Genomic DNA, 55,872 nt, shown 5'->3' with positions numbered 1-55,872 from the left:
CGTCGAGAGCGGCCTGGCCGAATGGATGGACGAAAAAGAAATCCGCAAGACCACGGAGCGCTAAGCAATGCGTGCATGGATCGGCATGATCGGCCTGCTGTGCGCCTTCGGCGCCTCGGCCGCCCCGAAGATCGCGGTGACTGACCTGGCCTACGAGGCGCGGGTCGAGGAATACATTCACCAAGTGTCGGCGAGCAATAACTTCCAGGCCAGCGCTTACCACGCCAGCGGCGCATCGAATTACAGCGAGTACGAAAGCCGTACCAGCTACATCGAACAGAGCGAGCTGCGTAAATTCAGCGGTGACATCAAGGGCGAGATCCTCAAGTCCCGCCAGTTCCAACTGGTGCAGGGCACGCCCTACACCGCCGATGCCAAGGGTGACGTCTACGACGTGATCAAGCGCATCAAGGCCGGCCACTTCAAGGGGGCTGACTATGTGCTGTTCGGTACGCTCTCAGACATCGACTTCACCCAGGACATCAACGCCCTGGACCACACCAACAGCTACTCGGCGGTATTGGGCCTGACGCTGGTGGCGGACTTCAGCCTGATCAACACCCGCACCTACGAGATCACCTCGGCGTTCACCGCCATGGGTGAAGGCCAGGACACCAAGCTGGTGAGCAGCCGCGATGTGCGTGTGAGCCTGAATCGGCCGCGGGTGGTGAAAGAAGTCTCGAAAGCGCTGGGTGAGGATGTAGCGCGGCAGTTGGCGGAGCAATTGGGTGGCGGGTATCAAGACCCGAGCCAACCGCCGTTGCGCAACAACCTGCCAAGGGATGAAGCGCCGAAGATCCTGCGCTGAGCCTAAAACTCACTGTCAACACAAAACCAATGTGGGAGCAGGCCCGCTCCCACATTTTTTGATTCGGTTTCTTCAGTTGGCGTGCGGTTTATGCCGTTGCGCGATGCAGGCTGGCGAGAAAGCCCGCCGCCCCCACAAACAACCCAGCAAACGTACGGTTCATACGCTTCTGCTGCTTAGGCGTGCGCAACAAACGCAACACTTTCGACGCCAGCCCCGTATACCCCGCCATCACCACCATATCGACGCAAATCATCGTCGCACCCAGGATCAGGTACTGGATCAGCAACGGCGCTTGCGGGTTCACAAACTGCGGCAGCACCGCCAGCATGAACACCAGGGCCTTAGGGTTGCTGGCATTGACCAGAAAGCCTCGGAACATCATCGCCATCGGCTTGCCGATCGGGCGCACGGCCGCGTCGTCGGTCATGTCCATAGGCAACGCGCGCCATTGCTTGATGGCCAGGTACACCAGGTACGCCACACCAAACCATTTGATCGCATAAAACGCCGTGGACGACGTCGCCAGGATGGCTCCCAGGCCGCAGGCGACGACCGCAATCTGCATCGCCAGGCCTAGCTGCAGGCCAATGGCATTCCAATAACCGCGCAGGAAACCGTATCGCAGGCCGCTGGACATCGAGGCAATGGCGCCGGCGCCAGGGGAAAGGGAGATGATCCAACTGGCCAGGAGAAAGGCCAGCCACGTATCGAGTGCCATTACACACCTCAGGGGGGAGTTAGCGGTTTTCCCTTAAGCTAACTCCGCCGACCAACGGATAGCTATAGATTTTTACAAGATGTGAATGCTAGCGATCGCCCGGAAACACGTGGGTACCTGGCCAACGTCGCACCGCGCGTTGGAAGAACAGGCTGTTGGGCACCTGCACCATTGCGCTGTCGGTGCCGGCTTCCGCCACTTCAACCAGTGTGGTGTAGAGCAGATTGATCGCCACGACCCGGCCCTTCACGCCCGGTTTATCGACGGTATCCACCAGCTCGACGATATCACCCAGGCGAAACGGCCCGACGGTGAAGATCAGAATGGCGCACAGCAGGTTGGACAGCACCGACCACATGGCAAAGAACGCCACGGCGGCGACCGCGACGAACCCGGAAAGCGCCGTCCACAACACGGTCGCGGAGACACCCAGGCGGCCCAGCACAAAGATCAGCGCACTGCCCATGATCAACCAGCGCAAGCCACCGCGCAGCGGCATCAGCAGTTGCGGGGGGAATGGGTAGCGCTCACCCAGGCGAGTCAGGCCTTTGGCTACAAAACGCTGGGCCAGGTAGCCGGCCAGCAGAATCAGCAGGATTTGCACGCCGATCCACACGGGCTCGACCCATTGCGCCGGTAACGGCAGATGCAACGCTTCCATCAGGACAGCGCCTCCAGCTCCGCTTGCAGGGTTTCCAGCAGCTCGAGAGCTTCCATCCAGGTTTCCTCCAACTGCCCTTCGCGCACCTTGAGTTTGGCCTGTTCAGCCAGCAGGTCACGCAGCTCGTCCTTGCGGGCTGCCTCGTAAACGGCGCTGTCGCCCAGGCTGGTTTCGATCTTGGCCAGGCGCTCGTGCACCTTGCCCAGCTCGGCTTCCAGCTTGTCGGCTTCACGTTTGTGCGGCGCCAACTGCTGACGCAGTGCAGCGGCGGCCTGACGCTGGGCTTTCTTGTCGGTCTTGTCCGGGTTGACTGGCGTATTGCTGACCGGCGCGTTGCGCAGGCGGTAATCCGTCAGCCAGCGCGCGTAATCATCCAGGTCGCCGTCAAACTCTTCGACTTTGCCATCGGCCACCAGCAGGAAGTTGTCAGTGGTGCTCTTGAGCAAGTGGCGATCGTGAGACACCACCAGTACCGCACCGCTGAACTCTTGCAAGGCCATGGTCAGCGCCAGGCGCATTTCCAGGTCCAAGTGGTTGGTCGGTTCGTCGAGCAGCAGCAGGTTCGGACGATCCCAGGCGATCAACGCCAGGGCCAGTCGGGCTTTTTCGCCACCGGAAAAATTCAGCACCGGCTCGTCGATGCGCGCCCCCCGGAAGTCGAAACCACCCAGGAAGTCGCGCAGGGTCTGTTCCCGCTCGATCGGCGCCAGGCGCTGCAAGTGCAGCAACGGGCTGGCTTTGGAGTCGAGGGAATCCAGCTGATGCTGGGCGAAGTAGCCCACCACCGTGTTCTCGCCACGGGTCAAACGACCGGCCAAGGGCTCAAGCTCACCCGACAGGTTTTTGATCAGCGTCGACTTGCCCGCGCCGTTAGGACCGAGCAAGCCGATGCGTGCACCTGGCGTAAGCTGCAGCTTCACTTTTTCCAGGATGGTTTTGTCGCCATAACCCAGGCAAGCATCCGAAAGGTCCAGCAACGGGCTGGATATCTTCACCGACTCGCGAAACACAAAGTCGAACGGCGAATCGACATGGGCCGCCGATAGCTCTTCCATGCGCTCCAGGGCCTTGATCCGGCTCTGGGCCTGGCGGGCCTTGGTGGCCTGGGCCTTGAACCGGGCGATGTAGCTTTCCATGTGCGCACGCTGCGCCTGCTGCTTCTCGAACGCCTGTTGTTGCTGGGCCAGGCGTTCGGCGCGCGCGCGCTCGAATGCGGTATAGCCGCCACGGTACAGGGTGATTTTCTTCTGTTCGACGTGGGCGATGTTGTCGACCACGGCGTCGAGGAAATCGCGGTCGTGGGAAATCAGCAGCAATGTGCCCTGGTAATTCTTGAGGAAGTCTTCCAGCCACAGGATCGCATCGAGGTCCAAGTGGTTGGTCGGTTCATCGAGCAGCAACAGGTCCGAGGGGCACATCAGCGCTTGGGCCAGGTTCAGGCGCATGCGCCAGCCACCGGAGAAGTCGGCGACCGGGCGGTCCATCTGCTCGTTGGTGAAGCCAAGGCCGGCGAGCATTTTGCGGGCGCGGGCGTCGGCGGTGTAGCCGTCGGCACTGTCGAGTTCCGAGTGCAGGCGCGCCTGGGCGGCGCCGTCCTGGGCTTTCTCGGCCTCGGCGAGGTCGTGTTGCACCTGGCGCAAGCGCAGGTCGCCATCGAGCACGTAGTCGATTGCGATGCGGTCCAGGGTGTCGATCTCCTGGCGCATGTGGGCGATACGCCAGTCGGCCGGCAACAAGCAGTCCCCGGAATCCGGGGTCAGCTCGCCCAGCAACAGGGCGAACAACGTGGATTTGCCGGCGCCATTGGCACCGATCAAGCCGGCTTTGTGACCGGCGTGCAGGGTCAGCTCGGCGTCTTCGAGAAGACGTTGCGGGCCACGCTGTAATGTTAGGCTTTGAAGTCGGATCATAATGGCGGCGGAGTCTACCAGCTTCGTTGCCCGCTGGCTTGGGTGTGAATATGTGCGCTGACCTATGGAACTTTGCCCTCACGACTTACGCCCGCCCGGGCGTCGAAGCCGGTTGCCTGCGTTTACAGGCGCAAGGTGCGGATGTGTGCCTATTGCTCTGTGGCGCGTGGCTGGAACAGCGCGCTGTGGCCGTGACGGCCGAGCGCATTCAGGCGCTGAAACAGATCGCCGAGCCTTGGCAGGCGCACGTGGTTAAGCCGTTACGACGGGTGCGCATGCAATGGCGTGCGATGGCGCAGCAGGACGAGGATTTGGCGGGGTTACGCGAACGGGTCAAAGCCCTGGAGCTTGAGGCCGAACGACAATTGCTCGCGCGCTTGGAAACACGGGCGCGAATGTGGCCGACGGGTGAGGCGATGGGTCATCAACAGTGGCTGGAAGGACTGGCGGCTGAGGATGCCGCCAACCTTGACCACGACGCGCTGCAGCAGCTGCGCGTCGTGGTCACCAGCACTTAGGAGGCGCTGGTTGGGGTGGTGCTTGGCGCTACCGGGGCAGGCGTGTTGCTGGCCGGTGCAGCTGGAGCGTTCGACGCTGCCGGGGCAGCAGCAGGTGTTGCTGGCTTGGCCGGTGCTGGTTTTGCGGCAGCTGGTTTGGCAACGGCTGGCTTGGCAGCAGGTTTGGCAGTTGGCTTAGCGGCTGGTTTTGCAGCTGCAGGTTTGGCGGCTGGCTTCGCGGCTGGTTTTGCGGCAGCGGTTTTAGCAGCTGGCTTGGCGGCCGGTTTTGCAGCAGCAGTTTTGGCAGCTGGCTTGGCGGCCGGTTTTGCAGCAGCGGTTTTAGCAGCTGGCTTCGCGGCGGGCTTTGCAGCAGCGGTTTTAGCAGCTGGCTTCGCGGCTGGCTTTGCAGCAGCAGTTTTAGCCGCTGGCTTGGCGGCCGGTTTAGCAGCGGCGGTTTTGGTAGCTGGCTTCGCGGCTGCTTTAGCAGGCGCCTTGGCGGCAGCAGCTTTGCTTGCAGGCTTCTTCGCCGCGCTTACTGCAACAGCTTTTGCAGGCGTACGAGCGCCCAGCGCCTTAGCTACAGCGTCCTTCACACGACCAATGCCCTGGGCCAGCTTCAGGCTTTCCTGGGCATCTTTTTTGAGTTGGGAAATGTAGGTGCGGGTTTCAGCTTGGCGATCCTTGAGGGCGTCGAGCAGGTCCTCAAGTTCTTTGACAGCGTCTTTGGCTTTGGCTTGAGCCTTGGCCTTGCCGGCAGTGGCAGCATCTTGCAGTTTGGTGCGGGATTTGTGCAGCTTTTCTTGCGCTTTACCGCGTTGTTTTTCCAGCTTGGCGAGCAGTTTTTCTGCATCGGCCAAGGCTTGGGAACAAGCGCTTTCCAGATGTTCGAGCAAACTGCCCGAGAGTTGTTGGAGTAAATGCAACGGGGTATTAACAGGCTTCTGTTTGGCCGACATGGTTTACCTCCTGGCTGACTTGGGTGCGGCTCATACTAGCCCTCTGCTCTTACCGCCGCTAGGGCATGTTGACAGTATCGTTTGACTTGCGTTGCACCGTGTAAAAATTCTTGTCGATATAACGTAAATACGCGCCACTTCTCACCTCATCACACTGGCATAATCCGTCGCACTTTCGGCGGGAGAATGCCCATGTCGCGTTACCTTTTTCTTGTGCTTGGCTTGGCCATTTCGGTGGCCAATGCGAGCGATCAATCGCCGCCAAAAAACGCTGATCAGAACCAGCACGACCTCGCCTACAGCTTGGGCGCCAGTCTCGGTGAGCGCCTGCGGCAGGAGGTCCCCGACCTGCAGATCCAGGCTTTGATCGACGGCCTCAAGCAAGCCTATCAGGGCAAACCGCTGGCGCTGGACAACGCACGTATCGAACAGATTCTTGCCCAGCACGAAGCACAAAACGCAGCCGAAGCGCAGGGACCTCAAAGTGAAAAAGCACTTGTGGCCGAACAACAATTTTTGAGCAAAGAAAAAGCCGTAAAAGGCGTACGCGAATTGGCTGATGGAATCCTGCTCACCGAACTCACCCCCGGCACGGGTGGAAAGCCCAAGGCCAACGACCAGGTTGAAGTGAAATACGTGGGGCGATTACCCGATGGGACAGTGTTCGACCAGAGCAGGCAACCTCAATGGTTTCGTCTGGACAGTGTGATCAGCGGCTGGAGCAGCGCGTTGCAACAAATGCCCGTGGGCGCGAAATGGCGATTAGTGATTCCATCGGCCCAGGCCTATGGCGCCGACGGTGCCGGCGAGTTGATCCCACCTTATACACCGCTGGTATTCGAGATTGAGTTGCTCGGTACCCGTCCTTGACCCAATAAAAAACGGCGCGCCATGCGCACCGTCTTTCGTACCGCTGTCGAGGGTCAGGCCTGGGTAGCAGCCTCTTCTTTGTGAGCATTGTGCAGCACTTCGATCAGGCAATCTTCCAGCTCGAATCGCTCGTGCAGCAGCGCGCCCAACTCTTTGAATTTTTCAGCAACACAGTTTCCGGCATCACACAGGTCGGTAAACGCTAGCAGCTTCTCGGTAATGACATCGATGCGCGGGTAAATGGTCTCAGCCAAATCCAGGCCACGCTGATCGTCAAAGGCCTCCGCCTCCTTGGTGAGTTGATCGTAGACACCAAAATGGCCGGCCGACACGTAGTCCACCAATACAACGCAGAAGTCCTGCAACGGTTCGCGGTTCTCAGCCAGCGCCTCAGGCTTGGCACCGAGAGCATCAAAGGCCCGAACCAGTTCGTGGCGTGCCTTCAGCCAATTGTCGATCAGCTTGTGCACCCCACCCCAGCGTTCCTGAGCATTCTGACAACTATCCAGCATGGTGATCTCTCTTCCCTATAGGGGCGCTGCCGCCTGGTGCCTGCGCAACACTTCAAGGATAAAGCAGCGCTGGGCAAGGCAACATCTGACAAACGGTTTCAATAACACGTGCGGGCCAGATTATGCCCGCATGACGATGGCTTCAAGGTACGCAGGAGAGAAAGTTCATACAAGTGTTTAATCCCGCTCTCCAAACTGCGACTCGCTTTCAGCGCCTCGCCGGGCGCGAACACTGGCTTAAAAACAGCCGTGAAAACTGCATCAGGCCAAGGATCAACATCCCGATGAAGAACAGCAGGCTCCACTCGGGAAGGCTCAAATCAAACAGCGTCCAGTTGGTTTCCACGCAGTCGACAGTGCCTTTGAACGTCAACTGCAGGGCCTGCCAAAACGATAGGTTTTCGATCATGTAGTGCAGGCTGGGCCAGCAATCGGCTGCCTCATCCGGCGCGGCATTTTGTAGCAGCACCTGGCGCACGGCGGTTAGGGCGCCCAGCAAGGCGCAGACCATGCTTGCCAGCCCATAAAGACAGATCACGGGTCGCTTGGGATTGTGGAGTGCGGCGACCAGGTTGATCAATGTGAAAGCGGCCAGGAATCCCCGTTGCACTTGGCATAGGAAACACGGACGCAACGAGACGCCAAACTCGAGGTAAAAGGACGCGCCCAATGTCAGCGTACCCGCCAGGAACGCGAGGAAAAACAAGGAACGTGAAGGGGCCAAAGACATGCTTTATCCGCATCGCGAAAGATAGGTCGCTACGGTAGAGGAAAGGCCTGACCGCTTTCAATACATGCCAGAGCAGACGATTCCGTGAGAAGGTAAGGACTTCCCGTCAGAAGATGGAAGACCTTGGGCAATCGAGCGTCGGACTTTGCCGCCGAACGCTCCCCCCTCACTCTTTTCGAGCTAACGAAAGGTTGGCCGCCAGATACATCTGAGCCAACCCTTGCCCCTTTCCTACCTCAAACCCGAGCAGTGACAGGTAGCGGAGACGCAAGCAAACGGTTATCCAGCAGTCCAAGACCCTCTTGAAACAGCTGATTACTTCGCTCGGTGTCACCCAGTTGGGCCAACAAGCGCGCCAGCTCGGCACAAGCCTCAGGATTACGCTGCACTCGTAGGCTGCTCTCCAGATAATCCCGCGCCTTGCCCCACAGGCTGTTTTGCAGGCACAGGCGGCCCAACGTCAACAGCAGACTGGCATCGCCCGGGTGATCCTTGAGCCAGCCCTCGGCAAACTTCAACTGTCGGGCTGGATCACTGCCACGCAGCAGGCCGTATAGCCGGATCAGGTGGCTGTCGTAGCCGCGTTTGATGGCGCCACGCAGCGCTTCCTCGGCCTTGGCATCGGCGCCCAATTGGCGCAGCTGCTCGGCGTAAGCCAGAACCAGTTGCGGCTCTTGGCGCTGGGCGGAAGTGAGTTGCTGCCAGGCGCGCTCAAGGGACTGCAAACCGGCTTCGCCCTGCTCTTCTCGCTGAGCAGCCAGGCTAAGGTTCTCACCCCAGGCACGGCGTTCAAGCTCAGCCAGTTCGCTGGCAGGCAGGACTTTATCTTTGCGCAACTCCGGCAACAGACGGATCACCGACGACCAATCACCCCGCTGCTGATGCAGGCGCTGCAATTGACGCAAGACCTGGCCGTTATGCGGATGACGCTCGTGCATCGCCTGCAAGGTGGTCAGTGCACCATCGGTATCGCCGCGGTCCAGTTGCAGTTGCGCATGGCTCAAGGCAACTGCCAGCTCGGCCTGGGGCTGACGCTCCAGTGCTCTTTCCAGCAAGCCGTCGGACTCTTCGTAACGACCCTGCTCATTCGCAGCACGCGCGGCGCCGAGGTAGTACAGAAGTGGCTGGCGCTCGGCTTCGGCGGCGCGATGCAGGTGGCGCTCGGCACTGGCCCAGCGGCCCTCGGCGAGGTCCATCTGGCCCTGCTCGATGGCGATCTGCACGCGGCGGCTGCGGTTACGCCGCGACCACGGGTTGACCACACCACCGGAGGTGGTGACCAGGCTCAACAGCACACGGATCAGGTAGATCACCAAACCAATGGCAAACACCGCCACCACCGTCGCCCACAAGCTCGACTCGTAGTGCAGCACATGAGGGTAAGTAATCAGCACATAGCCGGTGTGTTTCGAAATGCCCACAGCCAGCGCCAACGCGATTGCAATCGCCAGCACCAGGATCACATAGAAGCGTTTCATCGGCTCTACTCCTGCTTCGCCGACGTAGCCGCCGGTGTGGCCGCCTTGGCTTCGTCAGCAGACAGATGACGACGTTCGAGATACGCCTGCACGGCAGCCAGGCTCGAGGCCAGGTCCGGCGTCACCACCGACACCGCCTTGGGCTCAAGTTCGGCAATACGCGCGAGCATCGCCTTGCTCTGCGGATTGCCTTGGTTAAAGTTATCCTGCAACACGCTACGCGCCTCGCCGAGGGAGCGGCTGTATACAGCCGACTCCCCGTTGAGCGCCGCCCATTGCGCCTGCTCCAGCGCCAGGCTCAACGCCAGGCGCACCTGGTTCAGGCCTTGGCCGGCCAGCAGTGGGCGAATGTTGTCATCCGGATTGAAGTCGATGCGGAAGTAACGGGAAATCTGCTCCCACCATAGGCGCCAACGGCTGTCCGTATCCGTGGTCGGACGCCCCTCGGAAGCCGGCTCGGTCAGTTGATATTCCGGGGCAATGGCCGCCAGTTGCACGACCTGGTCACGCAAAGCCGCCAATTGCAGGTACAGCCCAGTGCGATCCGGCTGCTCGGTGCTGCGCAGCGCTGCAAGGCTCTTGGCCAACTGCTCACGGGCGGCATAGGAACCTGGATCGCTTTGCTCGCGAAGAATCTCGTCGGCGCCCTGCACCAGCGCTTGGGCGCTATTGATATCTTGCAAGGCAGACAGACGCAGGCTCGCCAGGCGAATCAAGTGTTCAGCCTCGGCTAAACGCCAGTCCTTGCGGCTGGACCCCAACACGGTCTCAAGGCGCTGACTCAGGCGCTGCTGATCGCCCTGCAACTGGGCCACCAGGCGACGGCGCTCCTCCAGCTCATCAGCACCCGGCAACTGCGCCAGCCGCGCGGCCAGTTGTTGCTGGCTCTGCTTGAGGGACTGGGATTGGTCATCGAGGGTCTGCACCTGCCCCAGCTGTTGCTGGCTGCTGGCTTGCAGGGCGCGGACCTGCCAGATCCCCCAACCGCCGGCGGCAACACCGGCGGCGCCGAGCAGCAAGGCGACGACCGCCAGGCCATTGCCACGGCGCGGCGCGGTGACCGGTGACTCAACCGGCGCACCGAGTGCGGGTTGGGCTTCATCTTTAGGCAAGGCTGTTTCGCTCACGTATCCGTCCTTTGCGTTTCAGAGAGTGACTACGGCATGCCTCATAGGGCAAAGCTGCGTAACGCCACTAACAAAGCCGCGGCACTCGCACCGCGGCAATCCACAACTTTTTCTGCGCCAGCGCACCGCGCCATCTCGAAGACTCGCGGGCTCGGCACGAACAACGGCAACTGTGCCACCTGTGGCCAATCGGCTCCAGCCAAGGCGTGCAGGTGCAAAAAACCCTGCCCACTGCTGACCGTCAGGCCGTTCAAGCGTTCCAACTGGATGCGTTGCATCAGTACCCCGGCGTCGTAGGCCGGAAGGAAACGGCGATACAATTCCAGATAGTCGACACTAGCACCACTCGCGCGCAAACGCTCTGCCAGCAGCTCGCGACCGCCCTCGCCGCGCAGGATTAACACGCGTGCATCCGGGCGTGCGATAGCCTCGCGCAACGCAGGCAATTGAAGCAAGGCCTCGCTGTCATCGCCAGTAGGGGGATAGTGAACGTTGAGGCCGTGTTCGGCCAGTACCTGCGCGGTGGCTGCGCCGACGCTGAACCACGGCAGTTGCGGCCATGCTCGATGCAACTGTCGCACGGCTAGGCGCGCGGCGGGTTTGCTGACGACAATCACCGCACAATAGCGGCCCAGGTCATGCAAGACTTCCAGCTGTTCAGGTGTAACGGGAAGCGGCTCGATGTCCAGCAACGGCAGGCTGCTGCTGAAAATGCCGGCTTCGGCCAACGTCGCCGCCAGGGCCAACGACTCCTCGGCAGGCCGCGTCAGCAGCACACGCCATTCGTTCACTGCGGACCGGCCTCGCCGTAGATTTTTTGCAGGATGGCACCGGCGCCCTTGTCCAACAGTTCTTCGGCTACCTGGATGCCCAGTGCCGTCGCGTCACGCTGCGGGCCGCGCACCTCGGCAGTCAGCAAGGCGCCACCTTGCGGGTCCCCTACCAGTCCGCGCAACCACAGGTTTTCACCTTCGAGCACGGCGTAGCAGGCGATTGGCACCTGGCAGCCGCCGTTTAGGTGCTTGTTCAGCGCACGCTCGGCCGTGACGCGCACTTCGGTGTCGTGGTGATCCAGGGGTTTGAGCAGGGCGTGGATTTCACTGTCAGCGGTGCGACACTCGATGCCAACGGCGCCTTGCCCACCTGCGGGCAGGCTGTCCTCGACGCTGATGGCCGAGGTGATACGGTCTTCGAAACCCAGGCGGATGAGGCCCGCCGCTGCGAGGATGATCGCGTCATATTCGCCGGCGTCCAGCTTCGCCAAGCGGGTGTTGACGTTGCCACGCAGAAAGCGGATCTGCAGGTCCGGGCGGCGAGTCAGCAGCTGTGTCTGGCGGCGCAGGCTCGACGTGCCGACGATGCTGCCCAGGGGCAATTCTTCCAGGGACGCGTAGGTGTTGGAAACGAAAGCATCGCGCGGGTCTTCGCGTTCGCAGATGCAAAACAAACCCAGGCCTTCAGGGAAGTCCATGGGCACGTCTTTCATCGAATGCACGGCGATGTCGGCTTCGTTCGCCAGCAGCGCTGTTTCCAGTTCTTTGACGAACAAACCCTTGCCGCCGATCTTCGACAGAGGCGAGTCGAGCAGCTTATCGCCACGACTGACCATAGGCACCAGGGACACCTTGAGGCCGGGATGGGCCAGCTCCAGTCGTGCTTTGACGTATTCGGCCTGCCACAAGGCGAGGGCGCTTTTACGGGTGGCGATGCGGATTTCGCGAGAGGACATGGATCAATCCGTACTGAAAATATATGACGGATAATAACAGCTCAGGGAAATACGCTTTGATTTGAATCAGCAAGTGCGGGGCCTCCCTGGCCACGACGCACCGGGATAAGGAATTCAGGCCTCGCCACAGACGCGGGGCTAAAGCTGCTGCATCATCTTGCGCACGCCGGCAACATGCCGTCGGCTGACGATCAACGCATCGCCGTTAAGGCCTTTCAGGAATAGCTGAAAATGACCCAGGGGCGTGCGTTGCAGGCGTTCGATTCGCTCGCGGGCCACCAGCGCGTTGCGGTGGATACGCACGAAGCGGTCGCCGAACTCATCCTCAAGCGCCTTGAGCGGCTCATCAAGCAACACTTCGCCGCCTTGGTGGCGCAAGGTCACATACTTGTGATCGGCAATAAAATAGACCACCTCGCCCAGAGGGATCAGCTCAATGCCTTTGCGTGTACGAGCACTGATATGGCTGCGTGGCCCATTACCACTTTGGGCGGCTGGCTGAGTGAGCGCGGCGAGCTGCATGCGGGTTGGGCGTTCGGCCTTCTTCAGGGCCTTGAGCAATGCTTCGCCTACCACCGGCTTGATGAGAAAGCTGACTCCGCTGTCTTCCAACGTCTGCGCAGAAAACTCTTCGCCCGTTGCACAGAACACTACGGCCGGTGGGGACTCTCGCTCGCTCAGTCGGGCGGCAACTTGCAGGCCGTCAAGGCCCGACATACGGATATCGAGCAACACGACATCAGGCTTGAGGCTGTCGATCAGCGTCAACGCCTCTTCGCCCGTGGTGGCGCTCGGCTCTAATACTGCATAACCCTCGAGTTCACTGACCAGACGGCTCAGTCTTTCGCGGGCTTGGGGTTCGTCATCAACGATCAGGACATTCATATTGCGCTGGATTCCTGCGTGAGTCTCGCACAAGGATAGCGTAGACAGGTGCGGTGACGTGCGTCACAGCGATCCACGCTAAGACTAGCGCGAGCGGCAAAAAGTGCCCTGAGAGTGGCACCCAAATTTACCCGGACCTGTTCAATAGCGCCCAAGACCTGCTGCCTTCGGGCGTCGTAGTAGGGTTTGCTGATACACAATCGAATACCCCCCCTTTTCTAATGGATAGTCTGGGCTATGACCGCATCACCCGACTTTGGTGCATTCACACACTATCAGTCCAACTGTAGACGCTCGCTGAGACGACATTGCTGAATCGGCAAATATCGTTTCAATAAGCCCCTGTACCCAGTCTCGTCCTGGACGCGGTCGGCGGCAAGGCACTTAGCCATCCTTGGAGTAAATAAAAATGCCGACGACCCGCAGCCCCGCCTCCACGGGCAACCCTGTTATCATCGCCGGCACAACTTCATGCCTCTTTATTAAGCAGATCACGAGCGAATCCATGAGCACCGACAAGACCAACCAGTCCTGGGGCGGCCGCTTCAGTGAACCCGTCGACGCCTTCGTCGCCCGCTTCACCGCCTCCGTCACCTTCGACCAGCGCCTGTACCGCCACGACATCATGGGCTCCATCGCCCACGCGACGATGCTGGCCAAGGTCGGCGTACTGACCGACGCCGAGCGCGACAGCATCATCGACGGCCTGACCACCATTCGTGGTGAGATCGAAGCTGGCACGTTCGACTGGCGCGTCGACTTGGAAGACGTGCACATGAATATCGAGGCGCGCCTCACCGACCGCATCGGTGTGACCGGTAAGAAGCTGCACACCGGCCGCAGCCGTAACGACCAGGTGGCCACCGACATCCGCCTGTGGCTGCGTGATGAAATCGACCTGATCCTGTCCGAAATCACCCGCCTGCAGAAAGGTTTGCTTGAACAGGCCGAGCGTGAATCAGACACCATCATGCCGGGCTTCACTCACCTGCAGACCGCCCAGCCCGTGACCTTTGGCCACCACCTGCTGGCCTGGTTCGAAATGCTCAGCCGCGACTACGAGCGCCTGGTGGATTGCCGCAAGCGCGCCAACCGCATGCCCTTGGGCAGCGCCGCGCTGGCTGGCACCACCTACCCGATCGACCGCGAGTACACCGCGCAGCTGCTGGGCTTCGATGCCGTCGGTGGCAACTCGTTGGATGGTGTGTCGGACCGTGACTTCGCCATTGAATTCTGCGCGGCGGCCAGCATCGCGATGATGCACCTGTCGCGCTTCTCGGAAGAGCTGGTGCTGTGGACCAGCGCGCAGTTCCAGTTCATCGACCTGCCGGACCGCTTCTGCACCGGCAGCTCGATCATGCCGCAAAAGAAAAACCCCGACGTACCAGAACTGGTACGAGGCAAAAGCGGCCGTGTATTCGGCGCGCTGATGGGCCTGCTGACCCTGATGAAAGGCCAACCCCTGGCCTACAACAAGGACAACCAGGAAGACAAAGAGCCGTTGTTCGACGCCGCCGACACCCTGCGCGACTCGCTGCGCGCGTTTGCCGACATGATCCCGGCGATCAAGCCCAAGCACGCGATCATGCGTGAAGCGGCACTGCGTGGGTTCTCCACCGCGACCGACCTGGCGGACTACCTGGTGCGCCGTGGCCTGCCGTTCCGCGACTGCCACGAAATCGTCGGCCACGCGGTGAAATATGGCGTAGACACCGGCAAGGACCTGGCGGAAATGAGCCTGGAAGAACTGCGCAAGTTCAGCGACCAGATCGAACAGGATGTGTTTGCCGTGCTGACCCTGGAAGGCTCGGTGAATGCCCGTAATCACATCGGCGGTACTGCGCCGGCGCAGGTGAAGGCAGCTGTCGTGCGCGGCCAGGCCTTGCTCGCCAGCCGTTAAAAGCTTCGCGAGCAAGCCCGCTCCCACACTTGACTGCATTCCAAAAGTGGAACGCGATCAAGTATGGGAGCGGGCTTGCTCGCGAAGGCTTCACCACAGGCACCTACCCTCTATTTCTTGGCAGCAATCATCGCCATAAACGCGGGCATTGCAGCCTCCCGGTCCGCCGCTACTTTCTGAGCGTTGGGCATAGCATGCAGTCTTTCCAGCAACGCTTTGGCCGCCGGCGTCTCTGCCAGCAAATCCATTCCAAACAGCTTCTCGCCCACCGCACAGGCGAGGTTCACGCTGTACATGAAATACAAATCCGCAATCGTGAAATTATCCCCCGCCACAAACGGCGCGAACTTGCCGTGCCTGCCCAGCGCACTCAAGCCCAATAGCAATTCGGCCTTGGACTTCTCCTTGATCGCCTCCGGCACCGGCATACCAAAAAACGCTTCGGCAAAACACGCCCGCGCGGGCAGCTCGATATACAACTCGATTTCCCGGCATAGTGCCAGCACCTGTGCACGCTGGAACGGCTCGGCCGGCAGCAGTGCAGGCCCTTCCTGGGTGTGCTCGATGTATTCGAGGATGACACTGGTCTCATTGATAAAACCCTGTTTAACGCCCAACACCGGCACTTTGCCACGCGGGCTGGCTGCCAGGGCTTCGGGCGTTTGCCCGGCATAAAAAGGCACCTCTTCGAACGGCAGCCCTTTCTCCAGCAGCGCCAGTTTGACCATGTTGTAGTAGTTGCTGACCGAGAATCCGTAGAGCTTGAGCATTGCGGTTGCCTCCGTGCCGGGAATGGGGTTGGCTGCAAGCGTTATAGCTCCCCGTGCCGGGCCTTGCCAGCAGCATCACCGGCTTGAATGGGGGTAGACTGGCGCCCTTTCCTAGAGGAGCCTGCCATGAGCGAGCCGACCGATATCGACAACGACGAAGAAGAATTCACTGAAACCACCCTGATCGAAGCGATCGAAAACCAGATCGAGAGCGAAAACCCACCCGCCGCCAAGGCAACGTTCAACAAGCTGACCCTGGTGGGTTATGAGCGTGAAGAGATCCTGCAACTGATGGCCCACGTGCTCGCTGTCGAGATTGATGCCCTACTGGAAGAGGACCGTGCTTTCAATACCGAGTGGTATGAAACTGCACTGCGTGCACTGCCCGAATTGCCACCCGAAAAGCAATAAATCCAACACGCAGCAACACACTGGACAGTTCGGCAAAGTGCGTTCACCTTATGGCCTGCTAGCCTCTAATAAATTCTTAGAAAGTCTGGAGTCCTTATGTCGTTTACCCCTGAGTTGGTTGCCGAACTGGAAATCCTTGTACTCTTCAGCCTGGATAGCACCCAGGAAGGTCTGAAAGTCCATCAGACCGCTGCCCCTACTGCCATCGCCGCTGCCAAGCGCCTGTTCGAGAAAGGACTGATCGATCAGAAAGACGGGGGCTACCTGACCCCACTTGGTCGGGATGCCGCAGAACAAGCTAAAACCCTGCTGACCATCCTGACCACCGTCAACGCCAAAGAAGCCGCCTGATACCCGATACGCCCATGGAGTCCGCCACTTGCGGATTCCATGGGCGTTGCTGCGCAAGTGCGAAAATTCTGACGTCAAAAACCATTTCTCGCTAAACCTCCTACGCTACTGGCTGTAAACTCCTACATGGCCGCCCACGTCGGGCTCTGCGAGCCACCGACTTCGACATGACCCGCACCCATGAAATCCGCCCCGACCTGGAAGAAGGCATCGACCGCAAGGTACTGGCCCAATTGCGTGCGCGGTTCATGGCCCTCAACGAAGGCCGCATGGCGCGGGCCATCGAGGGGCTGACGCCACGCCAGCAAAGCGTGTTGACCCTGTTGCCGCTGTTTTTCCACGTCAACCATCCGCTGCTGCCGGGCTATGTGTCGGGCAGTACCCCGGCTGGATTATCCAACTTTGAGCCCGACGCCCAGGCCCTGACAGAAGCCCAGCGCCTCACCCGTTCGTTCTCCTACAAACCGCGCCACGGCAACCCGCCACGTCCGATTCACGGACTGTTTCTGATGGGCAGCCTCGGCACCCTGGCCCAAGCCGACCAGAGCGATATGGACGTGTGGGTCTGCCACGCGGCGGACCTCAGCGAAAATGAACTGGCTGAACTGCGCAAGAAATGCCAACTGTTGGAAGCCTGGGCGCTGACCATGGGCGCCGAGGCCCACTTTTTCCTGATCGAGCCGACACGCTTTGTGCTCGGCGAGCGCGACACCCAGCTCAGCTCGGAAGACTGCGGCACCACCCAGCATTACCTGCTGCTGGACGAGTTCTACCGCACCGCCATCTGGCTGGCCGGGCGTACGCCTATCTGGTGGCTGGTGCCGGTGTATGAAGAACCCCGCTACGCCGAATTCACCCACACGCTGATTTCCAAGCGCTTTATCCGCGCCGATGAAACCCTCGATCTTGGCCATCTGGCACGGATTCCCCCAGGCGAATTCATCGGTGCCGGGCTGTGGCAATTGTTCAAAGGCATCGAGTCCCCCTACAAATCGGTGCTCAAACTGCTGCTGATCGAGGTCTACGCCAGCGAACACCCTAACGTGCAGTGCCTGAGTCTGCGCTTCAAGCGGGCGGTGTTCGCCAACCAGATGGGCCTGGATGAGTTGGACCCCTACATCGTGGTGTACCGCCGCATCGAGGAATACCTCAAGGCCCGAAACGAGCCCGAGCGTCTGGAGCTGGTGCGGCGTGCGCTGTACCTGAAGGTCAACTGCAAGCTCACCGCTGGCCAGCGCAACACCAGTTGGCAGCGCTTGTTGCTCGAACGCCTGGCACATGAGTGGGACTGGGACCAGCGCCAACTGGCACTGCTGGACAGCCGCAGCCAGTGGAAAGTGCGCCAGGTCGCCTCCGAGCGTCGCGCCTTGGTCAACGAGCTGAATTACAGCTACCGCTTCCTGACCCAGTTCGCCCGCACCGAGCAGACCGTCAGCCTGATCAACAAGCGTGACCTCAATGTGCTGGGCAGGCGCCTGTACGCCGCCTTTGAACGCAAGGCCGGCAAAGTCGAGTTCATAAACCCCGGCATCGCCCCGGACTTGGCCGAAGACACCTTGACCCTGGTGCAATCGCCCAACCGCAAGGAGCCCGGCCAGCACCACTGGGGTTTGTACAACGGCAACCTCACTGCACTGGAATGGGAACACTTCGCGCCGATCAAGCGCAGCCGTGACCTGTTGGAGATGCTCACCTGGTGCCACCGCAACGGCGTGATCGACAGCAGCACCCGCCTGGCCTTGCACCCCGGCACCAGCGACATGACTGAGTTCGAGTTGTTCAACCTGCTGGGCCGCTTGCAACAGACCGTCGCCCTGCCCTTGACCAGCGTTGTTGAAGAGCGCCTGCTGCGTTCGGCGGTGCCCGAGGAAGTGTTACTGCTGATCAACGTCGGCGTTGACCCGCTCAAGCACCACCGCGACCTGAATATCCTGATGACCACCGAGCGCACCGATTCCCTGAGTTATGCCGGCGTGCGCGACAACCTAGTGCTGACGCTGGACCAGGTCACGCTCAATAGCTGGAACGAAGTGATGGTCAGCCGCTACGACGGCCCCCACGCCCTGCTCGACTGCCTGCGCGACTACCTTAACCAGTTACCGCCGGACCACCTGCCACGGCTGCGAGTGCGCTGCTTCTGTCACAACCGTGCGCAGTTCATTGCCCAGCGCGTGGAAGAAATCTTCGACACGGCGCAGCACCTGCTGCTGGGTCAGTCCAATCATCGCTACCTGCTGCAAGTGCAGCAGCACTATCACGTGATGGAGTTGATGCCAGGCCAAGCCACCCACGTTTCCCTAGAGACCCAGGATGCGCTGATCACCTACCTCAGCGAAGAACTGGCCAGCTACAGCCCGCTGCATCTGGATGCCATGGCCTTGGAAGAGCACGACCTGGCGCTGCTGCTGCCAATGGGTATGCCCGATTGCGTGCAGGTGTTCTATCGGGTCAGCGAAGGCTCTGCCGAATTGTATGTGCTGGATGAGTTCAACGCACTCTGGCAACAACGTCTGCCGTTTCATGATGAGCAGAGCTTGCTGGCGCCGTTGCAGCGCTTTTTGCAGTCGATCATTTATCGACGGAATGCGTTGTCGCCATTGGACCAGCAAGATCCGCTGGGGGCCGTGCAAATCATGTATTACCAGCTATTGCCCTCCGGCAGCGGGCGCGCACGGAGCATCGAGCCTCGACCAGCACCGGTGAATCTGGCAAATAAACCGTTTTATGACGTGCAAGCCATTATCGGCAAGGCCGCGCCGGGCCAGGTGGGCATTACCCTGTATTGCAATCAGCGGGAATTTTCCGAACTGGAGTTTGGCGACCAGCTGTTTGCAGTGGTCGCCCAGCAAATCGTCGGGCAACGCCAGGAAACCGAGCGTTACCGCTGTTACATCACCGATCTGGACCTGTCCGGCCTGCTAGGTGATGTAAAAAGCCCGAGCAACCTTTACTTGCGTTACAAGGCCGAACTGGAGCTGTCGCTCAATGAGGCGCTGAGCCAGATTTAGAGCGACTCTGTTTTAAAGAGAGAAAGGGCCGCCGTCTTTGGGCTGGCCTTCCACGCTGAGCAATTCCAGCTTGAGGGTCTTGCCGCCGGGTGCCGGCCAGTCGATATGCTGGCCCACTTGCAGGCCAAGCAACGCACTGCCCACCGGCGCCAGGATCGAAATCTTGCCTTCGTCGGCGTTGGCGTCCTTGGGATAAACCAAGGTCAGGTGATAGTCCTTGCCGCTGCCTTGCTCGCGGCAATGCACGCTGGCGTTCATGGTCACGACACTTGCAGGCACTTCATCGTGGCCAACCACGTCTTCGGCGCGGTCGAGTTCGTGTTGCAACGCTTCGACACCGGGAAACTCGTCGCCCAAGCGGTCGATCAGTTGCTCAAGACGCTGCACGTCAAGACGGGTGAGGATGATGGACGGTGCGGTGGTCATGATTCAGGCAGACTCCTTTTTTCTGCACAAAAAAGCAAAACCCCGCCAGGAAAAGGCGGGGTTCTCACGGGCCTCGATGAGTTGAGGCGTACCCGGACACTACCACAGCGTCACAAATAAACAAGACGGCCTCAGGCGTGGGCCCGGCGCTGCTCAGCCTCGGCACAGATCACTCGGCGCCGCGCGTCGTCGGCAGAGCGCCATTCGCGGATGTCTTCCACATGTCGGAAGCAACCGAGGCAGACTTTCTGCTCGTCCAGGCGACACAAACTGATACAAGGTGACGGCACCGCCGGGCTGACATTGCTGAACAGCGGTTTCGGCGGGCGTACTGGGGCTGGCTGGCTCACTATCAGATCTCTTCGAAATCCAGATCGGCACCGGCTTGTTCCAAGACCAGGCGCGCGAGCATTTCGCTGAGCAGCTCATCGCTGCTATCGCACTGCCAGTTATTGTCTTCTTCGTTGAAATCGAAGTGAAAACCACCGGAACGCGCAGCCAGCCACAGCTGGCGCAGCGGTTCCTGGCGACTGAAGATCAACTGGGTGCCATTCTCGAACTTGACGGTCAGCACGCCGGCCGAGTTTTCAAGGTCCACGTCCAGGCCGCTGTCGTCGAAAATATCTTCCAACTTCTCCTGGGTCGAATCCACCAGGTCGTGAAAACGGGCTTCGGTCAAACTCATTGTGGCAACCTCAAAAGTGTCTGGTTTTGCTCAAGCGCCGCACGATACGGGCGAGCCCCGCCGATTGCAAAGGATACCGATTTCAACACGATTGACGGCGTGAAATATCCTCAAACAGCGTAGTGCGCTTCTCGACTATCTCGGCAAACCCCCGCCAGACGGGTATTCCGGCGCATAGGCAAGCTGGCGGGTGGTCGGTATACTCGGGCGCAATTAATGCATATTCAAGGATTTCGCCATGAAGCGCCTGATCTCTTCCCTTGCTGCGCTCGTCGCGGTCGCTTGCCTCGTTAGTGCCTGTGGTCAAAAAGGCCCGCTGTACCTGCCCGATGACAGCAAAGACCCGAATGAACAGGCGCAATCGTCGCAAAAACCAGCCAAAGCGCATAAGCACGATACCTATTAAGGGAACCTCATGGACGCTTTTAACTACCGGGACGGCGAGCTGTTCGCGGAAGGCGTGGCGTTGTCCGCGATTGCCCAGCGCTTTGGTACCCCGACCTATGTGTACTCCCGTGCTCATATCGAAGCCCAGTACCGCTCTTTCACCGACGCACTGAACGGCGTGCCGCACTTGGTGTGCTACGCGGTCAAGGCCAACTCCAACCTGGGCATACTGAATGTCCTGGCGCGCCTGGGCGCTGGTTTCGACATCGTGTCCCGTGGCGAGCTGGAACGCGTACTGGCTGCCGGTGGCAAGGCTGACAAGATCGTCTTCTCCGGCGTCGGCAAAAGCCGCGAAGACATGCGCCGCGCCCTCGAAGTCGGCGTGCATTGCTTCAACGTCGAGTCCACCGACGAGCTGGAGCGCCTGCAAGTCGTGGCCGCCGAGCTGGGCGTTCGCGCGCCGATCTCCCTGCGCGTCAACCCGGACGTTGACGCCGGTACCCACCCGTACATTTCCACCGGTCTCAAAGAGAACAAGTTCGGCATCGCCATTGCCGACGCCGAAGACGTATACATCCGCGCCGCGCAGTTGCCGAACCTGGAAGTATTGGGCGTCGACTGCCATATCGGCTCGCAACTGACCAGCCTGCCTCCATTCCTCGATGCGCTCGACCGCCTGCTGGCGCTGACCGACCGCCTCGGCGAGTGCGGCATCTACCTGCAACACATCGACCTGGGTGGTGGTGTGGGCGTGCAGTATCGCGACGAGGAGCCGCCGCTGATCGGCGATTACATCCAGGCTGTGCGCGAGCGCACTGAAGGTCGCGGCCTGACCCTGATGTTTGAGCCGGGCCGTTATATCGTCGCCAACGCAGGCGTGCTGCTGACCCAGGTCGAGTACCTCAAGCACACCGAGTACAAGGACTTCGCCATCGTCGATGCGGCGATGAACGACTTGATCCGCCCGGCGCTGTACCAGGCCTGGATGAATGTCACCGCCGTGACGCCTCGCGCAAGCGAAGCCCGCGCCTATGACATTGTCGGTCCGATCTGCGAAACCGGCGACTTCCTGGCCAAGGATCGTCAGCTTGCGCTGGAGGAAGGCGATCTGCTGGCCGTGCATTCGGCCGGTGCCTACGGGTTTGTCATGAGTTCCAACTACAACACCCGCGGGCGTTCCGCCGAGGTGCTGGTGGACGGTGAACAAGCGATTGAAGTGCGTCGCCGCGAGACGGTAGCCGAGTTGTATGCTGGCGAAAGCCTGCTGCCGGAGTAAGCCATGCTGCTGCGTTTTACCAAGATGCACGGGCTGGGCAATGATTTCATGGTCCTCGACCTGGTCAGCCAGCACGCGCACATCCTGCCCAAACACGCTAAACAGTGGGGCGACCGTCATACTGGCATTGGTTTCGACCAATTGCTGCTGGTGGAAGCACCGACCAACCCGGAGGTGGATTTCCGTTACCGGATCTTCAACTCCGACGGTTCCGAAGTGGAACAGTGCGGCAATGGTGCGCGCTGCTTCGCGCGCTTTGTGCTGGACAAGCGCCTGACCGCCAAGCGGCAGATCCGCGTTGAGACAAAAAGCGGCGTGATCGAGCTGGACATCCGCAGCGACGGCCAGATCAGCGTCGACATGGGCGCGCCACGCCTGGTGCCAGCGGACATTCCGTTCCAAGCCACCGAGCAAGCCTCCAGCTATGCCGTTGAGGTCGACGGTAAGATCGTCGACCTGGCCGCCGTGTCCATGGGCAACCCCCATGCCGTCCTGCGGGTCAACGACATCAACACTGCGCCCGTGCATGAATTGGGGCCGAAGATCGAACACCACCCGCGCTTTCCGGCACGGGTCAATGTGGGCTTCCTACAGGTGATCGACCGTTCCCGCGCGCAGCTGCGTGTGTGGGAACGCGGCGCCGGCGAAACCCAAGCCTGCGGCACTGGCGCCTGCGCCGCTGCCGTAGCCGCGATCAGCCAGGGGTGGATGGATTCGCCGCTGTTGATCGACCTGCCCGGTGGACGTTTGTCCATCGAGTGGGCAGGCCCTGGCCACCCGGTGATGATGACCGGGCCGGCTTCGCGCGTATACGAAGGACAGGTCCGTCTATGAGTGAGCCAAGCCAATGACCGATAAGCCTCAAGTACCCGCACACGCTACCCCGAGCGACAGCCTGGAGGCCGCTGCCGTCGCGGCGTACCTTGAGGCTAATCCGGACTTCTTCGTCGAACACGAAGAACTGCTGCCGGCCCTGCGCATCCCCCACCAGCGCGGCGACACCGTGTCGCTGGTGGAGCGGCAGATGAAGATCCTGCGCGAGCGCAATATCGAAATGCGCCACAAGCTTTCGCACTTGATGGACGTCGCCCGCGACAACGACCGCCTGTTCGACAAGACTCGCCGCCTTATTCTTACGCTGATGGACGCCACCAGCCTGGAAGAAACGGTGATCGCCGTGGAAGACAGCCTGCGCCAGGACTTCCAGGTGCCCTTTGTCAGCCTGATCCTGTTCAGCGACAACCCGATGCCGGTAGGTCGTTGGGTCAGCGGCAGCGAAGCGCAAACGGCGATTGGCGGCCTGCTCTCCGAAGGCAAGACCATCAGCGGCACCTTGCGCGAGCATGAGCTGGACTTCCTGTTTGGCGCCGAACAGCGCCAGCAGATCGGCTCCACCGCTGTGGTCGCCCTCAGCCATCAAGGCTTGCACGGCGTGCTGGCGATCGCCAGTCGCGACCCTCAGCACTACAAGAGCTCAGTAGGCACGCTGTTTTTGACCTACATCGCCGAAGTATTGGGCCGCGTCTTGCCGCGCTTCACCACCGCCCTGCGCGCGGTGCGCTAGCCATGGAACGGCAACTGGACGCTTACTGCGCTCACCTGCGCAACGAGCGCCAGGTGTCGCCTCACACCCTGGAAGCTTACCGGCGGGACTTGAACAAGGTCCTGGCGTACTGCGAAAAACAACAGATCAGCAGCTGGAAGGCCCTGGATATCCAGAGCCTGCGCAGCCTGGTCGCGCGCCTGCACCAGGCAGGCCAATCTTCGCGCAGCCTGTCGCGCCTGCTCTCTGCCGTCCGCGGGCTTTATCATTATCTGAACCGTGAAGGCCTGTGCGACCACGACCCGGCCAATGGCCTGTCGCCCCCCAAGGGCGAACGGCGCCTGCCCAAGACCCTGGACACCGACCGCGCCCTGCAACTGCTCGATGGTGCCGTCGAGGATGACTTCCTGGCCCATCGCGACCAGGCGATCCTGGAGCTGTTCTATTCCTCAGGCTTGCGCCTCTCGGAGCTGACCGGCCTGAACCTGGATCAACTCGACCTCGCCGACGGCCTGGTGCAAGTGCTCGGCAAGGGCAGCAAGACCCGAGTGCTGCCCGTAGGCCGCAAAGCGCGGGAAGCCTTGCAGTTGTGGCTACCGCTGCGCCTGTTGACCCACCCGGCGGACGACGCGGTGTTTGTCAGCCAGCAAGGCCGCCGCCTGGGGCCACGGGCGATTCAAGTGCGGGTCAAGGCGGCGGGTGAGCGCGAATTGGGGCAAAACCTGCACCCACACATGCTGCGACACTCCTTTGCCAGCCATATGCTGGAATCGTCTCAAGACTTGCGCGCAGTTCAAGAGCTGCTCGGCCACTCTGACATCAAGACCACGCAGATCTACACCCATCTGGATTTCCAACACCTGGCAACGGTGTACGACAGCGCCCATCCACGGGCCAAACGCATCAAGGGCGGCGACTCATGAGTATCAAGCTGATCACCTTCGACCTGGACGACACGCTCTGGGACAACGTACCCGTCATCATCAGCGCCGAAGCGTCGATGCGCGAATGGCTGGCCACCCACGCGTCCAAGGTCGGCGACCTGCCTCTGGAGCATTTCGCCACTCTGCGCCAACAGGTGCTGGAGCGTTATCCTGAGCTGAAACACCGTATCAGCCTCCTGCGCCACCGGGTGTTGATGCATGCATTTGAAGAGGCCGGTTATGCACAGCCTGAGGCCACGGAGATGGCGGACGTGTGTTTCGAAGCCTTCATCCATGCGCGGCACCAGATCACCCCATTCCCCGAAGCCGAGCCGATGCTGCAAGCGCTGCGCCAGCACTTTCTGCTGGGGGTGATCACCAACGGCAATGCCGATGTGCAGCGGGTGGGCTTGGCGGATTATTTCCACTTTGCGCTGCGTGCCGAAGACATAGGTATCGCCAAGCCGGATGCGCGATTGTTTCAGGAAGCGTTGCAGCGCGGTGGCGTGGACGCGAGCGCAGCGGTGCATATTGGCGATCATCCAGGGGATGACATTGCCGGCGCACAGCAGGCGGGGCTTCGGGCGGTGTGGTTCAATCCGACAGGCAAGGTGTGGGAGGGGGAAAAACGCCCGGATGCGCAGATTCGTAGCCTGACGGAGTTGCCAGCATTGCTGGATAGCTGGAACTAGCACCGAACCGAATGTGGGAGTTGGCTTGCCTGCTCCCACAGAGTATTACGGCAGGCCGCAAATTTATTGCACCCATGAAAAAACCCGCAGCGACGGCGGGCTTTTCACGCAAGCATGCCATTGACCCTAGATAGGCCGGCTGCCGTACTTGTTATCAGGCTTCTTCGGCGGGTCTGCCACCACGTTAGCCTCGACTTCGACCACTTTGCCGCCTTTAGCGAGGAATTCTTCCATCGCAAGGGCCAGGGCATCGCGCTCTTTGTTCTTGGCTTCAACGCTTGGCAATTCATCTACCGACACAGCTGCCTTGGCTTTGCCCTTGGCTGCTTTGACAGGTGCGTCATCGCCACCGTCATCACCTTCGTCAGCAACGTCTTCGACTGCCGCTTCAATCCCTTCCTCGGTCTCGTCGTCACCTACTTCGAGTTCGTCGTTTTCCAGATCATCGTCGCTCATGTTCTACCTCATGACTTGCGAAAAGCAGATTAGTTATAGCCCAGCTTCACCCTCTGTCGACGGCTGCCGGAAAAAAAATCAACATCCACCGGATAACCAGTGGCTTACGCCCCATCACCGTGCAAGGTGGCGAGGACTTTACGAGCACCGCCATGATCACGGTGCTCGCCCAGATAAACACCTTGCCAGGTCCCTATCGCCAAGCGGCCGGCCTGCACCGGCAAACTCAGCTGGCAGCCCAGCAGACTGGCCTTGAAATGCGCCGGCAGATCATCCGGACCTTCGTCGTTGTGTTCGAACCCTGCACGCCCTTGCGGCACCAGCGAGTTGAAAAAACGTTCGAAGTCACGGCGAACCGCCGGGTCGGCATTCTCGTTGATGGTCAACGAGGCCGAGGTGTGCTGCAGCCACAAATGCAACAAGCCCACGCGACAGGCCTTCAATTCAGGCAAGCCGGCCAGCAACTCATCGGTCACCAGGTGAAAGCCCCGGGGCTTGGGCCGCAGAGTAATCAAGGTCTGTTGCCACATACAGTTCTCCGCCCATCGGCGCGCATTCTAGCGTGCTCTGGGAAAAAACAAAGTGCCGAATACGCCTACATGCCTGTAAGACATTGGCACGCTGAAAAGCGCCTTGTGTATCCCATCACAAACGCTGCGTAAAAACCGGTACAGCTTGGTATGACTGACAAACTCCAGGCAAAAAAATGCCCGGCAAGCCGGGCATCTTTTTTCGCGTAATTACAAGTTGTAACCGCGCTCGTTGTGTTGCGCCAGGTCGAGGCCGACAGCCTCTTCCTCTTCGGTCACCCGCAAGCCCATGACCATGTCCAGCACCTTGAGGATGATGTAGGTCACGATAGCTGTGTAGATCACGGTGAAACCTACACCTTTGCACTGGATCCAGACCTGTGCAGCCACGTCAGTCACGGTGCCGAAGCCGCCCAGTGCCGGGGCTGCAAACACACCGGTGAGGATCGCACCGACGATACCGCCGATACCGTGCACGCCGAACGCGTCCAAGGAGTCGTCGTAGCCCAGCTTGCGCTTGAGGCTGGTGGCGCAGAAGAAGCAGATCACACCGGCGACTAGACCGATCACCAGGGCACCCATCGGGCCGACAGTGCCGGCAGCTGGGGTGACTGCGACCAAGCCAGCCACTACACCCGAGGCGATACCCAGTGCGCTTGGCTTACCGTGGGTGATCCACTCAGCGAACATCCAGCCCAGCGCCGCAGCAGCGGTAGCGATCTGGGTAACCAGCATCGCCATGCCGGCGGTGCCGTTGGCGGCAGCAGCGGAACCGGCGTTGAAGCCGAACCAGCCCACCCACAGCATGGCCGCGCCGATCAGGGTGTAACCCAGGTTGTGCGGTGCCATTGGGGTGGTCGGGAAGCCTTTGCGCTTGCCGAGCACGATGCACGCCACCAGACCCGCCACACCGGCGTTGATGTGCACCACGGTGCCGCCAGCGAAGTCCAGCACGCCCCAGTCCCACAACAGCCCACCGTTACCGCTCCAGACCATGTGCGCGATTGGCGCATAGACCAGGGTGAACCAGATAGCCATGAAGATCAGCATCGCGGAGAACTTCATGCGCTCGGCGAAGGCACCGACGATCAGCGCCGGGGTGATGATGGCGAACGTCATCTGGAAGGTGATGAACACGGCTTCCGGAAACAGTGCCGCAGGCCCGGTGATGCTGGCCGGGGTAACGCCCGCCAGGAACGCCTTGCCCATGCCGCCGAAGAAGGAGTTGAAGTTGACGACGCCCTGCTCCATCCCGGTCGTATCAAACGCGATGCTGTAGCCGTAGACGACCCACAGGATGCTGATCAGGCCGGTGATGGCAAAGCACTGCATCATCACGGAAAGAATGTTTTTGGAGCGCACCATACCGCCGTAGAACAGCGCCAGGCCTGGAATGGTCATGAACAGCACCAGCGCGGTGGACGTAAGCATCCACGCGGTGTCACCGGAATTGAGGACTGGAGCCGCCACTTCGTCTGCCGCCATGGCCAGGCTTGGCATTACGATGGACAACAGGGCTCCGAGCCCTGCGAATTTACGCAGAGTCATATTGTTTTCTCCTGGGGCGTTGGGGTTTGGCGGCTTAGATTGCGTCGGTATCGGTTTCGCCGGTACGGATGCGAATAGCCTGTTCCAGATTGACCACGAAGATCTTGCCGTCACCGATCTTGCCGGTGTTGGCAGCCTTGGTTATCGCCTCGATAACCCGGTCAAGATCCTTGTCGTCAATGGCGACATCAATCTTCACCTTTGGCAGGAAATCGACCACGTATTCCGCGCCGCGATACAGCTCGGTGTGACCCTTCTGCCGACCGAAGCCTTTGACCTCAGTAACGGTAATGCCCTGCACGCCGATCTCGGACAACGACTCGCGTACATCGTCCAACTTGAACGGCTTGATGATGGCAGTGACTAGCTTCATGAAAACTCTCTCCCGAATTGGTGGACTTGCCCCAGGAAAACAAACCCGTCTCAAGTCTAAGCGCAGTGCCTGGCTTTGTAACGCGTCGTCGCCTCGGCATTTGCCTTTGCGACGCCAGCGAACCACTGGTGACGAAACCTGTACCCCTGATCCGTCGGCGCACTGCATTCGTCACAGCGACTGCATCAGTGCATGGGTCATGATCGTCTAAGCAGAAACCTTGCCAGCTCCGTAAAAATGACTGAAATCAGTCCTTTGCCCACTTATGTCCACCTGCTGGGCCTAATGGCGGCGGCAATGCGCACAAAAACAGTGCGCCAGCGCCCAGCCCCCTGCGCGAAAAGCGTGCGTGCGCCGCCATGAAAAAGACTATAGACGCTGCGTGATACACTGGCGGCCAACAGTTTTCCGGAATATTTCCCATGCTCGCGCCCAAAGACCTCCTCGACGCCCTGAGCGGCCACGCCTCTCGCTTGTTCAACGGTGATACCCCGCTGCCTCGCAATGAGATCGAAAGCCAATTCAAGGCATTGCTGCAAAGCGGCTTCAGCAAACTTGATCTGGTCAGCCGGGAAGAGTTCGATAGCCAGATGGTGGTGCTTGCCCGCACGCGTGCGCGACTGGAGAGCCTGGAGGCTAAAGTCGCGGAGTTGGAAGCACGCTTGACGCCAGCGAGCGAATAACCGGCATCAAACCCTCCATGTGGGGCTTAACCGCCCTTGACCGGCGCCTGCTGAAAATACAATTCAGCTTTTTGCTGGTAGTGCTCGGTGGACGCTGCAACCAGCTTGCTGTGGCGTGGTAGGCCTGATGCTGATCAACATCCCGACCTCTGCCGTCAGGTTGCTGGCGACACCCAAGCAGCATCGCAATCGGATATTCGCCACCGTGTCCTTCCTCTCCGCAGCCGCCAGCCCGCTGGGCAGTTTTGGAACGGCCTGATCGCTCACCTCGGTGTCGCACTGACCATCACGTCACTGGGTGCGATGGTGCTGGGGCTGTCGCTACTGGTGTTCCTGATTCCCGACTTCCGCACATTCATGCGCTCCCCCGACACACAACTCAGCGATGCTTACCTGGATAAATATCCCGACGCCTTGCGCGTTGATACGTCCTGTAAAAGTCTGATCCCTTACCCCCCTGCCATCCCTCGTCTACCCTTGAAAAACCGCAGGAAGCGGCCTCCCATTCAAGGAACGAGCATGTCCCTCGCGATCGTCCACAGCCGCGCCCAGATTGGCGTCGAAGCCCCCGCCGTCACCGTTGAAGTGCATATGGCCAATGGTTTGCCGTCCCTGACGCTGGTGGGCCTGCCGGAAACGGCGGTCAAGGAAAGCAAGGACCGCGTGCGCAGCGCCATCCTCAACTCCGCCCTGCAATACCCGGCCCGGCGCATCACCCTCAACCTCGCGCCCGCCGACCTGCCCAAGGACGGCGGGCGTTTTGATCTGGCGATTGCCCTGGGCATCCTGGCAGCCAGTGTGCAGGTGCCGGCGTTGATGCTCGATGACGTGGAATGCCTGGGGGAGTTGGCGCTGTCCGGGGAAGTACGCGCCGTGAAAGGCGTGTTACCGGCGGCGCTGGCGGCGCGCAAGGCCGGGCGTACCGTGATAGTGCCCAGGGCGAATGCCGAAGAGGCGTGCCTGGCGTCGGGGTTGAAAGTGATCGCAGTGGACCACTTGCTTCAGGTGGTCGCGCACCTGAATGGGCATCAGCCGATTGAGCCGTACAAATCCGATGGCTTGCTGTACTTGAATAAACCCTATCCCGACCTGAGTGAAGTACAAGGCCAATTGGCGGCCAAGCGGGCGTTACTGATAGCGGCGGCGGGGGCGCATAACTTGTTGTTCAGCGGCCCGCCTGGTACCGGTAAAACGTTGCTCGCCAGTCGTCTGCCTGGATTGTTGCCACCCTTGAGTGAGCAGGAAGCCTTGGAGGTTGCAGCGATTCAGTCCGTGGTCAGCCTGGCCCCGCTGAGTCATTGGCCGCATCGGCCGTTTCGCCAGCCACATCACTCGGCCTCAGGCCCGGCGCTGGTGGGCGGCGGATCAAAACCGCAACCTGGGGAGATCACCCTGGCCCATCATGGTGTGTTGTTCCTAGATGAGTTGCCGGAGTTTGACCGTAAGGTGTTGGAGGTGCTGCGAGAGCCGTTGGAATCGGGACATATCGTCATCTCCCGCGCGCGCGACCGCGTGAGTTTTCCAGCTCGTTTTCAGTTGGTGGCGGCAATGAACCCGTGCCCTTGCGGTTATATGGGGGAGCCCAGCGGGCGTTGTCGCTGCACGCCGGAGCAGATCCAGCGTTACCGCAACAAACTCTCCGGGCCATTGCTGGACCGGATCGACTTGCACCTGACGGTGGCACGGGAAACGACTGCGCTGAACCCAATCCGCCAAGCTGGCGACACAACTGCTCATGCATCGGCGCTGGTCGCCCAGGCCCGAGAGCATCAGCAAAAACGCCAGGGGTGTGCCAACGCGTTTCTTGATTTGCCGGGGCTACGCAAGCATTGCAAGCTGACCAAGGTCGATGAGGGCTGGCTGGAGAACGCTTGCGAGCGTCTGACGCTGTCGCTGCGTGCAGCTCATCGATTGTTGAAGGTGGCCCGCACCTTGGCAGATCTGGAGCAAGCGGTCGCCATTTCGCGCGATCACCTTAAAGAGGCCCTGCAATACCGGCCGGCAGCGATCACCTGAGCCGTGCACATAATCAAACAGGGGAGCTGCCTGCCTTCGACACCCATAGATATTCAAGGTTGAACGTGCCTAGCAGGCAAACCCAGGTCCCACAATTGATCTGCGGAGTTTCAGCGGAACCGATCCACCTCATGCCGCAAACCCGCCGCCAGCGTCTCCAGTTCCTTGGCGGTAACTGCCAGGTTCGACACCACTTCACGCTGCTCACTGTTGGCCAGCGCAATGCTCTGCAGGTTGCTGCTAAGCAAGGTCGCGGTGCTGCTCTGTTCCTGGGTGGCGGTGGTGATCGCAGCGAACTGCTCACCGGCCGAGCGGCTTTGTTCGTCGATACGCGCCAGGGCTGAAGCCACGTCGGCGTTACGCGACAGACCTTCCTGCATCAGTACGTTACCGTCTTCCATGGTGCTGATGGCATTGCCGGTTTCTTGCTGGATACTCTGGATCATCCCAGAGATCTCGTCCGTAGCCTCTCGGGTGCGCGACGCCAAGTTGCGTACTTCATCGGCGACAACGGCAAAACCACGGCCTTGCTCACCGGCCCGTGCGGCCTCGATAGCCGCGTTGAGTGCCAGCAGGTTGGTCTGATCGGCGATCGACGTAATCACCCCGACGATCCCCCCAATTTCCTGGGAGCGCTGGCCCAGGGTGTTGATCACCGTGGCCGTGCTGTTGAGGGCCGTGGCGATGTGTTCCAGGGACGACGACGCCTCTTGCATCGAGTTACGGCCGATGCGGGTCTGCTGAGCGTTTTCCTGGGCCAGGCGCTCTGTGGCGCCCATGTTGTCGGCGATGTTCAGCGAGGTGGCGCTGAACTCTTCTACCGCGCCGGCCATGCTGGTGATCTCGCCGGACTGCTGCTCCATGCCTTCATAGGCACCGCCGGACAAACCGGACAACGCCTGGGCACGGCTGTTGACCTCTCCGGCGGCGTTGCGGATATGCGAGACCATGGTCGACAGCGCTTCACCCATCTGGTTGAAACTGCGCGCTAGCTGGCCGATTTCATCATGGCTGGACACATTCAGGCGTGCGCTCAAATCACCCGCGCCCAAGGCTTCGGCCTGGCGCACCAGGTCGCCCAGTGGCGCCAGTTTGCTGCGAAGCAGCCAGACGGTTGCGCCCACTGCCAGCAGCATCGCCAGCACGCTGCCAATCACCAGGCGGATGCCGACTTCCCACGTCACCGAGCGAATCTCGGCTTTGGGCATGCTCGCAACCACGGCCCACGGCCCGCCTTCGAAGGGCACCGATACGCTGTAGAAGTCTTCGTTTTTGTCAGCCCAAAAGCGGCCGACACTTGGCGTCTTAGCCAGGTCCAACATGACGGGCACTGCTTGATCCAGCGCCTGCACGCCAGCCGGCGGCACCAGCCAGCGCTTCTGCTCATCCAGCAAGGCCAGGGAACCGGTCTCACCGATACGGAAGCGTTTGAGGTTCTCGAACTGCACGTTCTGGGCGTCGGTATAGTCAAAGCCGATGAACAGCACCGCGATGACTTTGCCACTGGCGTCGCGCACCGGGCTGTATTGAGTCATGTAGGAGCGATCGAACAACACCGCTCGGCCGATGTAGGTTTGCCCACTGAACACACGCGAATAGGCCGGCGCATTGCGGTCAAGCACAGTGCCAATGGCGCGATTGCCATCCTGCTTGGCCAGCGAGGTGCTGACACGGATGAAGTCGTCGCCGCTGCGCACAAATACCGTGGCCACACCACCGGACATCTGCTTGAACTTGTCCACTTCGTCGAAGTTGTTGTTCAGTAGATCGCTGCCCAAGTACAAGCTTGGCGTCTGTACACCAGCGACCGCGACGGGTTGATCGGGCCGTACGCTCAAGCCGGCACTGAAACGCTTCTCGAACAGCCCGGTCAGGCGCTCGGTGCTCTCACGCAGCGTGCTGTGGAACGTGTTGAGTTGGTCGGCGAGCAACCGCGCTTCACTGGCCAAGTGTTCCTCGCGGGTATGGAGGTTGGCTGAGTCGAGGGAACGCAGGGCAAAGACAGTGCTGCCACCAATGGCCACAGCCAGAATCAAGGCTAAAGCGATACCTAACTGTGAGGCTATGCGGGCGCGAGGTTGAGACATGAAGGCTCCTGGCCGAGGCCAGGATCATCCTGATCTCATAGCGCTGCTCGGCAAATTATCTGGTGGGGAACGCTGTGCACGAACGTTCAAACACACCTTACTTCGGCAGGTCGAGACAATACTTGAGCGATCTACAGGGGTATCGCGCAAACGATTGCACGAACGGTTTGCCATCCCTCAATCGAGGCATTCGACCCGGGGCAATTCCATCGCCTTGACTTCCGCCTGCAGAAACTCCGCCAAGCGCCGCAAACGCTCGCCACCGGGACGGGTTTTCGGCCACACCAGGTAGTAATTTTCGCCACTGGCCACGGCGGTTGGCCAGGGCAAGCTCAGCCGCCCTTGGGCCACATCTTCGGCCACCATCAGCAAGTCGCCCATCGACACACCATAACCCCGTGCGGCGGCGATCATGCCCAGCTCGAGGGTATCGAATACCTGGCCGCCCTTGAGCGACACTTCGGATGACAACCTCATGCGCTCCAACCAGTAACGCCAGTCACGACGATCTGGCGTCGGATGCAGCAGCTCGGCGGTTGCCAGCCGTGCCACATCCCAAGGGCCGTCGTTCAGCAGGTTGGGGGCGCCGACCGGTATCAGCATTTCGGGAAACAGGTAACACGCCTCCCAATCTGCCGGGAAGTGGCCGTTACTCAGTAGTACCGCGCAATCGAACGGCTCCTGATTGAAATCCACTTCGTCGATGTTCATCCAAGCACTGGTCAATTGCACTTCGTTGCCCGGCTGCAATGCGCGGAAGCGACTGAGCCGCGCCAACAGCCAACGCATGGTCAGGGTCGACGGTGCCTTCATGCGCAGGATGTCATCTTCGGCGTTCAGGGTATGGCAGGCCCGTTCCAGCGCGGCGAAACCTTCACGGACACCGGGCAATAGCAGGCGCGCGGCTTCGGTGAGTTGCAAGGTGCGCCCACTGCGCTGGAACAGGCGGCAGGCGAAATGCTCTTCCAGCGTGCGGATATGTCTGCTCACTGCACTTTGCGTAATCGAAAGCTCCTCTGCCGCGCGGGTAAAGGAGTTGTGCCGTGACGCGGCTTCAAATGCGCGCAAGGCATAAAGCGGAGGAAGACGACGCGACATAGGGAAGCTCCTACAAGGCAATGCCGCACCCTACCATGAGTATTAGTCATGCTAACGATCGCATTTATCCCTTTGTGCAACGGCCGGAGAGCGCCGAGAATCAACCCTTCCCCACCCCTCTGACTTTTCGAGCGTGATGATCATGCAGCATCCGGCGCGTAGCGAACTCTGGGCCATTCTGCGGCTATCGGGGCCGTTGATTGCCTCACAGTTGGCGCACATGCTGATGGTGCTGACCGACACCCTGATGATGGCCCGTCTCAGCCCCGAAGCGCTGGCCGGTGGCGGCCTGGGTGCGGCGAGCTATTCGTTCGTGTCGATTTTCTGCATCGGCGTGATCGCCGCCGTGGGTACGCTGGTGGCTATTCGCCACGGCGCGGGCGATATCGAAGGCGCCACTCGGCTGACCCAGGCCGGGCTATGGCTGGCTTGGCTGATGGCTTTGGCGGCCGGCCTGTTGCTGTGGAACCTCAAACCGCTGCTGCTGTTGTTTGGCCAGACCGAAACCAATGTGCACTCGGCCGGGCAATTCCTGACGATTTTGCCGTTCGCCCTACCCGGCTTCCTGAGTTTCATGGCCCTGCGCGGCTTCACCAGCGCGATAGGCAAGGCGACGCCGGTAATGGTGATCAGCCTCGGCGGCGCGGTGGCCAACTACCTGCTCAACCATGCACTGATCGAAGGCATGTTCGGCCTGCCGAAGCTCGGCCTCGTGGGCATCGGGCTGGTCACGGCCATCGTCGCCAACGGGATGGCACTGGCGTTGATGTGGTACATCCACCAAAACCGCACCTATGCCGCCTATCCGCTGAGCAACGGCCTGCTGCGCCTCAACACTCAATATCTGCGCGAGCTGTGGCGTCTGGGCCTGCCGATTGGGGGCACCTACGCGGTGGAAGTCGGTTTGTTTGCCTTTGCGGCACTGTGCATGGGCACCATGGGCAGCACACAGTTGGCGGCGCATCAGATCGCGCTGCAGATCGTCTCGGTGGCGTTCATGGTGCCGGCGGGGATGTCCTACGCGGTCACCATGCGCATCGGCCAGCATTACGGCGCCGATCAGTTGTTGCAGGCGCGTATGGCCGGTCGCGTCGGGATCAGCTTTGGTGCTGCCGTGATGCTGGGATTTGCGCTGGTGTTCTGGCTATTCTCCGACCCGCTGATCGGGCTGTTCCTCGACCATAACGACCCGGCGTTTCACGACGTGATCGTGCTGGCCGTCAGCCTGTTGGCCGTCGCGGCCTGGTTCGAGTTGTTCGATGGCGTACAAACCATCGCCATGGGCTGTATTCGCGGGTTGAAAGATGCCAAGACCACCTTCCTGGTCGGCCTCGGCTGCTACTGGCTGATCGGTGCGCCTTCGGCCTGGCTGATGGCCTTCACCCTGGGCTGGGGGCCGACCGGCGTGTGGTGGGGTTTGGCGCTGGGCCTGGCGTGTGCGGCGGTCAGCCTGACATGGGCGTTTGAAGTGAAGATGAAGCGGATGATTCGGCGGGAGCCGGAGGTTCGCGCTGAATTTCAGGCGATGCAGCCGGACTAGAAATCCCACATTTGGATTGGGTTTACAGCTCAACCCAGCAAAGCCTGCTGTCCTTTGCCAAACGTCAGGTAATCCACTAACTCCGGTAATGGCAGTGGCTTGCTGATCAGGTAACCCTGCGCCTGGTCACACCCAAACAGCCGCAACAACGCTAGCTGCTCAGGCGTTTCCACCCCCTCGGCAACCACTTCCAGGTTGAGGTTGTGGGCCAGGTTGATCATGGCGTGCACCAATTTGCGGTTTTCTTCACGCTCTTCCATCCCACCGACAAAGCTCTTGTCGATCTTCAACAAGGCAATCGGCAGGCTGTTGAGGTGCACGAACGACGAGAAACCGGTGCCGAAATCGTCCAGGGAAAACCGCACGCCAAGGCGACCCAGCGCATCCATGGTCTGCTTGACCAGGTCACTGCGACGCATCACGGCCGTTTCGGTCAGTTCGAACTCCAACCATTGCGCTTCCACACCACGCTCGGAAATCAGCCGGCTGAGGGTCGAAAGCAACTGGCTGTCCTGAAACTGGCGAAACGACAGATTGACCGCCATGTGCAGCGGCGGCAGGCCGCGTTCACGCAGGTCCTGCATGTCGCGCAGGGCTCGGGAAATCACCCAGTAGCCCAGCGGCACGATCAAGCCGCTTTGCTCGGCCAACGGCACGAATTCACTCGGCGGCAACAGGCCCCGCTCGCCATGACGCCAGCGCACCAGGGCTTCCAGGCCGACGATGTGCCCGTCGTCCAGGTCCAGGCGCGGCTGGTAATGCAGCTCCAGTTCATCACGACGCAAGGCGCGGCGCAGCTCGCTTTCCAGGTCGGCCAGGCTGCGCGCGTTGCGGTTGATGCGTTCGTTGAAGATATGAAAGGTGCAGCCCTGGGTGCTCTTGGCTTGCTGCATGGCGATATGGGCGTGCCACATCAGCGGGTCGGCACCGGCGCGAGCCCGAGCATGCGCCACACCCAGGCTGCAACCGATCAGTAAGCTTTCGCCATCCACCCAGTAGGGTTCGGCCATGACTTCAGTAATGCGCTCGGCCATCCACTCGGCACGCTGGGGTGCACGGCGGGTGTCGATCAGCAGGGCGAATTCGTCGCTGCCCAGACGCGCCAATTGGTCTCCGACCTCAAGCTGGCTCTTGAGCCGTGAGACCACTTGCAGGATCAGCCGGTCGCCAGCCTGGTGCCCGAGGGCATCGTTGGCGTGCCGGAAGTTGTCGAGGTCCAGGTGACCGAGGGCCAGGCCGCGCCCCTCATTCTCGGCCAGCCGCGCCGCCAGCAGGGTCTGGAAGCCCTGGCGGTTGGCAATGCCGGTGAGCGGGTCCTGTTCGGCCAGGCGCTGCAAGGTATTTTCCAGCAGCCCGCGCTCGCGAACGTGGCGCAGGCAGCGGCGCAGTGTATCGGCGTCCAATACATCACTGACCAGCCAATCGCTGACGCCAAGGGGCGATACCAGGGGCTCTTGCTCCAGCAGCAACACGCACGGCAGGCTGCAACGGCCAGGGCCGGGTTGCAGGCTGGGCGTGGTCAATAGCACGGCGCTGTGGTCGTCATCGAACAAACGACTCACGGACTCCCAGTTTGGCGCGCTGATCAGCACAGCCCCATCGCCCATCGGCGCCAGGCACTCGCGCAATAACGCTGCCCACGCGGGCTCATCGGCCAGCAGCAGCAAACGCAAGGGTTCGACAGGCGTAGACAAGCTAGCTCCCTAGACTCTGCAATATTTCGTTGGCGGCGGGCATTATGACGTGCGCCCTTAGAATCACCAATGATAGGGGGTATCAAACACTCAAAATGTAAACAATAGTCTCAAACAACCCCCACATCCTGCGGCAAAGTATCAAAACCGGCAAATTTAGATCGAGTGGTACGTCACACTGTCGTTCTGACAGGGCAGAATCCTGCCAGCCTGTTAAAATGCCCGCCCTTTTGAACAACGACTCCCTGAATTCCGTATGTCCCGACTCAATCCCCGGCAGCAAGAAGCCGTGAACTACGTCGGCGGCCCTCTATTGGTGCTCGCCGGCGCAGGCTCCGGCAAGACGAGCGTGATCACCCGCAAGATCGCGCACCTGATCCAGCAGTGCGGCATCCGCGCCCAGTACATCGTCGCCATGACGTTTACCAACAAGGCCGCGCGGGAAATGAAAGAACGTGTCGGCACCCTGCTCAAGGGTGGCGAAGGCCGCGGGCTCACCGTGTGTACGTTCCACAACCTGGGGCTGAACATTATCCGCAAGGAGCATGCACGTCTGGGCTACAAGCCAGGTTTCTCGATTTTCGACGAGACCGACGTGAAGTCGCTGATGACCGACATCATGCAAAAGGAATACGCAGGCGACGACGGCGTGGATGAGATCAAGAACATGATCGGCGCCTGGAAAAACGACCTGATCCTGCCCGCCCAGGCCCTGGAAAACGCACGCAACCCCAAGGAACAGACTGCCGCGATCGTCTACACCCACTACCAGCGCACGCTCAAAGCGTTCAACGCGGTGGACTTCGATGATCTGATCCTGCAGCCGGTCAAGCTGTTCGAGGAACACGCCGACGTCCTCGAAAAATGGCAGAACAAGGTGCGCTACCTGCTGGTGGACGAATACCAGGACACCAACGCCAGCCAGTATCTGCTGGTGAAGATGCTGATCGGCAAGCGCAACCAGTTCACCGTGGTCGGCGACGATGACCAGTCGATCTACGCCTGGCGTGGCGCCCGCCCGGAAAACCTGATGCTGCTCAAGGACGACTACCCGTCCCTGAAAGTGGTGATGCTGGAGCAGAATTACCGCTCCACCAGCCGCATCCTGCGCTGTGCCAACGTGCTGATCTCGAACAACCCCCACGAGTTTGAAAAACAACTGTGGAGCGAGATGGGCCACGGCGACGAAATCCGCGTGATCCGCTGCCGCAACGAAGACGCCGAAGCCGAGCGCGTGGCCGTCGAGTTACTGACCTTGCACCTGCGCACCGACCGCCCCTACAGCGACTTCGCGATCCTGTATCGCGGCAACTACCAGGCCAAGCTGATCGAGCTGAAGCTGCAGCACCACCAGATTCCGTACCGACTGTCGGGCGGCAATAGCTTTTTCGGACGTCAGGAAGTGAAAGACCTGATGGCCTACTTCCGCCTGATCGTGAACCCGGACGACGACAACGCGTTCCTGCGCGTGATCAACGTGCCGCGCCGGGAGATCGGCTCCACGACCCTGGAAAAACTCGGCAACTACGCCACGGAACGCAAGATCTCGATGTACGCTGCTACCGACGAAATCGGCTTGGGCGAACACCTGGACACGCGCTTCACCGACCGCCTATCGCGCTTCAAGCGCTTCATGGACAAGGTGCGCGAGCAATGCGCCGGCGAAGATCCGATCAGCGCCCTGCGCAGCATGGTCATGGACATTGACTATGAAAACTGGCTGCGCACCAACAGTTCCAGCGACAAGGCCGCGGATTACCGCATGGGCAACGTCTGGTTCCTGATTGAAGCGTTGAAGAACACCCTGGAAAAAGACGAAGACGGCGAGATGACCGTCGAGGATGCCATCGGCAAGCTGGTGCTGCGCGACATGCTCGAGCGCCAGCAAGAAGAGGAAGACGGCGCCGAAGGTGTGCAGATGATGACCTTGCACGCGTCCAAGGGCCTCGAATTCCCCTACGTGTTCATCATGGGCATGGAAGAGGAAATCCTCCCGCACCGTTCCAGCATCGAAGCCGACACCATCGAAGAAGAGCGCCGCTTGGCCTACGTGGGCATTACCCGCGCGCGTCAGACGCTGGCCTTCACCTTTGCAGCCAAGCGCAAGCAGTACGGCGAAATCATCGATTGCGCGCCCAGCCGGTTCCTGGATGAACTGCCGCCGGACGACTTGGCCTGGGAAGGCAATGACGACACCCCGACCGAGGTGAAGGCCGTTCGCGGCAACACCGCCCTGGCAGATATACGCGCGATGTTAAAGCGCTAGAATCGACTACTTTTTAATCTACTTTCGGCGCGCACCGCGCCATTAGAGGAAGCTTTCCGTGGAAGCACTGCACAAGAAAATTCGCGAAGAAGGCATCGTGCTTTCCGATCAGGTACTCAAGGTCGACGCCTTTTTGAACCACCAGATCGACCCGGCACTGATGAAACTGATCGGCGATGAATTCGCCGCGCTGTTCAAGGATTCGGGCATCACCAAGATTGTCACCATCGAAGCCTCTGGCATCGCCCCGGCGATCATGACCGGTCTGAACCTGGGTGTACCGGTGATCTTCGCGCGCAAGCAGCAATCGTTGACCCTGACGGAAAACCTGCTGTCGGCGACGGTGTACTCGTTCACCAAGAAAACCGAAAGCACCGTAGCCATCTCGCCACGTCACCTGACCAGCAGCGACCGCGTGCTGGTGATCGATGACTTTTTGGCCAATGGTAAAGCGTCCCAGGCGCTGATTTCGATCATCAAGCAGGCGGGCGCGACCGTTGCCGGCTTGGGGATTGTGATCGAGAAGTCGTTCCAGGGTGGCCGCGCGGAGCTGGATGCGCAGGGTTATCGGGTGGAGTCGCTGGCGCGTGTGAAATCGCTGGCCGGTGGCGTGGTCACCTTCATCGAATAATTTGCGACACCGCAAATCCCAGGTGAATACAGATCAAAATGTGCGGGGTTGCTCGCTCCCACATTTTGATCTGTGTTGGCTGTTAGTGCGCGGTGGCCTGCAGGCCGGCGAGTAGCAGGCGCTGGTATAAGTCCTCTTTCAGTCCCTCCGGCTTATCCAACCGCATCCGCTTCAAATGCTCCGGATACGCCTCCGGTTCAGGCGCATCCAACGCCGCCTTGCCTAACTCCAGCATCTCCGTCAGCTTGAATTTGCTCTTGAGCCAGTTCAGCGCCCGCAACAAATCCCGTTCCTCATCGGTGAAATCACTGCCCAGTGGATATTCCGGAAACAACCGACGATGGCGCGCTTGAATCGCCTGTAGCCGCTCGGGCGTGTTATCGGCAAAGCGTGGATCCAGCTGGAAATCCTTGGGCAACTTGCCGGCTTTTTGCGCCTGTTCGATCAAATCGTCCTGGAAGCGTGAGTCAGTAATGTTAAGCAATGCCTCGATAACCTGGGCATCCGTCTGCCCACGCAAATCGGCAATCCCATACTCGGTGATGACAATATCCCGCAGGTGCCGGGGAATCGTGCAATGCCCATAGCCCCAAACGATATTGGAGCTGACCTCCCCCGCCGACTCGCGCCAGCTGCGCAGGATCAGGATCGAACGCGCGCCTTCCAGTGCATGGCCCTGGGCCACGAAATTGTACTGCCCGCCCACACCGCTGAGCACGCGACCGTCTTCCAACTGGTCGGCTACACCCGCGCCAAGCAACGTGACGATAATCGCACTGTTGATAAACCGCGCATCCCGGCGTTGCAGGCGCTTGAGCTCTTCCTGGCCGTACAGCTCGTTGATGTAGCTGATGCGGGTCATGTTGAATTCAAGGCGCTTGGCGTGGGTCATTTCCTGCAGGCGCTGATAGAAACTGCGCGGGCCAAGGAAGAAACCACCGTGGATCGAGATGCCATCAGGCTGCGCCGCATCGTCGAGCGTGCCGGCGTTGGCCTGCGCCTGGGTCGCCACATCCGGGTAAACCTTACGGCGGATAATCCCCGCGTCCGCCAGTACCAGCAGGCCGTTGACGAACATCTCGCTGCAACCATACAGGCCACGGGCGAACGGATCGACACCCCCTTCCCGGCTGATCAAAGGCGCCCATTGATACACATCGATGTCGGTCAGCAGCAGCCGGTAGGCCTCGTTGTCGGCTTGGCGCGCCAGCAACGCGGCGGTCAGCGCATCGCCCATCGAGCCGATACCGATCTGCAAGGTGCCGCCATCGCGCACCAGGGTGCTGGCATGCAGACCGATAAAGTGATCCTGGAAACCCACCGGCATATTCGGCGTGGAGAACAGCGTGGTGCTGTCTTTTTTATCAATCAGGTAGTCGAAGGCGTCCATGCCCAACTCGGAATCGCCGGGCATGTAGGGCAAATCGCTATGGACTTGGCCAACGATCAGCACGGTTTCCCCCGCATCACGTCGCTTGGCGATCATCGGCAGCAGGTCGAGGGTGATGTCGGGGTTGCAGCTCAGGCTCAGGCGATCAGGATGTTCGGCGCTGCTCGCAACCAATTGCGCCACCAGGTTCAGGCCGGCGGCATTAATGTCGCGGGCAGCGTGACTGTAGTTGCTGCTGACGTAGTCCTGCTGCGCCGATTCGCTGTGGAGCAAGCTGCCGGGCTGCATGAAGAACTGCTGCACGTGGATATTTTTTGGAAGGCTGTCTTTATGCAGGTCAGCGAGGAAATCCAGCTCGGGGTAATCGCCAAACACTCGCTCGATAAAGGGTTCGAGAAAGCGCTTCTGCAAGCCATCGCCCATCGTCGGACGGCCAAGACTTAGGGCGGTATAGATCGTCAGCGCCCGATCCGGCAATTTAGCGATGCGCCGGTACAGCGCGTTAGCAAACAGGTTGGGCTTGCCCAGGCCAAGCGGCATGCCCATGTGGATATGCGCCGGCAAGCGCGCCAGTACGTCATCAACTGCTTGCTCGATTGAACACAACTGCACCATCCGACCCTCCTGAACATTCCGTGATTAGGGGTTGGACAGAGAGTGGCGGGTCTTTGCTGCAAAGAACAGTGGTGAAACACTAATTGCGGGCACAAAAAAGCCGCCCGTAAGCGGCTTTTTTGGCGAAGATCGGCTGATTAGAGGCCGGACATCTTCTTGATGGCGCCTTTAAGGTCATCATCCGAGCAATCAGCGCAAGTACCCTTAGGTGGCATGGCATTGATACCGGTGATCGCCTTGGCCAGAATGCCGTCGAGGCCGCCCTGTTGGTCGGCTCGCTCTTTCCAGGCGGCGGTATCACCGATTTTTGGCGCACCCAGCAGGCCGGTGCTGTGACAGGCGTTGCAGTGTTTGGCGATGATTTCGTCGGGGGTTTTCGCCCCACCGCCACCCGCTGCCACGGCGACCTCCATCCCCTTGCATTCCTGACCCTGAACACACACCTGGCCGACAGGCTCCAGGCGCTTGGCAATGTCATCATTGGTCGCAGCTTGAGCGCTGACAGCCCATAGGGCCAGTACGGTTGCTGGTGCGGCCAGCATTTTCATAATTAGGTTCACGCGTTCACCCTCAATGGTGGCTATTCACGCCTGCGGCCACGGTTTCGCAGGCGGCGAAAGTATAACGGTTAGCCCGCCTGGCCGAAACAACCCTATTAAACAAAGGGAGATTCGGCTTCACGGAATACTGCTACGGGAACCTCTGCAATGCTGGCAGGGCGCCTCTATTCTTAAAAGTTCGCGGGTGTGGCTGCGCTGATTAGTCGCGCCGGCACGTCGAACGGGTTGCGAAAACGATGGGGCTTGGTGCTTTCAAAGTAGTAGCTATCGCCAGCTTCGAGCACAAAAGTTTCAAAACCGACCACCAACTCCAAGCGCCCCTCCACCAGGATCCCGGTTTCTTCACCTTCGTGGGTGAGCATTTCTTCGCCCGTGTCGGCGCCCGGCGGGTAGATTTCGTTCAGAAACGCAATCGCCCGTGTCGGGTGCGCCCGACCTACCAGTTTCATGGTGACGGCGCCGTCAGAGATGTCGATCAGCTCATTGGCTTTATAGACGATCTGCGTCGGTACTTCCTGGAGGATCTCCTCGGAAAAGAACTCGACCATGGACATGGGGATGCCGCCCAGCACCTTGCGCAAGGAGCTGATCGAGGGGCTGACGCTGTTTTTTTCGATCATCGAAATGGTGCTGTTGGTGACACCCGCGCGCTTGGCGAGCTCACGCTGGGAAAGACCCTTCAGTTTACGGATGGATTGCAGTCGTTCGCCGACGTCCAATGCAGGTGCCTCCTAGGGTTCAGGCTTTGTTGTAATTGAGCGTTATCATGGCGACAGCGTTCAGTATTTACAACACTTGGGCCTAAATCCCAGGCGGTTGCACGCGTATCTGGCGATCAAGCGCCGGAATAGAGCCTTGGCACGCGGCGCAGGTTGCAGAACAGCTGATAGGGAATGGTCTCGGCGGCGACCGCAATGTCACTGGCGAGGATATTTTTGCCCCACAGCTCTACCGTTGACCCAAGCCCGGCCTGCGGCACGTCAGTCAGGTCGATGCACAGCATGTCCATGGAAACACGCCCCAACAACTGGCTGCGTTGCCCGGCCACCATTACCGGCGTACCGGTCGGCGCGTGACGCGGGTAGCCATCCGCATAACCCATGGCAACCACACCAATGCGCATCGGCTTGGGCGTGATGAACTTCGCGCCGTAGCCCACCGGCTCACCGGCCGGCAACTCCCGCACACAGATCACCTTGGATTCCAGCGTCATCACCGGCTGCAAACGCGCCGCCACAGCCTGGTCTTCACCAAACGGCGTGGCGCCGTAAAGCATGATGCCGGGGCGAACCCAGTCGCTGGACACAGTTGGCCAGCCCATGACCGACGGCGAGTTACGTAGGCTGACCTCGGCCGACAAGCCCTGGCGCGCCGCTTCAAACACCGCAACTTGTTCATCACTGCGCACGCAGTCAAGTTCATCGGCGCGCGCAAAGTGGCTCATCAGTACGATTTTGGCCACTTTGCCACTGGCCAGCAGACGCTGATAAGCCTCGTGATAATCCTTGGGGTGCAGGCCAACGCGGTGCATGCCGGAGTCGAGCTTGAGCCAGATGGTCAGTGGTTTGCTCAGCCTGGCTTGTTCGATAGCTTCCAGTTGCCACAGCGAATGCACCACGCACCAGAAATCATGCTCGATGATCAGCGGCAGCTCGTCGGCTTCGAAAAAGCCTTCCAGCAGCAGCACTGGCGCACGAATCCCGGCGGCGCGCAGTTCCAATGCTTCCTCGATGCACGCCACGGCAAATCCATCAGCCTCGGCTCCCAACGCCTGTGCCACGCGCACGGCACCATGGCCGTAGGCATCGGCCTTGATCACGGCAAGGGCCTTGGCCCCCGTGACTTCACGGGCCAGTTGGTAATTGTGAAGCAGGGCTTGGAGGTCGATCAGGGCACGGGCTGGACGCATGGCGGCAGGCTTCTAGGCGGCAGAGTAAAGAAAAACCGGCACCGACAGACAGCATCGGCACCGGGAGAGGGATCTTGCTTAAGGCAGCGCCACCACTACGGACAGCTCCACTAGGATTTGCGGTTCACACAGCTTGGCTTCAACCGTGGCACGGGCCGGGGCAACGCCCTTGGGCAGCCACTTATCCCACACCGCGTTCATGCCGGCGAAATCGGCGTCAATGTCTTTCAGGTAGATCGTCACCGACAGCAATTTGGTCTTGTCGGTGCCGGCCAGTTCCAGCAGACGCTCGATATTGGCTAGGGTTTCACGGGTCTGCTGTTCAATCCCGGCGCTCATGTCGTCGCCGACTTGCCCGGCCAGATACACGGTACCGTTGTGGACAACGATCTGGCTCATGCGCTCATTGGTGAGCTGGCGCTGGATTGACATGTCGTGCGGACTCCTGGTGGTTGCCATAACGGGAAATATCGAGGCCTTCGGCGCTGATTTGCGGGGTTTTCTTGGCCATCAGGTCAGCCAGCAAGCGGCCGGAGCCACACGCCATGGTCCAACCGAGCGTGCCGTGGCCGGTATTCAGGAACAGGTTCTTGAACGGGGTGGCACCGACAATCGGCGTGCCGTCGGGCGTGGTCGGGCGCAGGCCGGTCCAAAACGAAGCGTGGGTCAAATCGCCGCCCTGAGGATAAAGGTCGTTGACGATCATCTCCAGGGTTTCTCGCCGACGCGGGTTAAGCGACAGGTCAAAACCGGCGATTTCAGCCATGCCGCCGACGCGGATGCGGTTGTCGAAACGGGTAATCGCGACCTTGTAGGTCTCGTCGAGAATGGTCGAAGTCGGCGCCATCGCCGGGTTGGTGATCGGCACGGTCAGCGAGTAACCCTTGAGCGGGTAGACCGGCGCCTTGATCCCCAGCGGCTTGAGCAATGTCGGCGAGTAGCTGCCGAGGGCCAGTACGTAGCGGTCGGCGGTTTCCAGCTTGCCGTCGATCCATACACCATTGATGCGGTCGCCGGCGTAATCGAGACGCTGGATATTCTGTTCAAAGCGGAATTCCACACCCAACTGCGTGCACATATCGGCCAGGCGCGTGGCGAACATTTGGCAGTCGCCGGTTTGGTCGTTCGGCAGGCGCAAGGCTCCGGCGAGGATATCCGTGACGCTGGCCAGGGCCGGCTCAACACGGGCGATGCCGGCGCGGTCGAGCAGTTCGAACGGCACGCCGGACTCTTTCAACACGGCGATGTCTTTAGCGGCACCGTCAAGTTGTGCCTGGGTGCGGAACAGTTGGGTAGTACCGAGGCTGCGGCCTTCGTAGGCAATGCCGGTTTCAACGCGCAGTTCGTCGAGGCAGTCGCGGCTGTATTCGGACAGGCGGACCATGCGCTCCTTGTTCACCGCATAACGGCTGGCGGTGCAGTTGCGCAGCATCTGTGCCATCCACAGGTATTGGTCGATATCGGCGGTGGCCTTGATCGCCAGCGGCGCGTGGCGTTGCAGCAGCCACTTGATGGCCTTGAGCGGCACGCCCGGCGCGGCCCATGGCGATGCATAGCCTGGGGACACCTGGCCGGCGTTGGCGAAACTGGTCTCCATGGCGGCGGCAGGTTGGCGGTCAACCACCACGACGTCAAAGCCGGCCCGCGCCAAATAGTAGGCACTGGTCACACCAATCACGCCGCTACCCAAGACCAGAACGCGCATTTTTATATCCTCATCGCGGGCATGGCCGCTGACGTGTGTTATTCGAGTAATGATGAGCGCAGTGTAAAAAACAATTGCCAGTGCATTTCACTATATAACTGCCTATATTTGGCGACAATTCTCGGCAAAAACCCTTTTCACAGAGGCGTATCCCCTATGCGTACCAACACCCAGACCAAGCGGGAGCTGGACAAGATCGACCGCAACATCCTGCGCATCCTGCAAACCGACGGGCGCATTTCGTTCACGGAATTGGGGGAAAAGGTCGGGCTGTCGACCACGCCATGTACCGAGCGAGTGCGCCGGCTGGAGCGTGAAGGGATCATCATGGGCTACAACGCGCGGCTCAATCCCCAGCACTTGAAGGGCAGTCTGCTGGTATTTGTCGAGATCAGCCTCGATTACAAATCTGGCGACACCTTCGAGGAGTTCCGCCGCGCCGTGCTGAAACTGCCGCATGTGCTGGAGTGCCATTTGGTGTCTGGAGACTTCGACTATCTGGTGAAGGCGCGGATCTCCGAGATGGCGTCGTACCGCAAACTGCTCGGCGATATCCTCCTCAAACTGCCCCATGTGCGGGAGTCCAAGAGCTATATCGTGATGGAAGAAGTGAAGGAGAGCCTGAATCTGCCTATCCCGGACTGACTCACTGACACGAATCAGCCCACATTTGGACCGAGCCCAGCCGTTAAACCAGCACCTGCCGGGTACTCGCCATGTATTCGTGGATCTGCTTTTCCACCCGCGGGTGAATCAGCTCCACCGGCCGCCGCCCGTTAGGGCACGGCAACGTCTTGGTGGTGCCGAACAGCCGACAGATCAACGGCCGCTCGTCGTACACCGTGCAACCATCGGGCCCCAGGTGTACGCAGTTCAGCTCATCCATGGCCGCGTCCTGCTCTGCAGCAGTCTTGCGCGGCAGGCGCGACATTTCCTCGGGCGAAGTGGTCACCGGCCCACAGCAATCGTGGCAACCGGGGACGCACTCGAACGAAGGTATCTGCCGACGCAGCGCGCTGATTTTCTGACTGTTGCAACTCATCGAAACATTTACCGAACGGCGAATAAGTGTGGATTCTGCCGTAAAACGCTCTGCGCAGACAGCTTCGTCCGACCGCTGTATCCTGCGTCAAATTTTCCAAACAGGGATGCTCCCATGACCGCCAGCGCCCGGCACACCGCCTCTTACTACGCCGCCAGCAGCGTGCCGCAAACGGATTACCCCATGTTGGCAGGCGAAGTCACTGCCGATGTGTGCGTGGTCGGCGGCGGTTTTTCCGGGCTGAACACGGCTCTGGAGCTGGCCGAGCGCGGGTTCAGCGTAGTGCTGTTGGAGGCGCGCAAGATCGCCTGGGGCGCCAGCGGACGTAACGGTGGCCAGTTGATTCGTGGCGTCGGCCATGGCCTGGACCAGTTCGCCAATGTGATCGGCACCGATGGTGTGCGCCAAATGAAGCTGATGGGCCTGGAAGCCGTGGAGATCGTGCGTGAGCGCGTCGAACGTTTTCAGATCCCCTGCGACCTCACCTGGGGTTACTGCGACCTCGCCAACAAACCCCGAGACCTCAAAGGCCTGGCCGAAGACGCCGAAGAACTGCGCAGCCTCGGCTATCGCCATGAGGTGCGCCTGCTGCAAGCAGACCAGATGAACAGCGTAATCGGCTCCGAGCGCTACGTGGGCGGCATGATCGACATGGGCTCGGGCCACTTGCATCCGCTCAACCTGGCCCTCGGCGAAGCCGCCGCCGCGCAGCAATTGGGCGTGAAGCTGTTCGAGCACTCCCAGGTCACGCGCATCGACTACGGCCCCGACCTCAACGTGCACACCGCCCAGGGCAACGTGCGCGCCAAGACCTTGGTGCTGGCGTGCAACGCCTACCTCAATGGCCTCAACCCGCACCTGAGCGGCAAGGTGTTGCCCGCCGGCAGCTACATCATCGCCAGCGAGCCGTTAAGCGAAGCGCAGGCCAGCAAATTGCTGCCTCGGAATATGGCGGTGTGTGACCAAAGGGTAACGGTGGATTACTTCCGACTGTCCGCCGACCGTCGCCTGTTGTTCGGCGGTGCCTGCCATTATTCCGGCCGTGATCCCCAGGACATCGGTGCCTATATGCGCCCGAAAATGTTGCAGGTATTCCCGCAGTTGGCCGATGTGAAAATCGACTACCAATGGGGCGGCATGATCGGCATCGGCGCCAACCGCCTGCCGCAGATCGGCCGTCTCGCGGAGCAGCCCAACGTGTATTACGCCCAGGCCTACGCCGGCCATGGGCTCAACGCCACACACCTGGCGGGCAAGCTGCTCGCTGAAGCCATCAGCGGCCAGCAACAGGGCCGCTTCGATCTGTTTGCCCAGGTGCCGCACATGACTTTCCCTGGCGGCAAGCGCCTGCGCTCGCCGCTGCTGGCGCTTGGGATGCTCTGGCACCGCTTCAAAGAGCTGGTGTGAATCAGCTGCGCCAGAAAGGTTTCAACCCTTCCTGGCGCGCCTGTTCGGCAGTCAGCCCGACGTCGCGCAGTTGCTCACGGGTCAAGTGCAGCAACGCCTTGCGCGTTTGACGGCGTTGCCAGAACAGGCTCCAGCCGCTGACGTTGCGCGGCGCCGTTGCCCGCTCCTGCCCGGCCTCCAGTTCCTGACTGTGTAACGCCAGCCGCACATCGCTCATACCGTTCATTTTGCTGCCCCTCATTCGCGTTGTTGCCTTGAGCGACAAGCATGAGTGCGTAGCACAAACCAATACAGATTCAACCATCCTTTATTAAATCAATACAGATACTGCCCATTAGCGGCTGAATCCTGTATTTTCGCCTCATCTGTACTGGTTCCGTAGGAGCGACCGCCATGACCCTTTATGTGAACCTCGCCGAATTATTGGGCACGCGCATCGAACAAGGCTTCTATCGCCCCGGTGATCGCTTGCCTTCTGTACGGGCCTTGAGTGTGGAACACGGGGTCAGCCTGAGCACCGTGCAGCAGGCGTATCGGTTACTGGAAGACAACGGCCTCGCTATGCCCAAGCCGAAATCAGGCTATTTTGTACCCGTCGGCCGCGAGCTGCCGGCCTTGCCGGAGATTGGTCGACCGGCCCAACGACCGGTAGAGATATCCCAGTGGGACCAGGTACTGGAGCTGATTCGCGCGGTGCCGCGCAAAGATGTCATACAGATGGGGCGCGGCATGCCAGATGTGCTCTCCCCGACCTTGAAACCTTTGCTGCGCAGCCTCGCCCGCGTGAGCCGCCGCCAGGACCTGCCCGGCCTGTATTACGACAACATCCTCGGCTGTATGGAGCTGCGCGAGCAAATTGCGCGACTGTCATTGGATTCTGGCTGCCAGCTGACCGCCGAGGACATCGTGATCACCACCGGTTGCCATGAGGCGCTGTCCGCCAGCATCCGCGCCATTTGCGAGCCTGGCGATATCGTCGCAGTGGATTCGCCGAGCTTTCACGGCGCCATGCAGACCCTCAAGGGCCTGGGCATGAAAGCCTTGGAAATCCCTACTGACCCGATCACCGGCATCAGCCTCGAAGCACTGGAGTTGGCGCTGGAACAGTGGCCGATCAAGGTCATCCAGCTGACCCCCAACTGCAACAACCCCCTGGGTTACATCATGCCGGAGGCGCGCAAGCGTGCACTACTCACCCTGGCCCAGCGCTTTGACGTGGCAATCATTGAAGACGATGTGTACGGCGAATTGGCCTATAGCTACCCGCGCCCGCGCACCATCAAGTCCTTCGACGAAGACGGCCGTGTACTGCTGTGCAGCTCGTTCTCGAAAACCCTGGCGCCTGGTTTGCGCATTGGTTGGGTGGCTCCCGGTCGATACTTGGAGCGCGTGCTGCACATGAAATACATCAGCACGGGTTCCACGGCGACACAACCGCAGATCGCCATTGCCGAATTCCTGAAAAGCGGGCACTTCGAGCCGCATTTGCGGCGGATGCGCACCCAATACCAGCGTAATCGCGATTTGATACTCGACTGGGTCAGCCGCTATTTTCCGACAGGCACGCGCGCCAGCCGGCCCCAGGGCAGCTTCATGCTATGGGTCGAGCTACCGGAGGGTTTTGATACCTTGAAGCTCAACCGCGTGCTGATGGAGCAAGGCGTCCAGATTGCCGTAGGCAGCATTTTTTCTGCATCGGGCAAGTACCGGAACTGCCTGCGCATGAACTACGCTGCCAAACCTACGCCGCAGATTGAAGAAGCGGTGCGCAAGGTGGGGGCTGCCGCGAGCAAAATGCTGGCCGAGGCGGCCGACTGACCTTTCTCAGGAAATTGCCGTCATATGCCGACAACCGCCCTGATCTGGAAGCAACTCCCTTGATGATTCAACGGCTATTCCCGTTTTTCCTGTTGGGAGCCCTGGCCCTGGGCGGCTGCGCCACGGTGCCTGCACCGCGCATCCCCAGCGACGCCCTGCCCGCCGCGCAATCGTCGTTCGGCCGCTCGATCCAGGCCCAGGCCGCCCCGTATCAAGGGCGCTCGGGTTTTCGCCTGCTGCCCAACAGCAGCGAGGCCTTCATGGCCCGTGCCGAACTGATCCGCAACGCCCAGACCAGCCTCGACCTGCAGTACTACATCGTGCACGACGGCATCAGCACGCGCATGCTGGTGGACGAACTGCTCAAGGCTGCCGACCGTGGCGTGCGCGTGCGCATCCTGCTGGACGACACCACCAGCGACGGCCTCGACCAGATCATCGCCACGCTCGCCGCCCACCCCAAGATCGAAATCCGTCTGTTCAACCCCCTGCACCTGGGGCGCAGCACCGGCGTGACGCGCGCCATGGGCCGCTTGTTCAACCTGTCGCTGCAGCATCGGCGCATGCACAACAAGCTATGGCTGGCGGACAACAGCGTGGCCATCGTCGGCGGGCGCAACCTGGGGGATGAGTATTTCGATGCCGAGCCCAACCTGAACTTCACCGATATCGACATGCTCAGCGTGGGCCCGGTAGCCGAACAGCTTGGCCACAGTTTCGACCAATACTGGAATAGCGCCCTGAGCAAGCCTATCGACAACTTCGTTTCCAATGCACCGTCCAAAGGCGACCTGGCCGACGCGCGCGTGTACCTGGAAGCGTCGCTGGCCGAATCGCGCCAGCAGAACCATGCGCTGTACAACCGCTTGCGCACCTACCAGACCCAACCGCGCATGGACATCTGGCGCCGCGAACTGATCTGGGCCTGGAACCAGGCCCTGTGGGACGCACCGAGCAAGGTGCTGTCCAAGGCCGACCCAGACCCTCGGTTGCTGCTCACCACTCAACTGGCGCCGGAACTGGAAGGGGTCAGCCACGAGCTGATGATGATCTCGGCGTATTTCGTGCCGGGGCAACCGGGGCTGGTGTATCTGACCGGGCGCGCCGATGCGGGGGTGTCGGTCAGCCTGCTGACCAACGCCCTGGAAGCCACTGACGTGCCGGCCGTGCACGGTGGTTATGCGCCCTATCGCAAGGCGCTGCTGGAGCACGGCGTGAAGCTCTACGAACTGCGCCGTCAGCCCGGTGACCCCAGCGCGGGCAGCGGGCCGCATCTGTTCCGGCGCAGCACCTTCCGCGGCTCGGACTCCAGCCTGCACAGCAAGGCGATGATCTTTGACCGGCAGAAATCGTTTATCGGCTCGTTCAACTTCGACCCACGTTCGGTGCTGTGGAATACCGAAGTCGGCGTGTTGGTCGACAGCCCCGAACTGGCGGAGCACGTGCGTAACCTGGCGCTGCAAGGCATGGCGCCGGACTTGAGCTATGAGGCGAAATTGCAGGATGGCCAAATAGTGTGGGCGACCGAAGATAACGGCCAACTGCACACCCTCACCCGCGAGCCGGGCAGTTGGTGGCGGCGGTTCAATGCGTGGTTCGCTACCTCAGTTGGCTTGGAACGCATGCTCTAAAGCCAGAGGAGATCAACTGTGGGAGCTGGCAAGCCAGCTCCCACCTATTGACCGCATTTCAGGGTCAGGCCGGTTGCGCCACGCCGAACGCGCCTTGGCGCAGCAACAGCACCACCAACCCCAACGCACCGGCTGCCATCAGCAGCGGCAACGCATGCCCGCTGATCCATTGGCTGCCCGCCCCTGCCACCAAAGGGCCGATCAGGCAACCGATACCCCACAGCTGCGCCACGTGGGCATTGGCGCGCACCAATGCATCGTCGCGATAACGCTCGCCGATCAGGATCAGCGACAGGGTAAACAAGCCTCCAGCACTCGCGCCGAACAACACCCAGATCGGCCAGATCAGCGGCGTATGCATCAACAACGGAATCGCCAGGCTCGACGCCAGCAACAGCACCGCACAACTCATGAACAGCGTGCGCCGAGGCAGGTAGTCGGCCAGTGCGCCAATGGGCAATTGCAGCAGCGCATCGCCGACCACCACCGTACTGACCATGACCAAGGCGATTTCGGCGGTAAAGCCTTGTTGCAGGCAGTAAATCGGCAACAACGTCAGAATCATCGCCTCGAACGCAGCGAATAACGCCACCGCCCACGCAATCGCCGGCAGGCTCAGGCAGAAACGCCACAGGTCAGCGAAGGTCACACTGAAGGACTCGGCGCTCGGTGCGCCGGAACGCCCCAACAACAGCAACGGCGCCACCACTAACAGACCGACGCCGACCCAGAAACCGTAGTCATGGTCGGTGCCGATCAAGCCCAGCAACAGTGGGCCAGACAGTTGGCTCAGGGCATAAGTGCAGCCATACAGTGCCACCAGACGGCCACGCCACTGCTCCACCACCAACTGGTTGATCCAGCTTTCGCCCAGGATAAATACGATGGTCAGGATCACCCCGATCATCAGCCGTAGCACCAGCCACACCGGGTAGCTGGGCAGGATCGCCAACAAGCCGATGGAAATTGCGCCTGCCCACAAACACAGGCGCATAAGGTTGGCGGTGCCGAGCCATGAGGCCATGCGACTGGACACCTTCGCACCGAGCAGCACACCGAAGGCCGGCATCGCCGCCATCACGCCGATGGCAAAACTGCCATAACCCCAGCTTTCCAGGCGCAGGGACACCAGCGGCATGCTGACGCCCAGGGCCAGGCCGACGCTGAGCACCGAGGCCAGGACGGCGAAATAGGTCGCCCAACGCATGTCCACGCTCCTGTGGATAATTATTTCAAGGGCTGCAAACGAACTGTAGGAGCGAGCTTGTGTGGGAGTCGGGCTTGCCCGCGATGCAGATGCCTCGGTGTGTCAGTCACACCTTGGTGATGCTATCGCAGGCCAGCCGGCTCCCACACAAGCCCACTCCCACATTTGGACTGCGGTGTGGCTTAGAGCTTGATCCAGGTCGACTTCAGCTCGGTGTACTTGTCGAACGCATGCAGCGACTTGTCGCGACCGTTGCCCGACTGCTTGAAGCCACCAAACGGCGCAGTCATGTCGCCGCCATCGTACTGGTTGACCCACACGCTACCGGCACGCAAGGCTTTAGCGGTCAGGTGCGCCTTGGAGATATCTGACGTCCACACCGCGGCAGCCAGGCCGTAGACAGTGTCGTTGGCGATCTTGATCGCTTCTTCTGCACTGTCGAAGGTGATCACCGACAGCACTGGGCCAAAGATCTCTTCCTGGGCGATCTTCATCGCGTTGGTCACGCCGTCAAAAATCGTCGGTTCGACGTAAGTGCCGCCCGTCTCTTCCAGGGTGCGCTTGCCGCCAGCTACCAGCTTGGCGCCATCGGCATGGCCGGCTTCAATGTACGAGAGCACGGTGTTCATTTGTTGGGTATCCACCAGCGCACCCACGTTAGTGGCTGGGTCCAGTGGGTTGCCGGGCTTCCAGCCCTTGAGGGCCTCGATCACCAACGGCAGGAAAGTGTCCTTGATCGAACGCTCCACCAGCAGGCGCGAGCCCGCGGTGCACACTTCGCCCTGGTTGAAGGCGATGGCGCCGGCGGCAGATTCGGCGGCCGCTTGCAGGTCCGGAGCATCGGCAAACACGATGTTCGGGCTCTTGCCGCCAGCTTCCAGCCACACGCGCTTCATGTTCGACTCGCCGGAGCGAATCAACAGTTGCTTGGCGATTTTGGTCGAACCGGTGAACACCAGGGTGTCGACGTCCATGTGCAGCGCCAGCGCATTGCCCACGGTGTGGCCGTAGCCCGGCAGCACGTTGAACACGCCTTTTGGAATACCGGCTTCAACGGCCAGGGCTGCGATACGGATGGCGGTCAGCGGGGACTTTTCGGACGGCTTGAGGATTACCGAGTTACCGGTGGACAGCGCAGGGCCGAGCTTCCAGCAGGCCATCATCAGCGGGAAGTTCCACGGCACGATAGCGCCCACCACGCCGACTGGCTCGCGGGTGACCAGACCCAGCTGGTCGTGCGGAGTGGCGGCAACTTCGTCGTAGATCTTGTCGATGGCCTCGCCGCTCCAGCTAAGGGCATTCGCCGCGCCGGGTACGTCGATGTTCAGGGAGTCGCTGATCGGCTTGCCCATGTCCAGGGTTTCGAGCAGCGCCAGCTCCTCGGCATTAGCCTTGAGCAACGCGGCGAAACGGATCATGGTGGCTTTGCGTTTGGCCGGTGCCAGGCGCGACCACACACCGGAATTGAACGTGGCGCGGGCGTTTTCCACAGCGCGCTGGGCATCGGTGGCGTCACAGCTGGCAACAGCGGCCAGCAGGCGGCCATCGACCGGGCTGATGCATTCGAAGGTTTCACCGGAAACGGCGGCGGTGTACTCGCCATTGATGTAGGCGCGGCCTTCGATCTTCAGATCCTTGGCGCGTTGTTCCCAGTCGGCACGGGTCAGGGTGGTCATGCGAGTGTCCTCCTCTTATTGAATACGAGGGCCAGGCGATGTCCCCCGGCAGCCTCAAAGAATGCTTGCCCGGCCAGCCATCTGTTCGGCTCAAGGCAGCTGCCACCCTAAACCAGCGGCTGGGGATGTTTCAATATATTTGACATATCGCCAGTAAACGCCCTTGCGATGTTCATTTTAATAAACATAGACTTTGGGCTCTCCAACCGCAGGCCAGACGGGAAACGCACATGAGCATCCAGGACATCGTCGACTTCAGCCAAGCCAAGACCGCCGCCGAGCGCTACCGCCCTGCTGCCGAAAAAATCCTCAAGGGCGATCCCGAGCAAACGATCTACAACCACTACAACAGCCCGTGCGGCCAAATGAGCGCCGGGGTCTGGGAGGGTGAGGTGGGGCATTGGAAGGTCAACTACAGCGAGCATGAGTACTGCGAGATTGTGCAGGGTGTGTCTGTCCTGCGTGATGCGGACGGCAACGCCAAGACCTTGCGCGCGGGTGACCGCTTCGTGATCCCGGCCGGTTTCAGCGGCACATGGGAAGTGCTGGAGCCGTGCCGCAAGATCTACGTGGTGTTCGAACAAAAGGCCTGATCAGTAAATCGCAGGCAAAAAAAAGGTTCTTCACGGAATCACGGGAAAGACAGAAACAAGAACGCCGATTTGATGGATGATGTTCGTGCGAGCAAACACATCTAAAAAACCGGCGTTCTTATGCGTGATATTAATACTTTT

Annotated in this window: 57 protein-coding genes (1 of these 57 only partly in view); 25 read left to right on the top strand and 32 right to left on the bottom strand. The window is 60.5% G+C overall.

Annotated elements, in window-relative coordinates:
• Both lpoB and AACY44_RS23170 read left to right on the top strand, forming a co-directional pair.
• On the top strand, positions 1–64 hold the 3' portion of the coding sequence (lpoB, locus tag AACY44_RS23175; protein ID WP_049710984.1) for a penicillin-binding protein activator LpoB. 524 nt of this gene lie to the left of the window's left edge; 64 of the gene's 588 nt are visible here — the last part of the coding sequence; its start codon lies beyond the left edge, outside the window; its stop codon occupies positions 62–64.
• A gap of 3 nt (positions 65–67) precedes the next feature.
• Positions 68–808 carry a penicillin-binding protein activator LpoB gene (locus AACY44_RS23170; RefSeq protein WP_339415141.1) on the top strand — a complete coding sequence of 247 codons (741 nt, stop codon included), beginning with the start codon at positions 68–70 and terminating at the stop codon, positions 806–808.
• An 88-nt stretch (positions 809–896) separates the two neighbouring features.
• Here the strand turns inward: AACY44_RS23170 and AACY44_RS23165 are convergent, their stop codons facing one another.
• The 3 genes from AACY44_RS23165 to AACY44_RS23155 form a co-directional block, all read right to left on the bottom strand.
• On the bottom strand, positions 897–1,529 hold the full coding sequence (locus AACY44_RS23165) for a LysE family transporter (protein ID WP_339415140.1): 633 nt from the start codon (positions 1,527–1,529) through the stop codon (positions 897–899).
• 88 nt (positions 1,530–1,617) lie between these two features.
• Complete coding sequence (locus tag AACY44_RS23160; protein WP_339415139.1) at positions 1,618–2,190, bottom strand: mechanosensitive ion channel family protein; 573 nt, start codon at positions 2,188–2,190, stop codon at positions 1,618–1,620.
• A complete protein-coding gene (locus tag AACY44_RS23155) occupies positions 2,190–4,100 on the bottom strand; it encodes an ATP-binding cassette domain-containing protein (protein WP_339456523.1) in 1,911 nt (636 codons plus the stop codon). Before AACY44_RS23155 ends, AACY44_RS23160 begins: the two co-directional genes overlap by 1 nt.
• A gap of 50 nt (positions 4,101–4,150) precedes the next feature.
• Between AACY44_RS23155 and AACY44_RS23150 the strand changes: the two genes are divergently transcribed.
• Entirely contained in the window at positions 4,151–4,618 is a 468-nt protein-coding gene (locus AACY44_RS23150) for a TIGR02444 family protein (RefSeq protein ID WP_339415137.1), read from the top strand.
• Here the strand turns inward: AACY44_RS23150 and AACY44_RS23145 are convergent.
• Entirely contained in the window at positions 4,615–5,553 is a 939-nt protein-coding gene (locus AACY44_RS23145) for an AlgP family protein (protein ID WP_339531138.1), read from the bottom strand. The two genes, AACY44_RS23150 and AACY44_RS23145, sit on opposite strands and share 4 nt — an antisense overlap.
• Positions 5,554–5,745: 192 nt before the next feature.
• Here AACY44_RS23145 and AACY44_RS23140 point away from each other — a divergent pair, with 192 nt between their 5' ends.
• Entirely contained in the window at positions 5,746–6,423 is a 678-nt protein-coding gene (locus tag AACY44_RS23140; RefSeq protein WP_339415135.1) for an FKBP-type peptidyl-prolyl cis-trans isomerase, read from the top strand.
• Between the two features lie 53 nt (positions 6,424–6,476).
• On the opposite strand, the gene rsd is transcribed toward AACY44_RS23140, so the two are convergent.
• The 7 genes from rsd to AACY44_RS23105 all read right to left on the bottom strand — a co-directional run bounded on the left by rsd (position 6,477) and on the right by AACY44_RS23105 (position 12,884).
• Positions 6,477–6,935, bottom strand: coding sequence for a sigma D regulator (rsd, locus tag AACY44_RS23135; RefSeq protein ID WP_339531136.1), 459 nt, complete (start codon positions 6,933–6,935; stop codon positions 6,477–6,479).
• A 208-nt stretch (positions 6,936–7,143) separates the two neighbouring features.
• Positions 7,144–7,665, bottom strand: coding sequence for a disulfide bond formation protein B (locus AACY44_RS23130; protein WP_339415133.1), 522 nt, complete (start codon positions 7,663–7,665; stop codon positions 7,144–7,146).
• A 236-nt stretch (positions 7,666–7,901) separates the two neighbouring features.
• Positions 7,902–9,143, bottom strand: coding sequence for a heme biosynthesis protein HemY (locus AACY44_RS23125; protein ID WP_339415132.1), 1,242 nt, complete (start codon positions 9,141–9,143; stop codon positions 7,902–7,904).
• A gap of 5 nt (positions 9,144–9,148) precedes the next feature.
• Positions 9,149–10,270 (bottom strand): uroporphyrinogen-III C-methyltransferase, encoded by a 1,122-nt coding sequence (locus AACY44_RS23120; protein ID WP_339428310.1) that lies wholly within the window; start codon positions 10,268–10,270, stop codon positions 9,149–9,151.
• Between the two features lie 41 nt (positions 10,271–10,311).
• A complete protein-coding gene (locus tag AACY44_RS23115; RefSeq protein ID WP_339506452.1) occupies positions 10,312–11,061 on the bottom strand; it encodes a uroporphyrinogen-III synthase in 750 nt (249 codons plus the stop codon).
• Entirely contained in the window at positions 11,058–11,999 is a 942-nt protein-coding gene (gene hemC / locus AACY44_RS23110) for a hydroxymethylbilane synthase (protein WP_339531133.1), read from the bottom strand. Before hemC ends, AACY44_RS23115 begins: the two co-directional genes overlap by 4 nt.
• Before the next feature lie 138 nt (positions 12,000–12,137).
• Entirely contained in the window at positions 12,138–12,884 is a 747-nt protein-coding gene (locus tag AACY44_RS23105) for a LytR/AlgR family response regulator transcription factor (protein ID WP_339415128.1), read from the bottom strand.
• 505 nt (positions 12,885–13,389) lie between these two features.
• Here AACY44_RS23105 and argH point away from each other — a divergent pair.
• Complete coding sequence (gene argH / locus AACY44_RS23100; protein WP_339415127.1) at positions 13,390–14,784, top strand: argininosuccinate lyase; 1,395 nt, start codon at positions 13,390–13,392, stop codon at positions 14,782–14,784.
• Between the two features lie 110 nt (positions 14,785–14,894).
• On the opposite strand, the gene AACY44_RS23095 is transcribed toward argH, so the two are convergent.
• Positions 14,895–15,554, bottom strand: coding sequence for a glutathione S-transferase family protein (locus tag AACY44_RS23095; protein ID WP_339531131.1), 660 nt, complete (start codon positions 15,552–15,554; stop codon positions 14,895–14,897).
• A gap of 126 nt (positions 15,555–15,680) precedes the next feature.
• Here AACY44_RS23095 and AACY44_RS23090 point away from each other — a divergent pair, with 126 nt between their 5' ends.
• The 3 genes from AACY44_RS23090 to AACY44_RS23080 all read left to right on the top strand — a co-directional run bounded on the left by AACY44_RS23090 (position 15,681) and on the right by AACY44_RS23080 (position 19,324).
• Entirely contained in the window at positions 15,681–15,965 is a 285-nt protein-coding gene (locus tag AACY44_RS23090) for a hypothetical protein (protein ID WP_065875446.1), read from the top strand.
• A gap of 96 nt (positions 15,966–16,061) precedes the next feature.
• Positions 16,062–16,316, top strand: a complete 255-nt coding sequence (locus tag AACY44_RS23085) for a TIGR02647 family protein (RefSeq protein WP_339415125.1) — start codon at positions 16,062–16,064, stop codon at positions 16,314–16,316.
• A gap of 167 nt (positions 16,317–16,483) precedes the next feature.
• Positions 16,484–19,324 (top strand): class I adenylate cyclase, encoded by a 2,841-nt coding sequence (locus AACY44_RS23080; protein WP_339428307.1) that lies wholly within the window; start codon positions 16,484–16,486, stop codon positions 19,322–19,324.
• Between the two features lie 12 nt (positions 19,325–19,336).
• Here the strand turns inward: AACY44_RS23080 and rnk are convergent, their stop codons facing one another.
• From rnk to cyaY, 3 genes are all read right to left on the bottom strand, one after another.
• The gene (gene rnk, locus AACY44_RS23075) at positions 19,337–19,750 is read right to left on the bottom strand and encodes a nucleoside diphosphate kinase regulator (protein ID WP_314564452.1); all 414 of its coding nucleotides are present in this window, start codon (positions 19,748–19,750) and stop codon (positions 19,337–19,339) included.
• Between the two features lie 131 nt (positions 19,751–19,881).
• Positions 19,882–20,100: a DUF1289 domain-containing protein gene (locus tag AACY44_RS23070; protein ID WP_082224400.1), complete on the bottom strand. Its 219-nt coding sequence runs from the start codon at positions 20,098–20,100 to the stop codon at positions 19,882–19,884.
• A 2-nt stretch (positions 20,101–20,102) separates the two neighbouring features.
• Positions 20,103–20,435 (bottom strand): iron donor protein CyaY, encoded by a 333-nt coding sequence (gene cyaY / locus AACY44_RS23065; protein ID WP_339415123.1) that lies wholly within the window; start codon positions 20,433–20,435, stop codon positions 20,103–20,105.
• Between the two features lie 238 nt (positions 20,436–20,673).
• On the opposite strand from cyaY, the gene lptM reads away from it, so the two are divergent.
• The 6 genes from lptM to AACY44_RS23035 are packed head-to-tail and all read left to right on the top strand — an operon-like array spanning position 20,674 to position 25,256.
• A complete protein-coding gene (gene lptM, locus AACY44_RS23060; protein ID WP_017845169.1) occupies positions 20,674–20,841 on the top strand; it encodes an LPS translocon maturation chaperone LptM in 168 nt (55 codons plus the stop codon).
• A 9-nt stretch (positions 20,842–20,850) separates the two neighbouring features.
• Entirely contained in the window at positions 20,851–22,098 is a 1,248-nt protein-coding gene (gene lysA, locus AACY44_RS23055; RefSeq protein WP_339415122.1) for a diaminopimelate decarboxylase, read from the top strand.
• 3 nt (positions 22,099–22,101) lie between these two features.
• Complete coding sequence (gene dapF, locus AACY44_RS23050; RefSeq protein WP_339415121.1) at positions 22,102–22,932, top strand: diaminopimelate epimerase; 831 nt, start codon at positions 22,102–22,104, stop codon at positions 22,930–22,932.
• A 13-nt stretch (positions 22,933–22,945) separates the two neighbouring features.
• The gene (locus tag AACY44_RS23045) at positions 22,946–23,662 is read left to right on the top strand and encodes a DUF484 family protein (RefSeq protein ID WP_049710960.1); all 717 of its coding nucleotides are present in this window, start codon (positions 22,946–22,948) and stop codon (positions 23,660–23,662) included.
• 2 nt (positions 23,663–23,664) lie between these two features.
• Positions 23,665–24,564 (top strand): tyrosine recombinase XerC, encoded by a 900-nt coding sequence (xerC, locus tag AACY44_RS23040; protein ID WP_339436192.1) that lies wholly within the window; start codon positions 23,665–23,667, stop codon positions 24,562–24,564.
• On the top strand, positions 24,561–25,256 hold the full coding sequence (locus tag AACY44_RS23035) for an HAD family hydrolase (protein WP_339436193.1): 696 nt from the start codon (positions 24,561–24,563) through the stop codon (positions 25,254–25,256). Before xerC ends, AACY44_RS23035 begins: the two co-directional genes overlap by 4 nt.
• Positions 25,257–25,382: 126 nt before the next feature.
• Here AACY44_RS23035 and sutA read toward each other — a convergent pair whose 3' ends face one another.
• From sutA to glnK, 4 genes are all read right to left on the bottom strand, one after another.
• A complete protein-coding gene (gene sutA / locus AACY44_RS23030; RefSeq protein ID WP_339437706.1) occupies positions 25,383–25,712 on the bottom strand; it encodes a transcriptional regulator SutA in 330 nt (109 codons plus the stop codon).
• Between the two features lie 104 nt (positions 25,713–25,816).
• On the bottom strand, positions 25,817–26,242 hold the full coding sequence (locus AACY44_RS23025) for a secondary thiamine-phosphate synthase enzyme YjbQ (protein WP_339428305.1): 426 nt from the start codon (positions 26,240–26,242) through the stop codon (positions 25,817–25,819).
• 210 nt (positions 26,243–26,452) lie between these two features.
• The gene (locus AACY44_RS23020; RefSeq protein WP_049710955.1) at positions 26,453–27,790 is read right to left on the bottom strand and encodes an ammonium transporter; all 1,338 of its coding nucleotides are present in this window, start codon (positions 27,788–27,790) and stop codon (positions 26,453–26,455) included.
• 34 nt (positions 27,791–27,824) lie between these two features.
• Positions 27,825–28,163 carry a P-II family nitrogen regulator gene (glnK, locus tag AACY44_RS23015; RefSeq protein WP_002555808.1) on the bottom strand — a complete coding sequence of 113 codons (339 nt, stop codon included), beginning with the start codon at positions 28,161–28,163 and terminating at the stop codon, positions 27,825–27,827.
• Between the two features lie 422 nt (positions 28,164–28,585).
• Between glnK and AACY44_RS23010 the strand changes: the two genes are divergently transcribed.
• The 3 genes from AACY44_RS23010 to AACY44_RS23000 all read left to right on the top strand — a co-directional run bounded on the left by AACY44_RS23010 (position 28,586) and on the right by AACY44_RS23000 (position 30,862).
• A complete protein-coding gene (locus tag AACY44_RS23010; protein WP_339437705.1) occupies positions 28,586–28,846 on the top strand; it encodes an accessory factor UbiK family protein in 261 nt (86 codons plus the stop codon).
• Between the two features lie 127 nt (positions 28,847–28,973).
• Positions 28,974–29,105: a hypothetical protein gene (locus tag AACY44_RS23005; RefSeq protein ID WP_339437704.1), complete on the top strand. Its 132-nt coding sequence runs from the start codon at positions 28,974–28,976 to the stop codon at positions 29,103–29,105.
• Positions 29,106–29,365: 260 nt separating this feature from the next.
• Entirely contained in the window at positions 29,366–30,862 is a 1,497-nt protein-coding gene (locus tag AACY44_RS23000; RefSeq protein WP_339428303.1) for a YifB family Mg chelatase-like AAA ATPase, read from the top strand.
• Positions 30,863–30,972: 110 nt separating this feature from the next.
• On the opposite strand, the gene AACY44_RS22995 is transcribed toward AACY44_RS23000, so the two are convergent.
• The gene (locus AACY44_RS22995; protein WP_339415107.1) at positions 30,973–32,949 is read right to left on the bottom strand and encodes a methyl-accepting chemotaxis protein; all 1,977 of its coding nucleotides are present in this window, start codon (positions 32,947–32,949) and stop codon (positions 30,973–30,975) included.
• Between the two features lie 177 nt (positions 32,950–33,126).
• Positions 33,127–34,047, bottom strand: coding sequence for a LysR substrate-binding domain-containing protein (locus AACY44_RS22990; RefSeq protein WP_339415106.1), 921 nt, complete (start codon positions 34,045–34,047; stop codon positions 33,127–33,129).
• Positions 34,048–34,183: 136 nt separating this feature from the next.
• Between AACY44_RS22990 and AACY44_RS22985 the strand changes: the two genes are divergently transcribed.
• Positions 34,184–35,587 carry a NorM family multidrug efflux MATE transporter gene (locus tag AACY44_RS22985; RefSeq protein WP_339531127.1) on the top strand — a complete coding sequence of 468 codons (1,404 nt, stop codon included), beginning with the start codon at positions 34,184–34,186 and terminating at the stop codon, positions 35,585–35,587.
• Positions 35,588–35,616: 29 nt separating this feature from the next.
• Here the strand turns inward: AACY44_RS22985 and AACY44_RS22980 are convergent, their stop codons facing one another.
• Complete coding sequence (locus tag AACY44_RS22980) at positions 35,617–37,281, bottom strand: putative bifunctional diguanylate cyclase/phosphodiesterase (protein WP_065875462.1); 1,665 nt, start codon at positions 37,279–37,281, stop codon at positions 35,617–35,619.
• Positions 37,282–37,537: 256 nt separating this feature from the next.
• On the opposite strand from AACY44_RS22980, the gene rep reads away from it, so the two are divergent.
• Both rep and AACY44_RS22970 read left to right on the top strand, forming a co-directional pair.
• Positions 37,538–39,547, top strand: a complete 2,010-nt coding sequence (rep, locus tag AACY44_RS22975) for a DNA helicase Rep (RefSeq protein WP_339428300.1) — start codon at positions 37,538–37,540, stop codon at positions 39,545–39,547.
• Between the two features lie 58 nt (positions 39,548–39,605).
• The gene (locus AACY44_RS22970; RefSeq protein WP_003195447.1) at positions 39,606–40,178 is read left to right on the top strand and encodes a xanthine phosphoribosyltransferase; all 573 of its coding nucleotides are present in this window, start codon (positions 39,606–39,608) and stop codon (positions 40,176–40,178) included.
• 82 nt (positions 40,179–40,260) lie between these two features.
• Here the strand turns inward: AACY44_RS22970 and AACY44_RS22965 are convergent, their stop codons facing one another.
• From AACY44_RS22965 to dadA, 6 genes are all read right to left on the bottom strand, one after another.
• Complete coding sequence (locus tag AACY44_RS22965) at positions 40,261–42,183, bottom strand: acetyl-CoA hydrolase/transferase C-terminal domain-containing protein (protein WP_339415103.1); 1,923 nt, start codon at positions 42,181–42,183, stop codon at positions 40,261–40,263.
• Positions 42,184–42,320: 137 nt separating this feature from the next.
• A complete protein-coding gene (locus AACY44_RS22960; RefSeq protein ID WP_339415449.1) occupies positions 42,321–42,731 on the bottom strand; it encodes a c-type cytochrome in 411 nt (136 codons plus the stop codon).
• Between the two features lie 182 nt (positions 42,732–42,913).
• Positions 42,914–43,462, bottom strand: coding sequence for a cupin domain-containing protein (locus AACY44_RS22955; protein WP_339415102.1), 549 nt, complete (start codon positions 43,460–43,462; stop codon positions 42,914–42,916).
• Between the two features lie 116 nt (positions 43,463–43,578).
• Complete coding sequence (gene alr / locus AACY44_RS22950) at positions 43,579–44,652, bottom strand: alanine racemase (protein ID WP_339415101.1); 1,074 nt, start codon at positions 44,650–44,652, stop codon at positions 43,579–43,581.
• Positions 44,653–44,730: 78 nt separating this feature from the next.
• A complete protein-coding gene (locus tag AACY44_RS22945) occupies positions 44,731–45,084 on the bottom strand; it encodes a RidA family protein (RefSeq protein WP_339415100.1) in 354 nt (117 codons plus the stop codon).
• The gene (gene dadA / locus AACY44_RS22940) at positions 45,056–46,357 is read right to left on the bottom strand and encodes a D-amino acid dehydrogenase (protein WP_339415099.1); all 1,302 of its coding nucleotides are present in this window, start codon (positions 46,355–46,357) and stop codon (positions 45,056–45,058) included. The genes AACY44_RS22945 and dadA overlap by 29 nt, the downstream gene beginning before the upstream one ends.
• Positions 46,358–46,513: 156 nt before the next feature.
• On the opposite strand from dadA, the gene AACY44_RS22935 reads away from it, so the two are divergent.
• A complete protein-coding gene (locus tag AACY44_RS22935) occupies positions 46,514–47,002 on the top strand; it encodes an Lrp/AsnC ligand binding domain-containing protein (protein ID WP_003176896.1) in 489 nt (162 codons plus the stop codon).
• Between the two features lie 43 nt (positions 47,003–47,045).
• Here the strand turns inward: AACY44_RS22935 and AACY44_RS22930 are convergent, their stop codons facing one another.
• Positions 47,046–47,399, bottom strand: coding sequence for a YkgJ family cysteine cluster protein (locus tag AACY44_RS22930; RefSeq protein WP_314564404.1), 354 nt, complete (start codon positions 47,397–47,399; stop codon positions 47,046–47,048).
• 114 nt (positions 47,400–47,513) lie between these two features.
• On the opposite strand from AACY44_RS22930, the gene AACY44_RS22925 reads away from it, so the two are divergent.
• The gene (locus tag AACY44_RS22925; RefSeq protein ID WP_339438898.1) at positions 47,514–48,806 is read left to right on the top strand and encodes an NAD(P)/FAD-dependent oxidoreductase; all 1,293 of its coding nucleotides are present in this window, start codon (positions 47,514–47,516) and stop codon (positions 48,804–48,806) included.
• Between the two features lies 1 nt (position 48,807).
• On the opposite strand, the gene AACY44_RS22920 is transcribed toward AACY44_RS22925, so the two are convergent.
• Complete coding sequence (locus AACY44_RS22920) at positions 48,808–49,032, bottom strand: DUF1127 domain-containing protein (protein ID WP_339415097.1); 225 nt, start codon at positions 49,030–49,032, stop codon at positions 48,808–48,810.
• Positions 49,033–49,199: 167 nt separating this feature from the next.
• Here AACY44_RS22920 and AACY44_RS22915 point away from each other — a divergent pair, with 167 nt between their 5' ends.
• Positions 49,200–50,624 carry an aminotransferase-like domain-containing protein gene (locus AACY44_RS22915; protein WP_339531123.1) on the top strand — a complete coding sequence of 475 codons (1,425 nt, stop codon included), beginning with the start codon at positions 49,200–49,202 and terminating at the stop codon, positions 50,622–50,624.
• A 62-nt stretch (positions 50,625–50,686) separates the two neighbouring features.
• A complete protein-coding gene (locus AACY44_RS22910) occupies positions 50,687–52,255 on the top strand; it encodes a phospholipase D family protein (protein ID WP_339436654.1) in 1,569 nt (522 codons plus the stop codon).
• Between the two features lie 64 nt (positions 52,256–52,319).
• On the opposite strand, the gene AACY44_RS22905 is transcribed toward AACY44_RS22910, so the two are convergent.
• Positions 52,320–53,462: an MFS transporter gene (locus AACY44_RS22905; protein ID WP_339436653.1), complete on the bottom strand. Its 1,143-nt coding sequence runs from the start codon at positions 53,460–53,462 to the stop codon at positions 52,320–52,322.
• A gap of 182 nt (positions 53,463–53,644) precedes the next feature.
• Positions 53,645–55,138, bottom strand: coding sequence for an aldehyde dehydrogenase (locus AACY44_RS22900; RefSeq protein ID WP_339415093.1), 1,494 nt, complete (start codon positions 55,136–55,138; stop codon positions 53,645–53,647).
• A gap of 230 nt (positions 55,139–55,368) precedes the next feature.
• Here AACY44_RS22900 and AACY44_RS22895 point away from each other — a divergent pair, with 230 nt between their 5' ends.
• Positions 55,369–55,731, top strand: coding sequence for a cupin domain-containing protein (locus AACY44_RS22895; RefSeq protein WP_339415092.1), 363 nt, complete (start codon positions 55,369–55,371; stop codon positions 55,729–55,731).
• Positions 55,732–55,872: the final 141 nt, after the last annotated feature.

The organism is Pseudomonas sp. RA_15y_Pfl1_P11 (genome assembly GCF_963970975.1).
Lineage (GTDB): Bacteria > Pseudomonadota > Gammaproteobacteria > Pseudomonadales > Pseudomonadaceae > Aquipseudomonas > Aquipseudomonas tritici.
This window is presented reverse-complemented; position numbering and strand designations above follow the sequence as displayed.

Bases quoted from the DNA above. Each gene is read 5' to 3' on its own strand.
- AACY44_RS23170 (WP_339415141.1), top strand. From the start codon at position 68: ATGCGTGCATGGATCGGCATGATCGGCCTGCTGTGCGCCTTCGGCGCC.
- AACY44_RS23165 (WP_339415140.1), bottom strand. From the start codon at position 1,529: ATGGCACTCGATACGTGGCTGGCCTTTCTCCTGGCCAGTTGGATCATC.
- AACY44_RS23160 (WP_339415139.1), bottom strand. From the start codon at position 2,190: ATGGAAGCGTTGCATCTGCCGTTACCGGCGCAATGGGTCGAGCCCGTG.
- AACY44_RS23155 (WP_339456523.1), bottom strand. From the start codon at position 4,100: ATGATCCGACTTCAAAGCCTAACATTACAGCGTGGCCCGCAACGTCTT.
- AACY44_RS23150 (WP_339415137.1), top strand. From the start codon at position 4,151: ATGTGCGCTGACCTATGGAACTTTGCCCTCACGACTTACGCCCGCCCG.
- AACY44_RS23145 (WP_339531138.1), bottom strand. From the start codon at position 5,553: ATGTCGGCCAAACAGAAGCCTGTTAATACCCCGTTGCATTTACTCCAA.
- AACY44_RS23140 (WP_339415135.1), top strand. From the start codon at position 5,746: ATGTCGCGTTACCTTTTTCTTGTGCTTGGCTTGGCCATTTCGGTGGCC.
- rsd (WP_339531136.1), bottom strand. From the start codon at position 6,935: ATGCTGGATAGTTGTCAGAATGCTCAGGAACGCTGGGGTGGGGTGCAC.
- AACY44_RS23130 (WP_339415133.1), bottom strand. From the start codon at position 7,665: ATGTCTTTGGCCCCTTCACGTTCCTTGTTTTTCCTCGCGTTCCTGGCG.
- AACY44_RS23125 (WP_339415132.1), bottom strand. From the start codon at position 9,143: ATGAAACGCTTCTATGTGATCCTGGTGCTGGCGATTGCAATCGCGTTG.
- hemC (WP_339531133.1), bottom strand. From the start codon at position 11,999: ATGTCCTCTCGCGAAATCCGCATCGCCACCCGTAAAAGCGCCCTCGCC.
- AACY44_RS23105 (WP_339415128.1), bottom strand. From the start codon at position 12,884: ATGAATGTCCTGATCGTTGATGACGAACCCCAAGCCCGCGAAAGACTG.
- argH (WP_339415127.1), top strand. From the start codon at position 13,390: ATGAGCACCGACAAGACCAACCAGTCCTGGGGCGGCCGCTTCAGTGAA.
- AACY44_RS23095 (WP_339531131.1), bottom strand. From the start codon at position 15,554: ATGCTCAAGCTCTACGGATTCTCGGTCAGCAACTACTACAACATGGTC.
- AACY44_RS23090 (WP_065875446.1), top strand. From the start codon at position 15,681: ATGAGCGAGCCGACCGATATCGACAACGACGAAGAAGAATTCACTGAA.
- AACY44_RS23085 (WP_339415125.1), top strand. From the start codon at position 16,062: ATGTCGTTTACCCCTGAGTTGGTTGCCGAACTGGAAATCCTTGTACTC.
- AACY44_RS23080 (WP_339428307.1), top strand. From the start codon at position 16,484: ATGACCCGCACCCATGAAATCCGCCCCGACCTGGAAGAAGGCATCGAC.
- rnk (WP_314564452.1), bottom strand. From the start codon at position 19,750: ATGACCACCGCACCGTCCATCATCCTCACCCGTCTTGACGTGCAGCGT.
- cyaY (WP_339415123.1), bottom strand. From the start codon at position 20,435: ATGAGTTTGACCGAAGCCCGTTTTCACGACCTGGTGGATTCGACCCAG.
- lptM (WP_017845169.1), top strand. From the start codon at position 20,674: ATGAAGCGCCTGATCTCTTCCCTTGCTGCGCTCGTCGCGGTCGCTTGC.
- lysA (WP_339415122.1), top strand. From the start codon at position 20,851: ATGGACGCTTTTAACTACCGGGACGGCGAGCTGTTCGCGGAAGGCGTG.
- dapF (WP_339415121.1), top strand. From the start codon at position 22,102: ATGCTGCTGCGTTTTACCAAGATGCACGGGCTGGGCAATGATTTCATG.
- AACY44_RS23045 (WP_049710960.1), top strand. From the start codon at position 22,946: ATGACCGATAAGCCTCAAGTACCCGCACACGCTACCCCGAGCGACAGC.
- xerC (WP_339436192.1), top strand. From the start codon at position 23,665: ATGGAACGGCAACTGGACGCTTACTGCGCTCACCTGCGCAACGAGCGC.
- AACY44_RS23035 (WP_339436193.1), top strand. From the start codon at position 24,561: ATGAGTATCAAGCTGATCACCTTCGACCTGGACGACACGCTCTGGGAC.
- sutA (WP_339437706.1), bottom strand. From the start codon at position 25,712: ATGAGCGACGATGATCTGGAAAACGACGAACTCGAAGTAGGTGACGAC.
- AACY44_RS23025 (WP_339428305.1), bottom strand. From the start codon at position 26,242: ATGTGGCAACAGACCTTGATTACTCTGCGGCCCAAGCCCCGGGGCTTT.
- AACY44_RS23020 (WP_049710955.1), bottom strand. From the start codon at position 27,790: ATGACTCTGCGTAAATTCGCAGGGCTCGGAGCCCTGTTGTCCATCGTA.
- glnK (WP_002555808.1), bottom strand. From the start codon at position 28,163: ATGAAGCTAGTCACTGCCATCATCAAGCCGTTCAAGTTGGACGATGTA.
- AACY44_RS23010 (WP_339437705.1), top strand. From the start codon at position 28,586: ATGCTCGCGCCCAAAGACCTCCTCGACGCCCTGAGCGGCCACGCCTCT.
- AACY44_RS23005 (WP_339437704.1), top strand. From the start codon at position 28,974: ATGCTGATCAACATCCCGACCTCTGCCGTCAGGTTGCTGGCGACACCC.
- AACY44_RS23000 (WP_339428303.1), top strand. From the start codon at position 29,366: ATGTCCCTCGCGATCGTCCACAGCCGCGCCCAGATTGGCGTCGAAGCC.
- AACY44_RS22995 (WP_339415107.1), bottom strand. From the start codon at position 32,949: ATGTCTCAACCTCGCGCCCGCATAGCCTCACAGTTAGGTATCGCTTTA.
- AACY44_RS22990 (WP_339415106.1), bottom strand. From the start codon at position 34,047: ATGTCGCGTCGTCTTCCTCCGCTTTATGCCTTGCGCGCATTTGAAGCC.
- AACY44_RS22985 (WP_339531127.1), top strand. From the start codon at position 34,184: ATGATCATGCAGCATCCGGCGCGTAGCGAACTCTGGGCCATTCTGCGG.
- rep (WP_339428300.1), top strand. From the start codon at position 37,538: ATGTCCCGACTCAATCCCCGGCAGCAAGAAGCCGTGAACTACGTCGGC.
- AACY44_RS22965 (WP_339415103.1), bottom strand. From the start codon at position 42,183: ATGGTGCAGTTGTGTTCAATCGAGCAAGCAGTTGATGACGTACTGGCG.
- AACY44_RS22960 (WP_339415449.1), bottom strand. From the start codon at position 42,731: ATGAAAATGCTGGCCGCACCAGCAACCGTACTGGCCCTATGGGCTGTC.
- alr (WP_339415101.1), bottom strand. From the start codon at position 44,652: ATGCGTCCAGCCCGTGCCCTGATCGACCTCCAAGCCCTGCTTCACAAT.
- AACY44_RS22945 (WP_339415100.1), bottom strand. From the start codon at position 45,084: ATGTCAATCCAGCGCCAGCTCACCAATGAGCGCATGAGCCAGATCGTT.
- dadA (WP_339415099.1), bottom strand. From the start codon at position 46,357: ATGCGCGTTCTGGTCTTGGGTAGCGGCGTGATTGGTGTGACCAGTGCC.
- AACY44_RS22935 (WP_003176896.1), top strand. From the start codon at position 46,514: ATGCGTACCAACACCCAGACCAAGCGGGAGCTGGACAAGATCGACCGC.
- AACY44_RS22930 (WP_314564404.1), bottom strand. From the start codon at position 47,399: ATGAGTTGCAACAGTCAGAAAATCAGCGCGCTGCGTCGGCAGATACCT.
- AACY44_RS22925 (WP_339438898.1), top strand. From the start codon at position 47,514: ATGACCGCCAGCGCCCGGCACACCGCCTCTTACTACGCCGCCAGCAGC.
- AACY44_RS22920 (WP_339415097.1), bottom strand. From the start codon at position 49,032: ATGAACGGTATGAGCGATGTGCGGCTGGCGTTACACAGTCAGGAACTG.
- AACY44_RS22915 (WP_339531123.1), top strand. From the start codon at position 49,200: ATGACCCTTTATGTGAACCTCGCCGAATTATTGGGCACGCGCATCGAA.
- AACY44_RS22910 (WP_339436654.1), top strand. From the start codon at position 50,687: ATGATTCAACGGCTATTCCCGTTTTTCCTGTTGGGAGCCCTGGCCCTG.
- AACY44_RS22905 (WP_339436653.1), bottom strand. From the start codon at position 53,462: ATGCGTTGGGCGACCTATTTCGCCGTCCTGGCCTCGGTGCTCAGCGTC.
- AACY44_RS22900 (WP_339415093.1), bottom strand. From the start codon at position 55,138: ATGACCACCCTGACCCGTGCCGACTGGGAACAACGCGCCAAGGATCTG.
- AACY44_RS22895 (WP_339415092.1), top strand. From the start codon at position 55,369: ATGAGCATCCAGGACATCGTCGACTTCAGCCAAGCCAAGACCGCCGCC.